The 54,274-nt window shown below is 67.6% G+C and carries 56 protein-coding genes, 1 tRNA gene and 1 pseudogene (1 of these 58 cut by a window edge); 33 read left to right on the top strand and 25 right to left on the bottom strand.

The genetic code is table 11. The features are described from left to right. From ACFPN9_RS02945 to ACFPN9_RS02935, 3 genes are all read left to right on the top strand, one after another. Positions 1 to 976: the 3' portion of a FecCD family ABC transporter permease gene (locus ACFPN9_RS02945; RefSeq protein ID WP_082735118.1), read on the top strand. 125 nt of this gene lie to the left of the window's left edge; the window shows 976 of its 1,101 coding nt (coding positions 126-1,101); its start codon lies off the left edge, out of view; its stop codon occupies positions 974 to 976. Next, entirely contained in the window at positions 969 to 1,802 is an 834-nt protein-coding gene (locus tag ACFPN9_RS02940; protein ID WP_066723016.1) for a heme ABC transporter ATP-binding protein, read from the top strand. The genes ACFPN9_RS02945 and ACFPN9_RS02940 overlap by 8 nt, the downstream gene beginning before the upstream one ends. Positions 1,803 to 1,921: 119 nt before the next feature. After that, entirely contained in the window at positions 1,922 to 2,449 is a 528-nt protein-coding gene (locus tag ACFPN9_RS02935; protein ID WP_066723063.1) for a L,D-transpeptidase, read from the top strand. Between the two features lie 3 nt (positions 2,450 to 2,452). Here ACFPN9_RS02935 and ACFPN9_RS02930 read toward each other — a convergent pair whose 3' ends face one another. After that, positions 2,453 to 3,400: an NAD(P)-dependent oxidoreductase gene (locus ACFPN9_RS02930; RefSeq protein ID WP_066723061.1), complete on the bottom strand. Its 948-nt coding sequence runs from the start codon at positions 3,398 to 3,400 to the stop codon at positions 2,453 to 2,455. A 232-nt stretch (positions 3,401 to 3,632) separates the two neighbouring features. Here ACFPN9_RS02930 and ACFPN9_RS02925 point away from each other — a divergent pair, with 232 nt between their 5' ends. Further along, positions 3,633 to 3,950 carry a DUF2853 family protein gene (locus ACFPN9_RS02925; RefSeq protein WP_066723013.1) on the top strand — a complete coding sequence of 106 codons (318 nt, stop codon included), beginning with the start codon at positions 3,633 to 3,635 and terminating at the stop codon, positions 3,948 to 3,950. A gap of 59 nt (positions 3,951 to 4,009) precedes the next feature. On the opposite strand, the gene ACFPN9_RS02920 is transcribed toward ACFPN9_RS02925, so the two are convergent. Beyond that, positions 4,010 to 5,311 carry a class I SAM-dependent methyltransferase gene (locus ACFPN9_RS02920; RefSeq protein ID WP_066723012.1) on the bottom strand — a complete coding sequence of 434 codons (1,302 nt, stop codon included), beginning with the start codon at positions 5,309 to 5,311 and terminating at the stop codon, positions 4,010 to 4,012. A gap of 537 nt (positions 5,312 to 5,848) precedes the next feature. Here ACFPN9_RS02920 and dctP point away from each other — a divergent pair. The 9 genes from dctP (at position 5,849) to ACFPN9_RS02875 (ending at position 13,401) form a co-directional block, all read left to right on the top strand. After that, positions 5,849 to 6,907 carry a TRAP transporter substrate-binding protein DctP gene (gene dctP, locus ACFPN9_RS02915; protein WP_066723010.1) on the top strand — a complete coding sequence of 353 codons (1,059 nt, stop codon included), beginning with the start codon at positions 5,849 to 5,851 and terminating at the stop codon, positions 6,905 to 6,907. Positions 6,908 to 6,969: 62 nt separating this feature from the next. Beyond that, entirely contained in the window at positions 6,970 to 7,482 is a 513-nt protein-coding gene (locus ACFPN9_RS02910) for a TRAP transporter small permease subunit (RefSeq protein WP_066723007.1), read from the top strand. Beyond that, the gene (locus ACFPN9_RS02905) at positions 7,479 to 8,792 is read left to right on the top strand and encodes a TRAP transporter large permease (RefSeq protein ID WP_066723005.1); all 1,314 of its coding nucleotides are present in this window, start codon (positions 7,479 to 7,481) and stop codon (positions 8,790 to 8,792) included. Before ACFPN9_RS02910 ends, ACFPN9_RS02905 begins: the two co-directional genes overlap by 4 nt. 54 nt (positions 8,793 to 8,846) lie before the next feature. Then, positions 8,847 to 9,161 (top strand): NIPSNAP family protein, encoded by a 315-nt coding sequence (locus ACFPN9_RS02900; protein ID WP_066723003.1) that lies wholly within the window; start codon positions 8,847 to 8,849, stop codon positions 9,159 to 9,161. After that, a complete protein-coding gene (locus ACFPN9_RS02895; RefSeq protein ID WP_066723001.1) occupies positions 9,158 to 9,985 on the top strand; it encodes an alpha/beta fold hydrolase in 828 nt (275 codons plus the stop codon). Before ACFPN9_RS02900 ends, ACFPN9_RS02895 begins: the two co-directional genes overlap by 4 nt. Next, on the top strand, positions 9,982 to 10,788 hold the full coding sequence (locus ACFPN9_RS02890) for an aspartate dehydrogenase (RefSeq protein WP_377815271.1): 807 nt from the start codon (positions 9,982 to 9,984) through the stop codon (positions 10,786 to 10,788). The genes ACFPN9_RS02895 and ACFPN9_RS02890 overlap by 4 nt, the downstream gene beginning before the upstream one ends. A 49-nt stretch (positions 10,789 to 10,837) precedes the next feature. Continuing rightward, a complete protein-coding gene (locus ACFPN9_RS02885; protein WP_066722990.1) occupies positions 10,838 to 11,623 on the top strand; it encodes an SDR family oxidoreductase in 786 nt (261 codons plus the stop codon). Between the two features lie 21 nt (positions 11,624 to 11,644). Further along, a complete protein-coding gene (locus tag ACFPN9_RS02880; RefSeq protein WP_377815267.1) occupies positions 11,645 to 12,415 on the top strand; it encodes an SDR family NAD(P)-dependent oxidoreductase in 771 nt (256 codons plus the stop codon). A gap of 23 nt (positions 12,416 to 12,438) precedes the next feature. Beyond that, positions 12,439 to 13,401, top strand: a complete 963-nt coding sequence (locus tag ACFPN9_RS02875) for a dihydrodipicolinate synthase family protein (protein ID WP_066722986.1) — start codon at positions 12,439 to 12,441, stop codon at positions 13,399 to 13,401. Between the two features lie 40 nt (positions 13,402 to 13,441). Here ACFPN9_RS02875 and ACFPN9_RS02870 read toward each other — a convergent pair whose 3' ends face one another. From ACFPN9_RS02870 to ACFPN9_RS02845, 6 genes are all read right to left on the bottom strand, one after another. Next, positions 13,442 to 14,173 carry an amino acid ABC transporter ATP-binding protein gene (locus ACFPN9_RS02870; protein ID WP_066722984.1) on the bottom strand — a complete coding sequence of 244 codons (732 nt, stop codon included), beginning with the start codon at positions 14,171 to 14,173 and terminating at the stop codon, positions 13,442 to 13,444. Beyond that, positions 14,154 to 14,807 (bottom strand): amino acid ABC transporter permease, encoded by a 654-nt coding sequence (locus ACFPN9_RS02865; RefSeq protein WP_066722980.1) that lies wholly within the window; start codon positions 14,805 to 14,807, stop codon positions 14,154 to 14,156. Before ACFPN9_RS02865 ends, ACFPN9_RS02870 begins: the two co-directional genes overlap by 20 nt. Next, entirely contained in the window at positions 14,807 to 15,496 is a 690-nt protein-coding gene (locus ACFPN9_RS02860; RefSeq protein WP_066722977.1) for an amino acid ABC transporter permease, read from the bottom strand. The genes ACFPN9_RS02865 and ACFPN9_RS02860 overlap by 1 nt, the downstream gene beginning before the upstream one ends. 119 nt (positions 15,497 to 15,615) lie before the next feature. Continuing rightward, positions 15,616 to 16,419 (bottom strand): transporter substrate-binding domain-containing protein, encoded by an 804-nt coding sequence (locus ACFPN9_RS02855; RefSeq protein ID WP_066722974.1) that lies wholly within the window; start codon positions 16,417 to 16,419, stop codon positions 15,616 to 15,618. A gap of 79 nt (positions 16,420 to 16,498) precedes the next feature. Further along, complete coding sequence (locus tag ACFPN9_RS02850) at positions 16,499 to 17,479, bottom strand: 2-hydroxyacid dehydrogenase (RefSeq protein ID WP_377815262.1); 981 nt, start codon at positions 17,477 to 17,479, stop codon at positions 16,499 to 16,501. A gap of 34 nt (positions 17,480 to 17,513) precedes the next feature. Further along, positions 17,514 to 18,272: a GntR family transcriptional regulator gene (locus tag ACFPN9_RS02845; protein WP_066722968.1), complete on the bottom strand. Its 759-nt coding sequence runs from the start codon at positions 18,270 to 18,272 to the stop codon at positions 17,514 to 17,516. A 198-nt stretch (positions 18,273 to 18,470) separates the two neighbouring features. Here ACFPN9_RS02845 and ACFPN9_RS02840 point away from each other — a divergent pair, with 198 nt between their 5' ends. From ACFPN9_RS02840 to ACFPN9_RS02825, 4 genes are all read left to right on the top strand, one after another. Next, entirely contained in the window at positions 18,471 to 19,670 is a 1,200-nt protein-coding gene (locus ACFPN9_RS02840) for a mandelate racemase/muconate lactonizing enzyme family protein (RefSeq protein ID WP_066722965.1), read from the top strand. 9 nt (positions 19,671 to 19,679) lie between these two features. Beyond that, positions 19,680 to 20,447: an SDR family oxidoreductase gene (locus ACFPN9_RS02835; RefSeq protein WP_066722962.1), complete on the top strand. Its 768-nt coding sequence runs from the start codon at positions 19,680 to 19,682 to the stop codon at positions 20,445 to 20,447. 141 nt (positions 20,448 to 20,588) lie between these two features. After that, complete coding sequence (locus ACFPN9_RS02830) at positions 20,589 to 21,140, top strand: biliverdin-producing heme oxygenase (RefSeq protein ID WP_066722959.1); 552 nt, start codon at positions 20,589 to 20,591, stop codon at positions 21,138 to 21,140. Between the two features lies 1 nt (position 21,141). Further along, the gene (locus ACFPN9_RS02825; protein WP_066722957.1) at positions 21,142 to 23,688 is read left to right on the top strand and encodes an HWE histidine kinase domain-containing protein; all 2,547 of its coding nucleotides are present in this window, start codon (positions 21,142 to 21,144) and stop codon (positions 23,686 to 23,688) included. Between the two features lie 120 nt (positions 23,689 to 23,808). Here the strand turns inward: ACFPN9_RS02825 and ACFPN9_RS02820 are convergent. Next, positions 23,809 to 23,883: transfer RNA gene (locus ACFPN9_RS02820), tRNA-Gly, on the bottom strand. A gap of 209 nt (positions 23,884 to 24,092) precedes the next feature. Here ACFPN9_RS02820 and ACFPN9_RS02815 point away from each other — a divergent pair. The 4 genes from ACFPN9_RS02815 (at position 24,093) to ACFPN9_RS02800 (ending at position 27,876) form a co-directional block, all read left to right on the top strand. Next, complete coding sequence (locus ACFPN9_RS02815; RefSeq protein WP_066722954.1) at positions 24,093 to 24,632, top strand: prolyl-tRNA synthetase associated domain-containing protein; 540 nt, start codon at positions 24,093 to 24,095, stop codon at positions 24,630 to 24,632. Between the two features lie 77 nt (positions 24,633 to 24,709). After that, positions 24,710 to 25,609: a thioredoxin gene (gene trxA, locus ACFPN9_RS02810; RefSeq protein ID WP_066722951.1), complete on the top strand. Its 900-nt coding sequence runs from the start codon at positions 24,710 to 24,712 to the stop codon at positions 25,607 to 25,609. A 16-nt stretch (positions 25,610 to 25,625) separates the two neighbouring features. Further along, on the top strand, positions 25,626 to 26,297 hold the full coding sequence (locus tag ACFPN9_RS02805) for an LON peptidase substrate-binding domain-containing protein (RefSeq protein ID WP_066722948.1): 672 nt from the start codon (positions 25,626 to 25,628) through the stop codon (positions 26,295 to 26,297). A gap of 181 nt (positions 26,298 to 26,478) precedes the next feature. After that, the gene (locus ACFPN9_RS02800) at positions 26,479 to 27,876 is read left to right on the top strand and encodes an MFS transporter (protein WP_066722945.1); all 1,398 of its coding nucleotides are present in this window, start codon (positions 26,479 to 26,481) and stop codon (positions 27,874 to 27,876) included. Between the two features lie 122 nt (positions 27,877 to 27,998). Here the strand turns inward: ACFPN9_RS02800 and ACFPN9_RS02795 are convergent, their stop codons facing one another. The 7 genes from ACFPN9_RS02795 to ACFPN9_RS02765 all read right to left on the bottom strand — a co-directional run bounded on the left by ACFPN9_RS02795 (position 27,999) and on the right by ACFPN9_RS02765 (position 35,734). Beyond that, positions 27,999 to 29,435, bottom strand: a complete 1,437-nt coding sequence (locus tag ACFPN9_RS02795) for a homospermidine synthase (protein ID WP_066722943.1) — start codon at positions 29,433 to 29,435, stop codon at positions 27,999 to 28,001. 131 nt (positions 29,436 to 29,566) lie between these two features. Further along, positions 29,567 to 30,394 carry a phosphodiesterase gene (locus ACFPN9_RS02790; protein WP_066722940.1) on the bottom strand — a complete coding sequence of 276 codons (828 nt, stop codon included), beginning with the start codon at positions 30,392 to 30,394 and terminating at the stop codon, positions 29,567 to 29,569. 173 nt (positions 30,395 to 30,567) lie between these two features. Continuing rightward, positions 30,568 to 31,899, bottom strand: a complete 1,332-nt coding sequence (locus ACFPN9_RS02785) for an ABC transporter substrate-binding protein (RefSeq protein ID WP_066722939.1) — start codon at positions 31,897 to 31,899, stop codon at positions 30,568 to 30,570. An 11-nt stretch (positions 31,900 to 31,910) separates the two neighbouring features. Further along, positions 31,911 to 32,774 (bottom strand): carbohydrate ABC transporter permease, encoded by an 864-nt coding sequence (locus tag ACFPN9_RS02780; protein ID WP_066722937.1) that lies wholly within the window; start codon positions 32,772 to 32,774, stop codon positions 31,911 to 31,913. After that, complete coding sequence (locus ACFPN9_RS02775) at positions 32,771 to 33,616, bottom strand: carbohydrate ABC transporter permease (protein WP_066723058.1); 846 nt, start codon at positions 33,614 to 33,616, stop codon at positions 32,771 to 32,773. The genes ACFPN9_RS02780 and ACFPN9_RS02775 overlap by 4 nt, the downstream gene beginning before the upstream one ends. Before the next feature lie 200 nt (positions 33,617 to 33,816). Further along, entirely contained in the window at positions 33,817 to 34,353 is a 537-nt protein-coding gene (locus ACFPN9_RS02770; protein ID WP_066722935.1) for a GNAT family N-acetyltransferase, read from the bottom strand. Positions 34,354 to 34,588: 235 nt separating this feature from the next. Then, entirely contained in the window at positions 34,589 to 35,734 is a 1,146-nt protein-coding gene (locus tag ACFPN9_RS02765) for a type III PLP-dependent enzyme (RefSeq protein WP_066722933.1), read from the bottom strand. Between the two features lie 566 nt (positions 35,735 to 36,300). Between ACFPN9_RS02765 and ACFPN9_RS02760 the strand changes: the two genes are divergently transcribed. The 4 genes from ACFPN9_RS02760 to ACFPN9_RS02745 all read left to right on the top strand — a co-directional run bounded on the left by ACFPN9_RS02760 (position 36,301) and on the right by ACFPN9_RS02745 (position 39,670). Next, positions 36,301 to 36,513 carry a type II toxin-antitoxin system VapB family antitoxin gene (locus tag ACFPN9_RS02760; protein ID WP_066722930.1) on the top strand — a complete coding sequence of 71 codons (213 nt, stop codon included), beginning with the start codon at positions 36,301 to 36,303 and terminating at the stop codon, positions 36,511 to 36,513. Then, positions 36,510 to 36,899: a type II toxin-antitoxin system VapC family toxin gene (gene vapC, locus ACFPN9_RS02755; protein WP_066722927.1), complete on the top strand. Its 390-nt coding sequence runs from the start codon at positions 36,510 to 36,512 to the stop codon at positions 36,897 to 36,899. The genes ACFPN9_RS02760 and vapC overlap by 4 nt, the downstream gene beginning before the upstream one ends. A 117-nt stretch (positions 36,900 to 37,016) precedes the next feature. Further along, positions 37,017 to 38,603, top strand: coding sequence for an OpgD/OpgG family glucan biosynthesis protein (locus ACFPN9_RS02750; RefSeq protein WP_066722924.1), 1,587 nt, complete (start codon positions 37,017 to 37,019; stop codon positions 38,601 to 38,603). A gap of 104 nt (positions 38,604 to 38,707) precedes the next feature. Then, the gene (locus tag ACFPN9_RS02745) at positions 38,708 to 39,670 is read left to right on the top strand and encodes a glutathione S-transferase family protein (protein ID WP_066722923.1); all 963 of its coding nucleotides are present in this window, start codon (positions 38,708 to 38,710) and stop codon (positions 39,668 to 39,670) included. A gap of 106 nt (positions 39,671 to 39,776) precedes the next feature. Here ACFPN9_RS02745 and ACFPN9_RS02740 read toward each other — a convergent pair whose 3' ends face one another. Continuing rightward, positions 39,777 to 40,226, bottom strand: coding sequence for a Fur family transcriptional regulator (locus tag ACFPN9_RS02740; protein WP_066722921.1), 450 nt, complete (start codon positions 40,224 to 40,226; stop codon positions 39,777 to 39,779). Between the two features lie 125 nt (positions 40,227 to 40,351). Between ACFPN9_RS02740 and ACFPN9_RS02735 the strand changes: the two genes are divergently transcribed. From ACFPN9_RS02735 to ACFPN9_RS02720, 4 genes are all read left to right on the top strand, one after another. Next, positions 40,352 to 41,260 (top strand): metal ABC transporter substrate-binding protein, encoded by a 909-nt coding sequence (locus ACFPN9_RS02735; protein ID WP_377815250.1) that lies wholly within the window; start codon positions 40,352 to 40,354, stop codon positions 41,258 to 41,260. Beyond that, positions 41,257 to 42,183: a manganese/iron ABC transporter ATP-binding protein gene (locus ACFPN9_RS02730; protein ID WP_066722909.1), complete on the top strand. Its 927-nt coding sequence runs from the start codon at positions 41,257 to 41,259 to the stop codon at positions 42,181 to 42,183. The genes ACFPN9_RS02735 and ACFPN9_RS02730 overlap by 4 nt, the downstream gene beginning before the upstream one ends. Further along, entirely contained in the window at positions 42,180 to 43,040 is an 861-nt protein-coding gene (locus ACFPN9_RS02725) for a metal ABC transporter permease (protein WP_066722906.1), read from the top strand. Before ACFPN9_RS02730 ends, ACFPN9_RS02725 begins: the two co-directional genes overlap by 4 nt. Before the next feature lie 202 nt (positions 43,041 to 43,242). Beyond that, entirely contained in the window at positions 43,243 to 44,085 is an 843-nt protein-coding gene (locus ACFPN9_RS02720) for a metal ABC transporter permease (RefSeq protein WP_066719590.1), read from the top strand. Here the strand turns inward: ACFPN9_RS02720 and ACFPN9_RS02715 are convergent, their stop codons facing one another. From ACFPN9_RS02715 to ACFPN9_RS02700, 4 genes are all read right to left on the bottom strand, one after another. Beyond that, entirely contained in the window at positions 44,086 to 44,892 is an 807-nt protein-coding gene (locus ACFPN9_RS02715; RefSeq protein ID WP_066719593.1) for a transglutaminase-like domain-containing protein, read from the bottom strand. 63 nt (positions 44,893 to 44,955) lie between these two features. Beyond that, positions 44,956 to 45,963, bottom strand: a complete 1,008-nt coding sequence (locus tag ACFPN9_RS02710) for an LLM class flavin-dependent oxidoreductase (RefSeq protein ID WP_066719596.1) — start codon at positions 45,961 to 45,963, stop codon at positions 44,956 to 44,958. 95 nt (positions 45,964 to 46,058) lie between these two features. Continuing rightward, complete coding sequence (locus ACFPN9_RS02705; RefSeq protein WP_066719599.1) at positions 46,059 to 46,799, bottom strand: SGNH/GDSL hydrolase family protein; 741 nt, start codon at positions 46,797 to 46,799, stop codon at positions 46,059 to 46,061. After that, on the bottom strand, positions 46,796 to 47,068 hold the full coding sequence (locus ACFPN9_RS02700; RefSeq protein ID WP_066719610.1) for a hypothetical protein: 273 nt from the start codon (positions 47,066 to 47,068) through the stop codon (positions 46,796 to 46,798). Before ACFPN9_RS02700 ends, ACFPN9_RS02705 begins: the two co-directional genes overlap by 4 nt. Before the next feature lie 165 nt (positions 47,069 to 47,233). Here ACFPN9_RS02700 and ACFPN9_RS02695 point away from each other — a divergent pair, with 165 nt between their 5' ends. From ACFPN9_RS02695 to ACFPN9_RS02685, 3 genes are all read left to right on the top strand, one after another. Beyond that, positions 47,234 to 47,968, top strand: coding sequence for a response regulator (locus tag ACFPN9_RS02695; RefSeq protein WP_066719614.1), 735 nt, complete (start codon positions 47,234 to 47,236; stop codon positions 47,966 to 47,968). Further along, the gene (locus ACFPN9_RS02690; RefSeq protein WP_377815244.1) at positions 47,965 to 49,308 is read left to right on the top strand and encodes a sensor histidine kinase; all 1,344 of its coding nucleotides are present in this window, start codon (positions 47,965 to 47,967) and stop codon (positions 49,306 to 49,308) included. The genes ACFPN9_RS02695 and ACFPN9_RS02690 overlap by 4 nt, the downstream gene beginning before the upstream one ends. Positions 49,309 to 49,377: 69 nt before the next feature. After that, a complete protein-coding gene (locus tag ACFPN9_RS02685) occupies positions 49,378 to 49,563 on the top strand; it encodes a hypothetical protein (protein ID WP_066719617.1) in 186 nt (61 codons plus the stop codon). Between the two features lie 6 nt (positions 49,564 to 49,569). Here the strand turns inward: ACFPN9_RS02685 and serA are convergent, their stop codons facing one another. The 3 genes and pseudogenes from serA to ACFPN9_RS02670 all read right to left on the bottom strand — a co-directional run. After that, complete coding sequence (serA, locus tag ACFPN9_RS02680; protein WP_066719620.1) at positions 49,570 to 50,826, bottom strand: phosphoglycerate dehydrogenase; 1,257 nt, start codon at positions 50,824 to 50,826, stop codon at positions 49,570 to 49,572. Positions 50,827 to 50,916: 90 nt separating this feature from the next. Beyond that, complete coding sequence (locus tag ACFPN9_RS02675) at positions 50,917 to 51,357, bottom strand: NfeD family protein (RefSeq protein WP_066719623.1); 441 nt, start codon at positions 51,355 to 51,357, stop codon at positions 50,917 to 50,919. Between the two features lie 10 nt (positions 51,358 to 51,367). Next, a pseudogene (locus tag ACFPN9_RS02670) lies at positions 51,368 to 52,150 on the bottom strand (SPFH domain-containing protein); the annotation flags it as partial. A 126-nt stretch (positions 52,151 to 52,276) separates the two neighbouring features. On the opposite strand from ACFPN9_RS02670, the gene ACFPN9_RS02665 reads away from it, so the two are divergent. Then, on the top strand, positions 52,277 to 53,806 hold the full coding sequence (locus tag ACFPN9_RS02665) for a recombinase family protein (RefSeq protein WP_377815240.1): 1,530 nt from the start codon (positions 52,277 to 52,279) through the stop codon (positions 53,804 to 53,806). Between the two features lie 12 nt (positions 53,807 to 53,818). On the opposite strand, the gene ACFPN9_RS02660 is transcribed toward ACFPN9_RS02665, so the two are convergent. Next, positions 53,819 to 54,274, bottom strand: a 456-nt coding sequence (locus ACFPN9_RS02660; protein ID WP_377815238.1) for a hypothetical protein, incomplete at its 5' end; no start/stop codon positions are given.

Here is a 54,274-nt window from a genome sequence, read left to right as displayed (position 1 = left end):
GATCGGGCAGGGGGCGATTGCGATTCCGCCAGGGCGTGTGGCCGAGATCCTGTGGGCGCGGCTGACGGGAGACGCCGCGTTGCTCGAGGGGCGCGATGTTCTCGTGGTGATGAACATCCGGCTGCCGCGTGTGCTGCTCGGCCTGCTGGTCGGCGCGGGACTCGCGGTCTCCGGCGCGCTGATGCAGGGGCTGTTCCGCAATCCGCTGGCCGACCCAGGCCTCGTCGGCGTCTCGGCGGGCGCGGGGCTGGCGGCGGCGGCGACGATCGTGCTGGGAGACCGTTTCCTCACCGGGACGCTGATGAAGCTGCCCTTCGCAGTGCTGCCCTTCGGCGCCTTCTGCGGCGGGCTTCTGTCGACGCTCGCGCTCTATCTGATTGCCACGCGCGAGGGACGCACCTCCGTGGCGACGATGCTGCTCGCGGGCGTCGCGCTCGGCGCGCTCGCCGGGTCGCTGACGGGCCTTCTCGCCTTCATCTCGGACGACCGCCAGCTGCGCGACCTGACCTTCTGGTCGATGGGCAGCCTCGGCGGGGCGAGCTGGACCAAGCTCTCGGCCATCGCCCCAATCATCATTCCGCTGCTGCTCGCCATGCCGCTGCTGGCGCGCGGGCTGAACGGTCTGATGCTGGGCGAGGCGGAAGCCTATCATCTCGGTATCCCGGTCCAGCGCATCAAGGCGATGGCCATCCTGCTGGTGGCGCTCGCCGTCGGCGCGAGCGTGGCGGCGGCGGGGCTGATCGGCTTCGTCGGGATCGTCGTGCCGCATCTGGTGCGCCTCGCCGTGGGGCCGGATCATCGTCTCCTGCTGCCGCTGTCGGCGCTAGGCGGGGCGATCCTGCTGGTTGGCGCCGACATCGTCGCCCGGCTCGTGGTCGCCCCGGCCGAATTGCCGATCGGCATCGTCACGGCGGCGATCGGCGCGCCCTTCTTCCTGTGGCTGCTGCTGCGCCGCTCGGGGTCGCTCGATGGCTGAGACCGCAGCCAAAGAGAGCTTTATCGAGGCCCGCAGCCTGAGCTTCCGGGCCGGCGGGCGCGACCTCGTGCACGAGGCCTCGCTGGAACTGGCGCCCGGGACGACGACGATCCTGATCGGGCCCAACGGTGCCGGCAAATCGACGCTGCTCAAGCTGATGACGGGGGAAGCCAAGCCCTCCGGTGGCGAGGTCCGCATCGACGGGCAGGCGCTCGCCGCCATCCCCGCCTGGCGGCTGGCCTGCCAGCGGGCAGTCATGGCTCAGCATGCGCGGCTCGTCTTCCCATTCAGCGTCTACGAGGTCGCGAGCCTCGGCGTCGACGGCATCGGCCGGGCGATGACGCGTCTGCGGCGCGATGCGCTGGTCGGCGAGAGCCTCGCGGCCGCAGGCGTGCTGGATCTGGCCGGGCGGGCCTATCAGACCCTCTCCGGCGGCGAGCAGCAGCGCGTGCAGTTCGCCCGCGTGCTCTGCCAGATCGAGGCAGGGCGCAGCGTCGCGAGCCGGCAGGCGCTCTTCCTCGACGAGCCGATCGCCAGCCTCGATCTCTGCCACCAGCTCGCCTTGCTCGACATGGCGCGGGCCGTCGCATCACGCGGCGTCGCGGTGCTGATCGTGCTGCACGATCTCAACCTCGCCGTGACCTATGCGGACCATCTGGTGGTGATGGACCAGGGGCGGATCATCACGCAGGGCGCCCCCGCGAAGACGCTGGACGACGCGCTACTGCGGCAGGTGTTCAAGGTCGATCTCTCGCTGAGCCGGGCGCCCGTGCCGGGGTTGCCCTTCCTGCTACCGCAGCAGCATCGTGTCAGTCCCGCTGTCTGAAGCTGCCGCGGTTTAGCGGCGATTCATCCTGAATCCAGCCTTCACCATATCGTTCAACCGCCGATTCAGCGCTGCGGTCGCAGCCTTCCACCCGGATTTTCGGGAGGGAGCGAGCAATGATGTCGAGGCGCGCCGCGATGGAGACGGTTCTGGCTGCGGTGGTCGCCCTGCCGGTCTGGGCGGCGTCGGCCGGCGCCGGCGAGGCCCGCGAGATCGTGCAGGCGCCCGACCCGCGCTATCGCCCCGGCACGATCGTGATCCGCACCGGCGAGCGAAGGCTCTATCTGGTGACGGCGCCGGGCGAGGCGATCCGCTACACCATCGCCGTCGGCAAGGCCGGCAAGCAGTGGCAGGGCGTCAAATACGTCGAGGAGATGCAGGTCGATCCGGCCTGGTCGCCGCCGGCCTCGGTGAGGCGCGACAATCCGCGCCTGCCGGACGTCATTCCCGGCGGCTCGCCGCGCAACCCGATGGGGGCGCGCGTGATCGGGCTGGGGCCGGGCGGCGAATATGCGATCCATGGCACCAACATGCCGGGCACCATCGGCACGGCGGCCTCCTATGGCTGCTTCCGCATGCACAACCACGATGTCGCCGATCTCTACGAGCGCGTCCGCATGGGGACGCCGGTCGTCGTGCTGCCCTAGCGGCTAGAGCGGCACGCCCGAGGGCAATGGCTGCCCCGAGAAGAAGGCCTCGAGATTGCGCAGTAGGAGCGCCTGCTGGGCCGCCTGGGCGCTGTCGGCCATGGCGGCGATGTGCGGCGTCAGCACGGCGTTGTCGAGCGCCTTGAGACGGTCCGGCACATGCGGCTCCACCTCGAAGACGTCGAGTCCGGCGCCTGCGATGACGCCCTGTTCCAGCGCGTCGCAGAGTGCCTCCTCGTCCACGGCGATGCCGCGCGAAATGTTGATCAGATGGCCCTGCGGCCCAAGCGCCTTCAGGACTTCTGCATTCACGGCATGGCGGTTCTCGGCGCTGGCGCGCACCGCGACCATCAGCACATCAGACCATTCCGCGAGCCCGGTGAGGCTGCCCTCATAGCGATAGGGCAGTTCCGCGCGCCGTAAGCGGTTATGATAGGCGATCTCCATGCCCAGTGCGGTCGCGATGGCGGCAATACGGGTCCCGATGGCACCCAGCCCGTAGATGCCGAGCCGGCGTCCCCGGAGCCCCGGCACGATCGGCATGCGCTCGACGGCGTTGCCCTGCCAGCGCCCGGCGCGAATGAAGCGGTCGCCCTTGCCGATCTGGCGCACGCTGGCAAGCATCAGGCCGATCGCGAATTCCGCCACCGCGTCGGCATTGGCGTCGGCCGCGTTGCTGAGGAGGATGCCGTGGGACTTGGCATGTGCCTGATCGACTCCTTCGATGCCCGTGCCGTAGCAGGCGATCAGGCCGAGATGGGGCAGGGCATCGATCAAGGCAGCGTCCGTGCGCCAGCCACCGACGGTCAGAAGCACGCGTGCGGCCTGCGCGCCCGGCGGCAGGGCCTCGGGAACGGGCCGATCCATCGGACCCAGCACGACGTAGTCCTGCTGCAACCGCGCCACCAGCCCGGCTGGCATCTTCGGGGCCATGAGGAGGGTGGGCTTCATCGTCATATCGTCTCCGGTCGATGCTGCATCGCAGCATTCCGGAGGTTCTGCCTCAAGCGCCAGCGGCGCGCAGGTGCCATCCTTCTGATGCATCCCGGCCGAATGTTGCGCTGGGTCAAAAATGCGCCCGTGCGGGCCTGTGCCTATCGACAGCGCGTTAATCCGCGTTAACGTTTGGTCGCGCGATAGACACAACCGGGCGCGGCGCCGCTCGGAGCAAGAGGGGCTCACGATGGACCATCTGGCCGACGTCAAGAAATTCGCCAAGAAGCCGCTCAATGAGGCGGCCTTCGCCGGCATGGCGAAGTCCTACGCACTGGTGATGAGCAAGCCCGACACCCGCTACGTCGCCTGTTCCGACGCCGCCGAGCTGGAGCGCGTCCGCGAGAACTTCCTGAAGAAGAAACTGGGCCTCAAATCCGCGGATCTCGACGCCTCGCTGAAGGCGATCTGCGAGCACATGAAGGCCGACAAGACCAAGTCGCGCCTGACCTTCTACTACCTTCTCGCCGAGCATTACGGGAAGCTCGACCTGTTCGTGAAGAAGTAGGCCGGGCGCCGTTTTCGGGCGAAGCCCGGGTCGAGCCCGAGCAACGTCCGGGGGCGCCTCTAGCGATACAGATCCGTCCGCGTCAGCGGCAGGCCCGAGGCGCCCTTGCGGCGCTTCGAGGCCAGCGTCTGGTTGACCAGCGCGCCACCGCGCTCGAAGGCGAGCGAGCAGCCCGCAAGGTAGAGCAGCCACATCCTCGTGCGCTCCGGCCCGATCTCCGCCTCGGCCTGAGCGCGGTTGGCCTGCAGCCGCTCCCACCAGAGCCGTGTCGTGCGCTGGTAGTGCTCGCGCCAGCCTTCGACGTCGTGGATCTCGAAGCCATGGCGCTCGAGATTGGCGATCGACATGCCGAGATGGTCGAGTTCGCCGCCGGGGAAGATGTAGCGCACCAGCGCGCGGTACTCGGCCGGCATCTTGTTGAAGGCTTTGTCGGTCTTCTTGGCGCGGCGCGAAATGCTGTGATGCAGATAGAGCCCGCGCGGCTTCAGCAGCCGGTTCACCGCCTTGAAGTAAGTGGGGTGGTTGCGGATGCCGACATGCTCGAACATGCCGATGGACGAGATCTTGTCGAATTCGCCCTCCATCTGGGTAAAGTCCTTGAGGTGTAGCGTCACGCGCCCCTGCAGCCCGAGCCGCTCGACCTTCTCGCGGGCCAGAGCCAGCTGCTCCTCGGCGAGCGTCACGCCATGGGCCTCGACGCCGTAATGCTGCGCGGCATGGCAGACCAGCGCGCCCCAGCCGCAGCCGATGTCGAGCAGGCGGTCGCCGGGCTTCAGGCGCAGTTTGCGACAGATCATGTCGAGCTTGTCGCGCTGGGCGCGGTCGAGATCGCCATGGTCCTCGGTGAAGTAGGCGCAGGTGTAGACCATCTCGGCATCGAGAAAGAGCCGGTAGAAGGCGTTCGAGACGTCGTAATGATAGGCGATGTTGGCCTTGTTGGTCGCCGGCGCGCCGTCGCGGGCGATCTCGTCGCCCCGCTTGTGGTCGACCGCGTCCGGGGCCGCGCCCGGCGCGAAGAGGAAGCGGCGCAGGACGTCGAAAACGGCGCCCTTCGGGATGGTGCGCGCCAGCCGGCCGATCTTGCCTTCGGGGCGTGCGGCGGCGAGATCGAAGACCGAGCCGTTTTCCAGCGCGATGCGGTCGGTCACATGCAGGTTCAGCAGCGTGTCGAGCTTCGGCTTGCGGATCAGGGCCGCAACGGCGCCGGGGTCGCGGATCGCAATGGCGAGCCCGTCTCGTGGCCATGTCGCCGGGACGACGCTGCCATCCCAGAGCCGGAAGCCGAGCTTCAGCCCCAGCTTCTCATGCGCCTGCGCCAGGAGATGCCGCAACGCTGCAAGACGCTTCTGCCCGGTATCCATGCTGCCCCACCGCACCGATGCCTTCGTCCTGTCTGCCGACGCCATGTCGGCTTGGCAACCCGCCCAGACGCAGAGCCGGTGCGATCTCACCTCTCGTCTCGCGGCGCACAACAAGACCGTTCCCGACTTTGATCTGGATCAATCTTGCGGCGGGTCGGGCTGCGTGTTGATATATGACGCATCGGCGTGACCGGCGGCTGGCGGCCAACGGTCATTTCGATGAAGCTGGCGGTGATCCATTTCTGGAGGGGGTCTCGCAGGGTGGTTGGCGTAATCCTTGCGTCTGCCAGTCCCGCAGCCGGAGCCTGTTGGTGCCCGGCAATATATGAGTTGCTTCGCCCTCTGGCCTGTTCGTCCGGGGCGTGACGTCAGGCCGGCTGAGGAGGCGGCCGGAAGAGGAGGCGGGGCGCACGGGAGCGCCTGCCTGTGACGAAGACAGCGTCCTCGTGCCGGTACGGGCCATCAAGGCCGGTCGGTGCGGCAGGCCTGGGTTGCCTGTGAAACGACCAACATCACAACAGAGGGAAAGGCCACACCATGACCGGATTCAAGACCATCGCCGCCATGATCGCCACCGCCGCCAGCCTCGTGCTGGGTTCGCAGGGCGCGCTGGCGCAGAACAAGATGGAACTCAACATGGCGACGCCCTGGGCGGGCGGGCACTGGCTCGACATCGGCGCCAAGAAGTATGCCGAGAATGTCGAGCGCATGACCGAGGGGCGGATCAAGATCAACGTCTTCCCGGCCGGTGCGCTCGGCCCGGCGCTGAAGGTTACCGAGACCGTGCAGAAGGGCGTCGCCGATATGGGCCATGCCTGGCCGGGCTATGACTGGGCGGTCGACCGCACGGGCGCCATCTTCTCCGGCTGGTCGGCGGGGCCGAACCCGGAAGAGATGATGATGTGGCTCTACAATGGCGGCGGGGCCGACCTCTGGAAGCAGTGGCGCAAGGAGAAGTTCGACGTCGTCGCCTTCCCCTGCGGCGTGCTGGAGACCGAGTTCTTCATGCATTCCCACAAGCCGATCCGCACGGTCGAAGACATGAAGGGCCTCAAGCTGCGGACCTCCTCCTCCTGGGCCGAGATCGCGCCGATGCTCGGCGCCTCGACGGTCGTCCTGCCGGGCTCGGAAGTGTTCAGCGCGCTCGAGCGCAAGGTCGTCGACGCGATCGAGTGGGGTGGGCCGGGCAGCAACCTGTCGGAAGGTTTCCACAAGGTCGCGAAGTACATCATCATGCCGGGCCTGCATGCGCCGTCGGGCGCGCATGACTGCATCTTCAACAACGCGACCTGGGCCAAGATCGGCGACAAGGACAAGCAGCTGCTCGAACTGGCCGGCCGCCTGACGGTGCTCGACACCTATCTCGGCTACGCCAAGAGCGATCTCGACGCCTACAAGCAGATCAAGGCGAGCAATATCGAGGTGATCCAGGTCGAGCCGAGCCTGACCGCGGCCGTGGTCAAGGCGTCCGGCGAGTGGGCCGAGAAGCAGGCGGCGTCGAATGCCTGGTTCAAGAAGGCCTATGAGAGCCAGAAGGCCTTCATGGCGAGCGTCAAGCCGCTGAGCGAGTTCCGTTTCGCCGTCGGCTCGCGCTGACCTTCCGCCCGCGGCGGCGGCCCTCGCGGTCGCCGCCACGGGCCCTCCTGCGCGAGGTTGCCATGCCCGTCGTCCGTTTCATCAATGCGCTGTCGCTCTGGTCGGGGCGCTTGGGGGCGCTCGTCGTCGTCCCGCTGGTGCTGGCCATGGTGTTCGAGGTCGTCAGCCGCTACGCCTTCGCCGCGCCGACGCAATGGGCCTTCGAGCTCAGCTACATGATGATGGGCACCATCTTCCTGCTCGGCCTGTCCTATGCCGTGCTGATGGACCAGCACGTGAACGTCGATTTCATTCATCAGGTGCTGCCGCGCCGGGCCGTCGCCGGCATCGACGCGGTCGGCTACCTCATCATGGCGGGGCTGCTGGCCTGGCTGACCAACGCATTGGTCGGCAATGTGGCGAGCGTCTACCGGACGGGTGAGGGCACGGGGCTTTCGGCCTGGAACCCGCCGATCTGGCCCTATCGCGTGATCTACGTGATCGGATTTGCGCTGTTCGCCCTGCAATGCTTCGCGAAGGCGATCGAAAATCTGCTGGTCGTCTTCGGCCGCACGACGGAAAGCCCGGCCCGATGACCTCCCAGACCGTCCTGTGGATGTTCCCGGCCCTGCTGGGGCTGATCTTCCTCGGCTTCCCCGTCGCCTTCTCGATGATGATCGCGGCGCTCGGCTTCGGCCTGATGCGTTTCGGCGGCACGCTGGTGCACCAGTTCGCCCAGCGTATCGACGACATCGCGACCAATTACGTTCTGGGCGCGATCCCGCTCTTCATCTTCATGGGCTCAATCCTCGAGCGGGCCGGCATCGCCGAGCGCCTGTTCGACGCGCTCTATATGTGGACGCGGCGGCTGCCGGGCGGGCTGGCGATCGCGGCGCTGCTGATGTGCACCATCTTCGCGGCGGCCAGCGGCGTCGTCGGCGCAACCGAGACGCTGGTCGGCATGCTCGCCATTCCGGCGATGATGAAGCGCCATTACGACAACAAGCTGATCTCGGGCACAATCTGCGCCGGCGGGTCGCTGGGCACGATCATCCCGCCATCGGTTCCCGTGGTGGTGCTAGCGCCGATCGCGACGCTGCCGATCGGCGATCTTCTGGCGGGAATCCTGTTCCCGGGCCTGCTGATGTCGGGCCTGTTCATCGCCTATATCCTTATCGCGTGCGCGGCGAGGCCGCATCTCGCCCCTCCGGATCCCGAACCCGATCCGCGCGGCCTGGCCGAGAAGATCCGCTTCACGCTGAGCGCGCTCGTGCCGCCCGCCTTCCTGATCTTCACCGTGCTCGGCACGCTGTTCATGGGGCTGGCGACACCGACGGAAGCGGCCGCCTGCGGTTCCTTCGGCGTCATTCTGCTCGCCATCCTCTATCGGCGCCTGACCTGGTCGCTGCTGTTCCAGGCCTGCAAGCAGACGGTCTCGCTGACCGCGATGATCCTCGCGATCGTGCTCGCGGGCGGGATGTTCTCCGGTGTCTTCTTCGCCTCGGGCGGGATGGCCGCCACCAAGGGCATCCTCGACGCCTTCGGATTGTCGCCCTGGTCCGTGATCACCGTCATCCTCTTCGTCGCCTTCATCCTCGGCTTCCTGGTGGATTCGATCTCGATCATCCTGATCATCGTGCCGATCGCGATCCCGCTGGTGAAGGGCTTCGGCATCGACCCGCTCTGGTTCGCGGTCGTGCTGCTGGTGATGCTGCAGACGAGCTATCTGACGCCGCCGATGTCGCCGTCGATCTTCTATCTGCGGGCGATTGCGCCGCCGAGCATCCGGCTGCAGGACATGTACTGGGGCGTGATCCCCTTCATCCTGTGTCAGCTCGTGGTACTCGGCCTGCTGCTGTTCTTCCCGGCGCTGGCGACCTGGCTGCCCAAGGTCATGTATGGCTGATGGTCGTGGGACCACTCCGCTGGTGACGGCGGCGAAGCGAGAGCGAGACAGACGATGATCTATGAAGAGCGCGACTATCGGATCAAGGCCGGCAAGCTGGCCGAGTTCGTGAAGCTCTATGGCGAGTACGGGCTGCCGCTGCAGAAGGAGCATCTGGGCACCTTCATCGCCTATTTCACCACGGAGATCGGCGAGCTCAACCATGTCGTCGCGCTGTGGAGCTACAACAGCCTCGATGAGCGCGCCGCCAAGCGCAAGACGATGCTGGCCGACCCGCGCTGGCAGGACTATCTCAAGCGCGTCGACGGGCTGATCGACATCCAGAACTCGCGCATTCTGACGCCCGTCGTCTATTCGCCGCTGCAATGAGCGCGGCGTCTCCGACCGGCGCGTCCGGCGCCTTCACCGTCACGACGCCGGATGGCGCCGTGTTGCAGGCCTTCGTGGAGGGGGCGGGACCGGCGCTGCTGCTGGTCAGCGGGCTCGGTGGCACGGCAGGGTTCTGGAAAGGCACTACGGCGACGCTCGCGCGCTCCTTCCGGGTGATCCGGTTCGATCAGCGCGGCATCGGCGCGAGCACGCGGGGCAGCGCAACCTGCACGATCGATCAGCTCGCGCGCGACGGCCTGAGCGTGCTCGACGCGGCGGGCGTCGAACGGGCCGTCCTGCTCGGCCATTCCACCGGCGGCTGCATCGGCCAGGCGCTCGGGCGGATCGCGCCGGAGCGGCTCGACGGGTTGATCCTCAGCGCCACTTGGCTGAAGCCGAGCCATTATATGGGCGCGCTGTTCGGGGCACGGCGGGCCATTCTCGCCGAGAATCCGCAGGCCTATGCCGCGACCGCCGTCCTGATCTCCTATCCGCCGGCCTGGCTGGAGGCGAACTGGGGCGTCTACGAGGCCGCCATCGCGGCCGCGCCCGTCACGCCGGAAGCCCGGCAGGTCGTGCGCGAACGCATCGATGCGCTGCTCTCCTTCGACGGCTCGGCCGACATCGCCGCCCTGCCGATGCCGACGCTGGTTCTGGGTGCGCGCGACGACATGATCGTACCCTCCTTCCTGCAGGAAGAACTGGCGGCAGCGCTGCCGGGCGGGCGCTCGATCCTGCTCGACTCGGGCGGGCATTTCTTCCCCGTCTCGCGGCCCGACGCCTTCACGGCCAAGGTCGTCGAATGGATCGGCGAACTGGCATGAGCGCGCGCCGGGTCGTCCTCATAGGCTATGGCGCCATTGCCGGCGATATTGCCGAGGCGCTGAGGGTGGCGCGTGAGCCCGGCTATGCGCTGGCCGTGCTGCTGCGGCCGGGTTCGTCCTCGGCCGGTCGCGTGCCGAAGGACATGCCCATCCTGGACGGCTCCGACGCGGTCGCGGCCTTCGCGCCGGATCTCGTCATCGAGGCGGCGGGTCATGGGGCGGTGCGCGAGAGCGTGCCGGCCTGCCTGGCGCTTGGGCTGCCCGTGCTGATCTCGTCGATCGGCGCGCTTCATGATGACGCCCTCTACGCCGATCTCGTCGCGGCGGCGCGCCGCGGCGGCGGGCGGCTCCTCCTCGCCTCGGGCGCGCTCGGCGGGCTCGACTATGTCAGGGCCGTGTGCCACGCCAAGCAGCTTGAGCTGCGCTATGAATCGCGCAAGCCGCCCGCCGCCTGGGCTGCCGAGTTGCGCGCCCTCGGCCATGATCCGGCCGCGCTCGCCGTGCCGGTGACCTTGTTCTCCGGCACGGCGCGCGAGGCGGCGGCGCGCTACCCGCAGAACCTCAACGTCGCGGCGGCGCTCGCCCTGGCGGGGCCGGGATTCGAGGCGACGGGCGTCGACGTCGTCTGCGATCCCGCTGCGAGCGGGAACACGCATGTCGTCAGGGCGAGCAGCGAATTCGGGACGATGTCGCTCGAGATTGCCAACCAGCCTTCGCCGACCAACCCGAAATCGTCCTGGATCGTCGCGCAGGCCCTTCTGGCGGCGGTCGATCAGCATTTTTGTCCCGTGGTGATGATGTGAGCGCTGAGCGCCGGGATCGCCGCGGGGTCCTCGAAGGGAGGCCAAGGCCATGAAGCTCACAGGCAAGATCGCGATCATCACCGGCGGCGGCTCCGGCATCGGCCATGCGGCCTGTGTCCTCTTTGCCCGCGAGGGGGCGACCGTCATCGTCGCGGATCGCGATGTCGCGGCCGCTCAGCGCGTCGCCTCCGAGATCGCGGGGCAGGGCGGCCGGGCTTCGGCGCATCAGGTCGATGTCAGCCGGGATGCCGAGGTCGCGGGGATGATCGCGAAAGCGGTCGCCGATCACGGCCGGCTCGACATCCTCGTGAACAATGCGGGCTACGGCATCGCTGGGACCGTGGTCACGACGGCGGAGGCCGACTGGAATGCGCTGATGGCGGTCAACGTCAACGGCGTCTTCCTCGGCTGCAAGCATGCGATCCCCGTGATGGCGCGGCAGGGCGGCGGCGCGATCGTCAATACGGCTTCGGCGGTGGCGAATGTCGGCATCCACGACCGCGCGGCCTATGTCGCCTCGAAGGGGGCTGTGGCGGCGCTGACGCGGGCCATGGCGGTGGACCATGTTGACCAGAAGATCCGCATCAATGCGGTGGCGCCGGGCACGATCGAGTCGCCCTATTTCACCCGCATTCTGAGCGGGCCGGACGGCGCGGAACTGCGCCGGGGCCTCGAGGAGCGCCAGGCGATGGAGCGGCTCGGCCAGCCGGTCGAGATCGCCCAGGCGATGCTCTGGCTCGCCAGCGACGACGCCTCGTTCTGCACCGGCACCGTCATGGTCGTCGATGGCGGCTGGACCGCCCGCGGCGACCGCAAACCCAAGATCGAACGCTGATCCAAGGCACAGGACTGACAGATGTATGGATTGAACGGCCGCAAGGCGATCGTCACCGGAGGAGCGCACGGCATCGGACGGGCGATCGCGGCGCGACTCGTGGCGGAGGGCTGCGAGGTCGGCATCTTCGACCTCGACCGTGCGGCGGCGCAGGCCACGGCGGACGCACTCTCCGCGCAGGGCGGCCGAGTCGTGGTGGCGGCCGGGGACGTCTCGTCGCGGGAGGATGTCGCGGCCGGCATCGGCGCGCTGAAGGAGGCGCTCGGGCCGATCGATATCCTCGTCAACAATGCCGGCATCTGCAAGGTCGGCAAGCTGCTGGAGACCAGCGAGGCGGAGTGGAAGGCGACCTTCGGCATCAATGTCGACGGGCTGTTCCATGTCACGCGGCAGATCGCGCCCGGCATGGTCGAGCGCCGCCGCGGCACCATCGTCAACATCGCGTCCTGGATGGGCAAGTCGGGCGTGGCGGCCTATGGCGCCTATTGCGCCTCGAAATTCGCGGTGGTGTCGCTGACGCAGTCCCTGGCGCTCGAGATCGGCGAATACGGCATCCGGGTGAACGCGGTCGCGCCGGGGCTGATCGTCGAGACCAAGATGCGCGACGAATCCGAGATCCAGCGCGCGGCCGAAGGGCTGCCGACCGCGAAGGACCGCGCCAAGACGATCCCGCTGCGCCGCGCGGGGCTGCCTTCCGACATCGCCAAGACGGTGGCGTTCCTCGCCTCGGACGAGGCAGACTACATCACCGGCGAAACCATCAGCGTCACCGGCGGCATCTGGAACGACTGACCCGCCGACAACAGGAGACGGCCATGCCTCGCTTCAAGGACTTCCGGCCTGCCGGCGTGATCCCGGCGACGCTAATCGCACTCCATGACGACATGAGCATCGACGAGTGCCAGACGCGCCGCCATCTGCGCGATTGCGCGCTGGTCGACGGGGTCAGCGCGGTCACCGTGAACGGCCATGCCTCCGAGGTGCATGCCTGCTCCTTCGACGAGCAGCAGCAGATCCTGGCGGCGTCGCTGGCCGAGGTCGGCGACCGGGTGCCGCTGATCAACGGCATCTATGCCGATGGCTCGATCGAGGCGGCCCGGCTGGCGGCGATGGCGGCGCGCGAGGGCGCCTCGGCCCTGCTGGTCTTTCCGCCCAACAGCATGGCGATGGGCGGGCAGTTGCGGCCGGAGATGGCGATCGCGCATTACCGGCGGATCGCCGACGCCACGGATCTGCCGATCATCGCCTTCCAGTATCCGATGGGCGGCGGGCTGGGTTATCCGTTCGAGACGCTGCTCGCCCTGTTCGAGGCGGTGCCGACGATCGCGGCGATCAAGGACTGGTCGAACGATCCGATGCTGCACGAGAAGCACATCCGGACGTTCCAGGCCCTGCCTCGCCCGGTGAATGTGCTCACCACCCATTCCTCCTGGCTGATGGCCTCGCTGACGCTCGGCTGCAACGGGCTGCTCTCGGGCTCGGGCAGCGTCATCGCCGATCTGCAGGTGGCGCTGTGGCGGGCGGTCCAGGCGGGTGATCTGACGGCGGCTCAGGCGGTCAATGATCGCATCGTGCCGCTGTCGCAGGCCTTCTACGCCCCGCCCTTCCTCGACATGCACAACCGCATGAAGGAGGCGCTGGTGCTCCTCGGGCGGCTCGACAAAGCGGTGGTGCGGCCGCCGCTGATGAAGCTGCCGGAGGCCGAGATCGCGCGGATCGGCGCGGCGCTGCGGCAGGCGGGCATCGCCCGGGAGGGCGCGCTGTCGCTGGCGGCCTGAGAGCAGGGCAGGCGCTCCCTGCGGGGAGCGCCCATCAACCTCATTTCGTCCCGGCGGTGACGAAGTTGCGCAGTTCCGGCGTCTGCGGGTTTGCGAAGAGCTCCTGCGAGGGGCCGCTCTCCCAGATCTTGCCCTGATGCATGAACACCGTCGTGCTCGCGACGGTGCGGGCGAAGTTCATCTCATGGGTGACGAGCAGCATGGTCATGCCGTCCTTCGCCAGCTTCTCCATCACGAGCAGCACCTCGCCGGTCAGCTCGGGGTCGAGCGCCGAGGTCACCTCGTCGAACAGCATGACCTTGGGGCGCATCGCCAGCGAGCGGGCGATGGCGACGCGCTGCTGCTGACCACCGGACAGATTGTCCGGATAGCTGTCGAACTTCTCGGAGAGACCGACCTGGGCCAGCACCTCGCGGGCGCGTTCGGCCGCCTTGTCCTGCGGCACATTCTGGGTGATGCGCGGCGAGAGCATGATGTTCTGCCCGACCGTCAGATGCGGGAAGAGGTTGTAGCTCTGGAAGACGATGCCGACGTCCTTGCGCAGCTCGCGCAGCTTCTTCGGGTCCTGGTCGACGACATGGCCGGCGACCTCGATGCGACCGGAATTGATCGCCTCGAGACCGTTGATGCAGCGCAGCAGCGTGCTCTTGCCCGAGCCCGAGCGGCCGATGAGCGCGACGACCTGGCCGCTCTCGACGTTGAGAGAGACGCCCTTCAGGACCTCGAGGTCGCCGAAGCGCTTGTGGACGTCGTCAATGAGAACGGCTGGCATTCATCACCTTTTCGAGATGGCGGCTGAGCCGGGACAGCGGGAAACAGATCGCGAAATAGATCACCGCCACCAGCGAGAAGACCTGGAAGGCCTGGAAGGTCGCATTGTTGACGAGCTGCCCCGCGCGGGAGAGCTCGACGAAGCCGACGACCGAGACGATCGAGGTGTTCTTGACCAATTGAACGAGGAACCCGACCGTCGGCGGCAGCGAGATGCGCACCGCCTGGGGCAGGATGACATAGCGATAGGTCTGCGCCGGCGAATGGGCGAGCGAGGCCGAGGCCTCCCATTGCTGGAACGGCACCGACTGGATCGAGCCGCGCCAGATCTCGGCGAGATAGGCCGAGACATAGACGGCGAGCGAAGCCGAGGCCGCAAAAAAGGGCGGCAGCTCGATGCCGATGATCGACAGCCCATAATAGCTCATGAACAGCACCATGAGCACGGGGATGGACTGGATCACCAGGATATAGGCGGAGGCGAAATGGCGGATCGGCGCGATCCGCGACAAGCGCATGATCGCCAGCGCGCCGCCCATGACGCCGCCGATGGCGAAGGCGATGACGGTGAGCAGCAGGGTCCAGCCCGCCGCCCGGAAGATGAAGAGGGCCTCTGGCCAACCGAAGGTCTGCATCAGGCCGCCTCCGCCTTGGCATCGAGCCGGGCGAGGCCCGAGACCTGCGGGAACAGCCGGCGGCCGAGCCAGAGCAGGAAGACCTTCAGCGACAGCGCCATCACCAGATAGACGCCGGTGACGATGATGTAGGTCTCGAACGAGCGGAAGGTGCGCTGCTCGACGAGCGCGGCCGCTCCCGAGAGCTCCTGCACCGAGATGAAGGAGCAGATGCTGGAGGCCAGCATCATCAGCACGAACTGGCTCGACAGCGCCGGCCAGACCCGCGCGAAAGCCGGCTGCAGCATGACGTACTGGAAGACCTGGCGGCGCGAGAGCGCCAGCGAGAGCCCGGCCTCGAGCTGGGATTTGTGGATGGAATCGATGCCCGCCCGAATGATTTCGGTCGAATAGGCGCCGAGATTGAGCGTCATCGTCAGCAGGGCCGCCTCGACGCCGGACATGCGGATGCCGAGCAGGGGCAGGCCGAAGAAGATCATAAAGAGCTGGATCAGGAAGGGCGTGTTGCGCATCAGCTCGACATAGGCGTCGACGACGATGCCGGCCCAGCGGCCCGCCAGCGTGCGCAGCGCCACCAGCAGCACGGCGAGCGTGCAGCCGAGCAGGATCGCCGCGGCCGAGAGCCAGAGCGTCAGCACGATTCCGCTGATGATCAGGTCGGATTCGGCAAGGACAGGGTCGAACTGCAAGGAGGTCTCCTCCCCCGCTCAGGGGCTGCGCCGGGGTGCGAGGAGCACCGCCGTTGGGCGCTCGACGCGGGTCATGAAAAGGCCGGCGCGGACGAATCCGCGCCGGCCCGGTGCAGGGATCAGAAGGTGGGCAGCGCCGGCAGCGGGCCGCCGACCCACTTCTCGGAGATCGCGTTCAGTTCGCCATTCTGCTTGATGTAGTAGATCACGTTGTTGAGCCACTGCTTCAGCTCGTAGGCGTCCTTGCGGACGGTCATCGAGTTCGGCTGCATGCCGAAGAAGAACTTCACCTCCGTCTCGGTCTCGCCGCGTGCCTTGATGGCGGCGTTAGCCTGGGCGTCGGGGCCGGCGATGGCGTCGACCTGACCGGAGAACAGCGCCTGCATCGTGGTCGAATCGTCCTCGAAGCGCAGGATGGTAAGGTTCAGCTCCTTCTCACGGTTGACGAATTCGCGCTCGACGCTGGAGCCGCGATTGACGCCGACCTTGCGGCCCTTCAGGTCCGCCCAGGTTTTGATGGGCGTGCCCTTCTTGGCGTAGATGCCCATCTGGAAGGCGCTGTAGGGGATGGTGAACATCACCGCCTTGGCGCGCTCGGGCGTCGGGGCCAGCGTCGCGACCAGGAAGTCGACCTTGTTCGCCTCGAGCGCCGGGATGCGCGACGGCGGGGTGAGCTGAACCACCTCCATCGGCAGGCCGAGATACTTCGCCACGAGGGCAGCAACGTCGGCGTCGTAACCGATCGCGTTGCCGGTCGAGTCGACGGAGCCGTAGGGGGGGGCGCCGATCAGCACGCCGATGCGCACCTTGCCGCGCTTGGTGATGTCGGCCAGCGTCTGCGCCGAGGCCTGTCCGGCGGCGAGAAGGCCGGCGCCGAACGCGAGCAGCGTGCCGGCGATCTTGAGATGCTTCATCAGGTTCATTGTGCCGTTTCCTCGGTGTGGCGTGGTGTCAGGTGTTGTTGCCCCGGCTTCGGATGGCCGGTTTGCTGGCGATCGGGACTCAGGGCTGTCCTTCTCGCACGACGTTGACGAGAGCGGTACCGGAGAAGCACCGCCTGATGTTGTCCGCCATGACCTGCTGGCGGCGGCGGATGGTGCCACTGGTCCAGCCCGACATGTGCGGTGTCATTAAAACGTTTGAAAGCTCATGGAAAGGCAGTCGGGATGGCAAAATATGAGGCTCCCCCGGATTTGGGTAGCGATACCATGTGTCAATGATCGCGCCGCCGATGCGGCGTTCGCGCAGGGCCTCGAAAAGCGCGGTTTCGTCGATCGTGGCACCGCGGCCGACATTCACGATCACACTGTCGTGCCTCATCGCGGCGAGCGCTTCGCGACCGACGATGCCGGTGGTGTCGGCCGTCTGCGGCACGGAAACGACGAGCGCATCGACCGAGGCGCAGAAGGCCTCCAGCTCGTCGAGGCCGAAAGCGCGGTCGACGAGATCCGAAGTCGCGACCGGGCTGCGGTTGGCGACATGGACCGTCATCTCGAAGGCCTTGGCACGCCTCGCGATGGCCTTGCCGATATGGCCGAAGCCGAGCAGCCCGATGGTCTGTCCCGCGATCTCGCCATGGACCCGATCGGGCGAGCCGGCCCAATAGGCCCAGTCGCCGCGGCGCAGCCGAGCGTCGGCATCGGCGAGCGGGATGGCGCGGGCCAGCAGCGCGCTCATGACATATTCCGAGATCGCCTGCTCGTGGCCGAAGCAGTTGCAGACGCTTGCCCCGGTCGGGAGCCGCGCGAGATCGACCGCGTCATAGCCGGCGCCGGGCACGTGGAAGAGGCGCAGATCATGCGGCATCGGCAGGCCGGCATCGAACTTGACCCCGATGATCGCCTCGGCCGCGGCATAGGCTTCGCGGTCCGCTGCGGCTTCTAGGGCGTCCGGCAGGATGCGGATTTCGGCCTCGGGGCCGACAAGTTCGTCAAAGCCTTGGCTGAAGGAAGCGGCGTTCTCGCCGTGGAAGATGATGCGCATGGTCGGCGGTTCCGGTTCGAGCGGTTGAAATCCGTCAGGGGGCGAGAAGGGGTTCGACGCTGCAGTCGAGCAGCGAGGGATCGAGCCGCGCCTCCATCTCGTCGAACATGGTCTCGACGAAAGCGATCAGCGCGTCGGAGGCCACGACAGCGCGTTCGACATGGCGGTTCGCGATCGCATTCAGCACGGCGAGATGATGGTCGATCGTGCCGGTGAGCCCCGGCTGCTCGGCGATATGCGTGTGGTAGAGGAAGCCGATGCGCCGGAACAGCGTGTGAAGCGGCCGCAGCGTGTGTTCAAGGAAGGGCTCGCCCGCCGCCGCCAGCACCATCTGATCGATGCGCCGGTCGAGGCCGTTGAACTCGGCCAGTGTCAGCCCGTCGCGCTTCTCGCGCAGCAGCCGCTCCATGTGCAGCAATTGGTTGCGATGGGAGGGTCCCGCCCGCTCGGCGGCGAGGCGGATCACGAAGCGCTCGATGTCGCGCCGCAGATGCAGCAGCACCCGCTCGCGGGCGAGATCGATCGGCGCGATCTGCAAACCGTGGCGCGGGCGGACGATGATGAGCGTATCGGCGGCGAGACGGTTGACGGCGTGGTGGACGGGCGTGCGACCGAATCCGGTCATCGCCTGCAGGTCCTGCATCGCGAGGAAGCGGCCGGGGGCCAGTTCGCAACGCACCAGCATCTCCTCGAGGCGCTGGTAGGCCAGCTCGAACAGGTTGACGCGATTGCGCCGCGCGGGGGCCGCATCGTCCGCATCCACCAAGGTCGGCCGGCCTGCGCCCTGCGCCATCTGTTTTCCTCCGACGAAGCTCGTTGGGCGACCCCGATCAGGCAGAGCCTAAACATATTGTGATATTTTACAAGCGGCCCTATGGTCTCGCGGTGCCGTCGTGGCCGTCTCGTCGGACGGCTGCGGCCGGCTGGCACTCATCAACGATGCTCAGCGGTTCGTGCCGCGGAAGAGCGTCCGCCGCCAGGGAGGCAGGCCTTGAAGATCACCGCCATCGAGACGCTGCGGACGGAGGAGTTCGCCAATGTGCTGTGGGTGCGCGTCCATACGGATGCCGGCATCATCGGCCTGGGCGAGACCTTCTATGGCGCGGGCGCCGTCGAAAGCCATCTGCACGATACGCTCGCCATGCGGCTGCTCGGCAAGGACCCGCTCCACATCGAGGCGCTGCACCGGGAGATGACGAACCTGCCGATGGCGCAGGCCTCGACGGGCGTCGAGTCGCGGGCGACCTCGGCGGTCGACATCGCGCTGTGGGACATCTTCGGCAAGCTCTGCGGCCAGCCGGTTCACCAGATGCTAGGCGGGCTGTGCCGTGACAGGCAGCGAATCTACAACACCTGTGCCGGCTATGGATATGTCCGCTCGCACAACATCAAGCCGGTCTCGACCTGGAATCTCGGGCTGAGCGAGGGCCCCTATGAAGACCTCCATGGCTTCATGAACCGCGCCGATGCGGTGGCCGAGAGCCTGCTAGAGAGCGGCATCACGGCGATGAAGATCTGGCCCTTCGACCCGGCCGCGATCGAGAACCACGGGCTGTTCATCACGCCCGAGCAGATGCGCAAGGCCTGTGAACCCTTTGAGAAGATCCGCAAGGCGGTCGGCGACAAGATCGAGATCATGGTCGAGTTGCACTCGCTCTGGAACCTGCCGACGGCGATCAAGATCGCCCGTGCGCTCGAGCAGTACGAACCGACCTGGTACGAGGATCCGATCCGGATGAACTCGCCGCAGGCGCTGGCGGAGTTTGCCCGCGCGACGACCGTCTCGGTCTGCGCCAGCGAAACGCTGGGCTCGCGCTTCCCCTACAAGGACATGCTCGACCGCGACGCGATGCACATCGTGATGGCGGACCTGTGCTGGACCGGCGGACTGACCGAAGGCCGCAAGATCGCGGCGATGGCCGACACCTATCACCGCCCCTTCGCGCCGCATGACTGCATCGGCCCGGTCGGGTTCATCGCGGCGATCCACGCCTCCTTCAGCCAGCCCAACACGCTGATCCAGGAATCGGTGCGCGCCTTCTACACCGGCTGGTACAAGGAGCTGGTCACGACGATGCCAACGATCGAGAACGGCTATGTCCTGCCGATGGAAGGCCCCGGCCTCGGCGTCGAGCTGCTGCCGGCCGTCTTCGAGCGCACGGACCTGACCGTCCGCCGCTCCAGCCTGTGAGGATGTGACATGACCAATCCCCTCTTCGACCTCTCGGGCAAGACCGCCCTCGTCACCGGCTCCTCGCGCGGGCTCGGCCGGGCCATGGCGGAAGGGCTGGCGGTCGCCGGTGCGCGCATCCTGATCAACGGCACCGATCCGCTGCGCGTCGCCGAGACGGTGTCCCAGTTCCAGGCGGCGGGACACGCGGCCGAGCCGGCCGCGTTCGACGTCACGGACGAGGCGCAGATCGTCCGGGCCTTCGACACCTTCGACGCTGCGGGCATCGCGGTCGACATCCTCGTCAACAATGCCGGCATCCAGTTCCGCAAGCCGATGGTCGAGCTCGCCACCGCCGACTGGCAGCGCGTGATCGACACCAACCTGACCTCGGCCTTCATGATCGGCCGCGAGGCGGCCAGGCGCATGATCGCGCGCGGCCATGGCAAGGTGATCAATATCGGCTCGCTGACCAGCGAGCTCGCGCGGGCGACGGTGGCGCCCTACACGGTCGCCAAGGGCGGCATCAAGATGCTGACGCGGGCCATGGCGGCGGAATGGGCCGAGGCCGGCATCCAGGCCAATGCGATCGGGCCGGGCTACATGATCACCGACATGAACCAGGCGCTGATCGACAATCCGAGCTTCGATGCCTGGGTCAGGGGCCGCACGCCGGCGCGCCGCTGGGGCAAGCCGGACGAGCTGATTGGCACGGCGGTGTTCCTAGCCTCGCCCGCCTCGAACTATGTCAACGGCCAGATCATCTATGTCGACGGGGGCATGTCCTCGGTTCTCTGAGCCACAGGGCGTTTGGAACTTTACCAAAGGTGAGGCATTTCTGAGGGGTAGCAGGTGCGGCTGGCCGCCCTGCCGTCCTCTCTCCGATCCCGGTCGGCGAGCCGGCATTTCTGAAGGCCTTCGCACGACCCGTTCCGCCCCATGCCCGCCTCCTCCTTCCGCTTTCTGCTGCGCGACCGGACGCGGCCCGCGCATGAGCGGCTCGACCGGCTCGTCGGCCCCATCGACAGCGAAGCGCGCTATGCGGCATTCCTGCGCGCCTCCTATGCCCATCGCGGTGCGGTCGAGGCCTATCTCGCCGGAGCCATCTGGCCGGCGGCTTTCGGCGCATGGCGGCCGGCGGTGCTGCTGCCGTTGATGCGGCGGGATCTCGCCGATCTCGGACTGGCGCTGCCCGACATCCGGCCGCTCGACCTGTCAAAAGACATCTCCAGCCTGATCGGCGTCGCCTACGTGCAGGAAGGCTCGTCGCTGGGTGCCCGCCTGATCGTGAAGATGGCCGGGCGCCTCGGCTTCGACGGGGCCCATGGTGCGCGCCATCTCGCCGCGCAGGCCGGCGGTCTCTCCAACTGGCAGAGCTTCGTCGGGATCATCGATGGCCTTTCGGGGGTCGATCAGGCGGTCGCGATCGAGGCGGCGGCCGCCGCTTTCGACCATGCTGCGGCGGCCATGAAGGGCAACGGATTTTCCTGAGATGGCGACCGTCGATCTGACGAATTGCGACCGCGAGCCGATCCATGTTCCGGGTAGCATCCAGACGCATGGCTGCCTGCTGGTCTGCGACGAGGGCGCGGTGGTCATCCGGCGCCAGTCCGCCAATGCCGCGGCCTTTCTGGGCCTGCCGGAACAGAATCTGGTGGGGCGGAAGCTCGAGGAGGTTCTGGGCGGGACGCCGGTCCACGAGTTGCGCAACGCCCTGTCCCGCTCGGGACAGCCGTCGCGGCCGGGGCTGATGCCGCGCCTGACGCTGCCGACCACGGGGCGGACCTTCGACATCAGCGTGCACCGCTTCAAGGGCAACGCCATCGTCGAATGCGAGTTGTCGACGCCGGACGGTCCGGCCTCGCCGCTGGAATTCGCACGGACACTGGTCGGCCGGCTCAGCCATGTCCGGACGCCGCGTGAGCTGATCGAGAGCGCGGCCCGGCTGTTGCGCGCGATCCTGCAGTACGACCGGGTCATGGTCTACCAGTTTGCCGCCGACGGCTCGGGCAAGGTCGTCAGCGAGGCCAAGCGCGGCGACCTCGAGAGCTTCCGCGGCCAGCATTTCCCCGCCAGCGACATCCCCCAGCAGGCCCGCCAGCTCTATCTGCTGAACCCGATCCGTCTGGTGTCGGATGCGAGCGGTGCCCGCCATCCGATCGAGCCCGTGCTCGACGAGTCCGGGCAGCCGCTCGACATGACCTATTCCCATCTGCGGAGCGTTTCGCCGATCCACTGCGAGTATCTGCGCAACATGGGCGTCGCGGCCTCCATGTCGGTCTCGATCATCGTCGACGGCGCGCTCTGGGGTCTGATCGCCTGCCATCATTACACGCCGCGCGCAATGTCGATGAATCAGCGGATCGCCGCCGAGATCTTCGGAGAGTTCTTCGCGCTGCAGCTCGGGTCCCTGACCCAGAAGCAGAAACTGGAGGCGGGAGACCGCGCCCGGCGCTTCCTCAAGGATCTGCTCGCCTCCTCCGTCCATACCACCGACATCGCGGCTTTCCTGCGCGGGCATCTCTCGTCCTTCCCGCAGCTCGTCGCCTGCGACGGCGTCGGCCTGATGCTCGACGGTGCGTGGTCGTCCTGGGGCCGGGTCCCGCCGGCCGAGGCAATACCGCCCTTGGTGGCCTTTCTCGGCCAGGTTTCGCCGGGCGCCGTCCATGCGACGGATTGCCTGTCGGAGGAGGTGCCGGCCGCGCGCGCCTTCGCCACTGAGGCGGCCGGGGTGCTGGCGATCCCGCTCTCGCAGCTGCCGCGGGACTATCTGCTGCTGTTCCGGCGCGAACTGGTGCAGACGGTCGAATGGGGCGGCGATCCCAACAAGACCTACAGCTCCGGCCCGCTCGGCGACCGGCTGACGCCGCGGCAGAGCTTCGCCGTCTGGAAGCAGACGGTCGAGAACCGCTCGCTGCCCTGGACGCAGGTGGAGCGGGATCTCGCCGAATCGGCGCGGGGTGCGCTGATCGAGGTGGTGCTGCGCCAGGGCGAGTTGCTGTCGGAAGAGCGCGGCAAGACCGAAGCGCGCCAGAAGATGCTGAATCAGGAGCTCAACCACCGGGTCAAGAACATCCTCTCGGTGATCCGCTCGATCGTCTCCTATCCGGTGCAGGACGAGACGGCGATCCGCGCTTATGTGCAGACCATCCAGGGCCGCATCGACGCGCTCTCGCTCGCCCATGACCAGGCGACGCTCGGCGCGGGCGGCGGGGCGCTGCGGGAGCTGTTCGAGGCCGAACTCGCGCCTTATCTCGGCAATGGCCAGCGCATCGCGATCGCAGGGCCGCCGGCGGCCCTCGAGCCGCGCGCCTTTTCGGTGTTGGCCCTCGTCATCCACGAACTCGCGACCAACGCCGCGAAATATGGCGCCTTGTCGCGCGAGAGCGGGCGACTTTCGGTCGATTGGGCGCGCTCGGCGACCGGCGACTGCGAGATCAGCTGGCGCGAGAGCGGCGGTCCGCGCGTCGCCGCTCCCCAACGGACCGGTTTCGGCAGCGCGCTCGTCTCCCGCAGCATTCCCTTCGATCTCGGCGGACGCAGCGACATCAGCTTCGAGCCGACGGGCGTGGTGGCATGGCTGAGCATTCCGGCCGCCTTCCTGTCGTGGCCGGACGCGGCTGCAACCTCCGAGCCATCGGCACCCGTGGGGATGCCGGAGAACGGGCCTTCGCCGGTTGAGGGGAAGTCCGTGCTGCTGCTGGAGGACCAGTTCCTGATCGCCATGGATGTCGAGGAGATGCTGCTGTCGATGGGCGCAGCGAGCGTCTCGATCTGCGCCAGCGTTGCCGAGGCGATGAGCCTGCTCGAGCACGGGCTGCCGGATATCGCCGTGCTCGACGTCAATCTCGGGGCGGAGACCTCGGAGCCCGTGGCCCGCCGGCTGGTGGCAGCGCGGCGCCCCTTCATTTTCGCGACGGGCTATGATGACGGCTCGCGCCTGCCGATCAGCGACCACCCGGCGCCGGTCGTCCGCAAGCCCTATTCCACCGCCGCCCTCAGTGCCACGCTGCGTCAGGCGCAACTCGGCCTGAGCTGAAGGCGCTGCGGGGGCGACACCGGGCGCTTTGCCGCCTGGGTCGGAGACCGTCGCGGGCCCCAAAACGCAAAAAGCGCCGGGAAGCCCGACGCTTGCGACAGTCTCGAAGGCTGCATGTCCTGGAGCGGGAGAAGGGATTCGAACCCTCGACCCCAACCTTGGCAAGGTTGTGCTCTACCCCTGAGCTACTCCCGCATCAGGACATCGGCGCGGCGTTTCCGCCGCGGAGGCCGGCTTATTGCCCCAAAGCGGCGCGCAGTGCAAGCGCCTTGTTGCAGCCTCGTCATCTTTTTCGGGATGGCCCCGAGATGACCCGATTTCGGCCTTCGCCGCGCGCTTGTGGTGGCGGTTGCGGCGGGTTACGCAGCCCGCCAACGCTGTTTCGAGGCCGGACCCGCCGCTCCATGTCGCCGACCATCCCCGCCACACCCCTGACTCCCGAGCAGCTCTGCGCGCATCTGGACGAGCGCGGGATCCCCTATGTCCGCGTCGATCACGAGGCGGTCTTCACGGTGGCCGAATCGCAGGCCCTGCGCGGCACGCTGCCGGGGTTGCATTCGAAGAACCTGTTCGTGAAAGACAAGAAGGGCCGGCTCTTCCTGGTCTCGGCCCGCGAGAATGCGCGCATCGATCTCAAGCGCCTGCACGAGACGATCGGCGCGAGCGGGCGGCTCTCCTTCTGCTCGGCGGAGGTGCTGATGGACAGGCTCGGCGTGACGCCGGGCTCGGTCACTGCGCTCGCCGTCATCAACGACCGCGAGGGCGCGGTCACGATGGTGCTCGACCGGAACCTCGCCACGGGCGAGCCGGTGAACTTCCACCCGCTGATCAACACCGCGACGCTGCGGCTCGCGCTGGACGATCTGCTGGCCTTCCTGCGCGAGACCGGCCACGATCCGATGATCGTCGATTTGCCGGTTCCCGCCGATGGACAGAACGACTGATCCTCCCCATCTATGGGCTGGCTGCGGGCGCGGCCGGACCACCCCTTTTCCGATCTGCGTGCGATGAAGGACGACCCATGCTGGTCAATGGCGATGCGGCCGAGCAACCCGGCCTGATCAAGGACACGAGCACCCAGGGCTTCCGGCAGGACGTCATCGCGGAGTCGATGAAGCAGCCGGTTCTGGTCGATTTCTGGGCGCCCTGGTGCGGGCCCTGCAAGCAGCTCACGCCGGTGATCGAGAAGGTCGTCAAGGCGGCGCGCGGCAAGGTGCGCCTCGTCAAGATGAACATCGACGAGTACCCGGAGATCCCGGGCCAGCTCGGTATCCAGTCAATTCCTGCCGTCATCGCCTTCAAGCAGGGACAGCCGATCGACGGCTTCATGGGCGCCCAGCCCGAGAGCCAGGTGAAGGCCTTCATCGAGAAGCTCGTCGGCGCGATGGGGCCCGGCCAGACCGAGGAGCTGATCGCGGCGGCGAAGGCCGCGACCGAGGCCGGCGACGCGGCCGGCGCCAGCGAACTCTACGCCCATGTGCTGGAGCTCGAGCCCGACAACATCGCGGCGATCGCAGGGCTGGCGAAGCTGCATCTCGATCTCGGCGATCTCGAGGGGGCGACGGGCATCCTCGGCATGGTGCCCGAGGCGAAGGCCGCCGATCCCGCGGTCGCGGCCGTGCGCGCGGCCATCGAGCTGGCACAGCAGGCCGCCTCGCTCGGCGACACGGCCGAGCTGGAGGCGAAGGTCGCCGCCAATCCGAAGGACCATCAGGCCCGTTTCGACCTAGCGCTGGCGCTGAATGCGCGCGACCGGCGCGAGGAGGCGGTCGATCATCTGATCGCCATCATCAAGGCCGACAGGGCCTGGAACGAGGACGGCGCGCGCAAGCAGCTGCTGCAGTTCTTCGAGGCCTGGGGTCCGATGGACGAGCACAGCATGGCGGGGCGGCGCAAGCTCTCCACCCTGTTGTTCTCCTGAACGCGAGGAGCGGCCGATGGGCATGAACGCCGTCTACAAGGGACCGGAAGATTGCCCGGCCGTGGTGCCGGTCTTCCCGCTCGGCGGCGCACTTTTGCTGCCGCGGGGGCAGATGCCGCTGAACATCTTCGAGCCGCGCTACATCGCGATGATCGACGATGCGATCCGCACCCATCGCGTCGTCGGCATCGTCCAGCCGGAGCCGGAGAGCGGCCGGCAGGCGGCGACGCCGCCGCTGCTGCAGGTCGGCTGCCTTGGGCGCATCACACAGTTCGCCGAGACCGGCGACGACCGTTACATCCTGACACTGACGGGCATCGCGCGCTTCCGCATCGCCGAGGAGCTGCCGGTGACGACGCCTTACCGCCAGTGCCGCGTCGGCTATGACGACTATCTGATCGACTTCACGGCGCGCGCCGGCGAGGATGCGGTCGACCGCAACGCGCTGCTCAAGGCGCTGCGGGCCTTCGCCAAGGCGAGCGAACTCAAGATCGACTGGAAGGGCGTCAACGAGGCCCCCAATGAGGCGCTGGTCAACGCGCTCTCGATGATGTGCCCCTTCGGTCCGCGCGAGAAGCAGGCCCTGCTGGAGGCGCCGACCCTGAAGGAGCGGGCCGAGGTGCTGGTCGCGATCACCGAGATCGAGCTGGCCCGCAGCGGCGGCGATCCCGAGACGACGCTGCAGTGAACGTCTCCCGGTTTCCCTGTCCTCGCCGTCATTCCGGGCGACCCAAGGGAGACCCGGGACCCATTCCTGAGCTTCCCAAAACCAGCGTTCTGGAATGGATCCCGGATCTCCGCTGCGCTGCGTCCGGGATGACGGCGCTGTTGGGCTCGGGTGCTGAAGCCTCCAACGGTTGGTGGTGTCGATGAACGCGGTCATCGAGACGGCGGCCATAGCACCCGCCCATTATCCCCCCCGCCGAGCCGTCACAGCCTGGCTGTTCTTCGACTGGGCGGCGCAGCCCTTCTTCACGCTGATCACAACCTTCGTCTTCGCGCCCTTCTTCGCCGCGGCGCTCGCCGCCGATCCGGCGCAGGGGCAGGCGCTGTGGGGCTATGCCACGGGCTTCGCCGGCCTGTGCATCGCGCTGCTCTCGCCGCTGCTCGGCGGCATCGCCGACCGGACCGGGCCGCGCAAGCCCTGGATCGCGGTGTTCGGCGCGATGCTGGTGCTGGGCTCGGGCGCGCTCTGGTTCGCGGTGCCGGGATCGCCCTGGGCGGTGCCGATCGCGCTGACGGGCTTCGTGCTGGCGACGATCGGGGCCGAGTTCGCGACCACCTTCAACAATGCGATGATGACGCGGCTGGTGCCGCCGGAGCGGCTGGGCTGGCTCTCGGGCACCGGCTGGGCGATCGGCTATCTCGGCGGGCTGATCTCGCTCGGGCTCACGCTGGCGCTGCTCGCGGCCGATCCGCTCACCGGCAAGACGCTGGCCGGGCTGGCGCCGATCCTCGGGCTGGATGCCGCCGCGCGCGAGGGGGACCGTTTCTCCGGGCCGCTGACGGCGCTGTGGTTCATCGTCTTCGTCGCGCCGATGTTCCTGTTCACGCCCGACACGGTGCGCTCGGGGCTGAGCCTGCGCGAAGCGGCGGAAGGCGGCGTCGGGCGGCTGATGGCGACCCTGCGCGAGCTGCCGCGGCTGCCCTCGCTCGGGCGCTTCCTGCTCGCAAACATGGTCTATCAGGATGCTCTCGTGGCGCTTTTCGCCTTCGGGGGCATCTATGCCGCAGGCGTCTTCGGCTGGCAGACGATCGAGATCGGCGTGTTCGGCATCCTGCTGACGGTGACGGGCACGTTCGGCGCCTGGATCGGCGGCCGGGTCGATGACGCGATCGGCGGCAAGACGGTGGTGCTGGGCTCGATCGCCTGCCTGCTGCTGGCTTGTGTCGGCATCCTGTCGCTGGCGCCCGATCGGATCCTGTTCGTGATCGAGGCGGCGCCGGCGACGTCCGGCGACGGGCTGTTCGGCTCGCTGCCGGAGAAGGTCTATCTAGGCTTAGGGCTTCTGATCGGACTCGTCGCGGGGCCGCTGCAGGCCTCCTCGCGCAGCCTGATGGCGCGGCTCGCGCCGCCGGAGCGCGTCGGCGAGTTCTTCGGGCTGTTTGCCCTGTCGGGGAAGGTGACGTCGTTCCTGGGGCCGACGCTGGTGGCGCTGGCGACCACGGTGTTCGCCAGCCAGCGGGCTGGGCTGGCCGTGCTGATCCTGTTCTTCCTCACCGGCGGGGCGCTGCTGGCGGGGGTTAGGGTACAAAGGCCGAAGTGACGGGCGAGGCCCTTGCCGTCATGCTCGGGCTTGTCCCGAGCATCCACGTCTTGACCGCCGCCCTCGACCAGCGAAGACGTGGATGGTCGCCACAAGGGCGACCATGACGGCGTCGGATGCTCTCAGCGAACCAGAATGTTCCGGAACTGCCAGGGATCGCTCTCGTCGATGTCTTCCGGGAAGAGGCCTGGGCGGCCATCGAGCGGGGTCCAGTCGGTATAGTAGCCGTTGACCGGGCCGAGATAGGGCATCTGGATCTCGAGGCAGCGGTCGAGATCCATCTCCTCGACCTCGACGATGCCGGCGTTCGGATTCTCCAGCGCCCAGACCATGCCGGCGAGCACGGCCGAGGTGACCTGCAGCCCGGTCGCCGTCTGGTAGGGGGCGAGCTTGCGGGTCTCTTCTGTGGAGAGCTGCGAGCCGAACCAGTAGGCGCCCTTCTCATGGCCGTAGAGCAGCACGCCCAGTTCATCGATGCCGTCGATGACCTCCTCCTCGTCGAGGATGTGATGCTCCTCCTGCGGGCGGCCGGCATTGCCGAACATTTCGTGCAGGGAGAGCACCGCGTCATTGGCGGGGTGGTAGGCGTAATGGCAGGTCGGCCGATAGATCGCCTTGCCGGTCTCGTCGCGCACCGTGAAATAGTCAGCGATCGAGATCGACTCGTTATGCGTCACGAGGAAGCCGTGCTGGGGACCCGGCGTCGGGCACCAGCTGCGGACCTTGGTCGCGGCGCCCGGCTGCATCAGGTAGATCGCCGCCTGCGAGCCGGTCTCGTGGGTGCGGGCGTTCTCCGGCATCCACTTCTCATGGGTGCCCCAGCCGAGTTCGGCCGGCTGGACGCCCTCCGAGATGAAGCCCTCGACCGACCAGGTGTTGACGAACACGCCCGGTGGCTTGGGGTTCTTCGAGCGCTGCGTGTCTCGCTCCGCGATGTGGATGCCCTTGACGCCGACGCGCTGCATCAACGCGGCCCACTCCTCGCGGGTGGTCGGCTGCGGCACGTTCAGGCGCATGTCGGCGGCGATGTTCAGCAGGCCCTTCTTGGCGAGCCAGGAGGCCATGCCGGGATTGGCGCCGCAGCAGGAGACGGCGGTCGTCGAACCGGGCGGGCGGGCGCGCTTGGCGGCGAGCGTCATCTCGCGCAGCGCATAGTTCGAGCGCTCGCCCGGGCCCTTGGTCTCGTCGAAATAGAAGCCGAGCCAGGGCTCGTTGACCGTGTCGATATAGAGCGCGCCGAGGCTGGAGCAGAGCTCCATGATGTCGCGCGAGCCGGTGTCGCAGGAGAGGTTCACGCAGAAGCCCTGCCCGCCGCCGGCCGTCAGCAACGGCGAGAGCATGGTCTTGTAGTTCTCGAGCGTCACGGCTTCGTGGATGAAGCGGATGCCCCGCTCGTCGAGGAGGTGGCGGTTCTGGTCGTCGGGCGCGATGACGACGAAGCGGCTCTTGTCGAACTTCAGGTGCCGTTCGATCAGCGGCAGCGTCCCGCGGCCGATCGAACCGAAGCCGATCATCACGATCGGGCCGGTGATCTCTCCATAGACGGGCCAGGTGCTCATTCTCGGGTTGTCTCCTTGGGATCAGCGGTGTTGGGGGTGGCCGCGCGGAGCCACCCCGGCTCCTAGGGGGGAAGCGTCCCCCAAGTCAAACATCAACCGCACAAGCGGTCGCCGCTGCGCCCTCGTGACGTCTAGTGGCTGCCGGGATAGTCGGCGTCGAGAACGAAGGGGTAGGGGCCGGGCGAGCGTTCGACGAAGGCCGTGTGCGTGACGAAGCCGGCGCCCTCGCGGAAGGAATGGAGCAGATAGGCCGGCGGCTCCATGTGGAAGGTCGAGGGGCTCGCCTCCGAGAGGTCGAGCGTGACGGCGTGGGTCACGCTCGGCGCGATCTGCGCGATCGTGCCGGCAAAGCGCGTCACGATCGGCCGGTGGTGGTGGCCGCAGAGAATGCGCTCGATATTGGGATGACGCGCGACGATCGCCGCGAACTCCTGCGCGCCGTCGAGGAGGCGGATCGCATCCATGTGGCGGATGCCGCAGTCGAAGGGCGGGTGGTGCATGAAGATCGCGACCGGCTTGCCGTCGGCTTCCGTCAGAGCCTTTTCGAGGAATGCGAGCCGCGTCGCGCAGAGCGCGCCGGCGCTCTTGCCAGGCAGCAGCGTGTCGAGGCCGATCAGGCGCATTGGGCCATAATCGGCGACGAACTGGACGAACCCGCCGTCGAGAACCTGGCGGGAATCGAGCGAAAGACCCGCGGTCAACGTCTCGCGGCGGTCATGGTTGCCGGGCACGAGCAGAACCGGGATGCCGAGCCCGTCGAGCATGGTGCGCAGCAGCGCACATTCCTCGGCCAGCCCGCAATCGGTGAGATCGCCGGTGATGACCAGCAGATCGGGCCGGGGCGAGAGCCGGGCGACGACATCGAGCGCGCGCTCGCTCAGCGCATTGGTCTCGGAGACGCGATAGGCGGGCTTGCCGCGCGGGCGGATATGCAGGTCGGTGATCTGGGCGATGAGCATGGCGGTGTCCGGATGCGACCTCCCCGTCATGCTCGCCCTCGTGGCGAGCATCCCCGTCTTGCGACGGCGAGGAGGAAAGACGTGGATGGTCGGGACAAGCCCGACCATGACGGTAGAAGGCGGTGATGAGGGTCATCCCCGGCTCGAGGCCGGGCATGACGTCGAACAAGCGTTCAGTTCGTCGGCAGCTTCAGCGCGGTCTGCTCGACGTAAGGGCGCATGATCTCGTCGGCGCCCTTCTGCGCGGCGACGAGGGCCTCCTTCGGCTGCTTCTTGCCCGAGAGCACGGCGGCCAGCTCGTCCTCGATCGCCTTGCGGACGGGGACGGTCTTGTAGGTGGCGAACCACGGCTTGGCGACGGCGAGCTGGCTCACGGCGATGCCGGCGTCGGGGTTCTTGGCGAGGAACTCCTTCATTTCCGGCAGGTCATAGGCGGCCTTGTTGGGGGCGAAGTAGCCGGTGGCGCGGCTCCACCAGCCGGACTTCTCAGGGCTCGTCATCCAGTTGATCAGCGTCCAGGCGGCCTTGCGGCGCTCGCCCTCGACGCCGGTCGGAATCACCAGCGAGGCGCCGCCGATCGGAACCTCGTTCTTCACGTTCTTCGGCACGAAAGCGACCTTGTAGGGGAACTTCGCGTTGTTGCGGATATGGGTCAGCGAGCCGGTCGAGAGCAGCATCATCGAGGCCTGGCCGGAGAGGAAGGCCGAGGAGACGGCGCCGCCCGCCTGCACGCCGGCCGGATGCACCTTGTGCTTGGCGATGAGGTCGGACCAGAAGGTCAGGGCGCCGAGCATGGAGGGGGTGTCGTAATAGACCTCGCCGCCGTAATCGACATTGAACCACTGGCCGCCATTGGAATGGGTCAGGGCCTGCAGGATCCAGCCGCCGTAGTCGTAGTTCGACGGCATCATCATGCCCCAGCGGGTGACGCGGTCTCCCTCGCGCTTGGTCAGCTTCTTGGCGGTGGTGACCAGCTCTTCCCAGTTCGTCGGCAGCTTGTCGGGATCGAGGCCGGCTTCCTTGAGATGGTCGGTGTTGACGTAGAGCAGCGGCGTCGAGTTGTGGAAGGGCACGCCGTAGACCTGCCGGTCGAGGACGGCGTTGCCGTGCAGCGCGTCGAAGAACTGGCCCATGAACTGGTCGTTGGTCTTGCCGTCGGCCTTGATCAGGCCGTCCATCGGCTGGATCTCGCCCTCGATCTTGAGGTCGAGCAGGAAGTTCGCGGACATGATGACGGCCGCCGGCGGCTTGCCGGCCTTCATCGCGGCGCGGGTCTTGATCAAGGTCTCGTCATAGGAGCCGGTGTAGACCGGGGTCGCCTTGATCGAGGGGTTCTTCTCGTTGAACTCCTTGATCATCGCGGCCATGTCGCGGGCGAGCTGGCCGTCGACGGGGACGGGGAAGAACAGTTCGATCTCGGTCGGCGCCTGGGCGAAGGCCGGCGAGAGCGCGAAGCTCGCGGCGAGCGCGGCGCCGGCGAGGACGTTGCGTCTGGTGGTTGTCATGGTGGCTTCCCTTACTTGATGCCTGAGGAGACGAAGGAGTTGACGAAGGCGCGCTGGAACAGCGCGAAGGCGATCAGCAGCGGCGCGCTGACCAGGAGCGTCCCCGCCGCGATGACGCCCCAGGCCTGTGCGCCCTCCGCCCCGCGGGTGAAGGAGGCGAGACCGACGGTGAGCGGGCGTAAGTCCGGCGAGTTGATCACCATCAGCGGCCAGAGGAACTCGTTCCAGTGGGCGGTGACGGAGACGATCGAGAAGGCGACGAGCGAGGGCTTCGCCAGCGGCAGATAGATGAAGCCGATGCGTTGGAAGACGCTGGCGCCGTCGATCAGGGCGGCGTCCTCGAGTTCGCGCGGGATCGCCCGGAAGGCCTGGCGCATCAGGAAGGTACCGAAGGCCGAGGCGAAATACGGCGCCATCACGCCGAGCAGGCTGTCATAGAGGCCGAGCTGCGCGATCGTCGTCAGATTGGGGACGATCAGCACGACCGGCGCCAGCATGAGCTGGAGCAGGAAGAGATAGAAGCAGACGGTGCGGCCGGGAAATTCGAGCCTTGCGAAGGCGTAGCCGGCGAGCGTGATGGTCACGATCTGCACGGCGAGGATGCCGAGGCTGATGATCGCCGTGTTCAGGCCGTAGCGCGGGAAATCGGCCGAGGCCCAGGCCTCGCGGAAGTTGGCCAGCGTCGGGATGTAGGACGGCACCAGCGACGCCATGCCGGCGCCGACGCTTTCCGGATTGAAGGCCGCGACCAGCATCCAGAGGAAGGGCACCATCCAGAGCGCCGCGATCAGCAGCGTCGCGGCATAGCCGAGCTTCGGCGTGATCTCGCCGGTCGAAACGCCGGTGCTGGCGTGGCTCATGCTCGCGGCGCTCATGGCTCCTTCTCCCCGAAGGAGCGTTCGAGCGTGCGCAGCGAGGAGGCGGTGACGACGAGCAGCAGCGCCAGCATCACCAGCGTGCCGGCGGCGGCGCGGCCGGCGTCGTAGTTCTCGACCGCCTGCTGGTAGACATAGAACAGCAGCAGATTGGTGGAGTCGGACGGGCCGCCCTTGGTCAGCACGAAGACATGGTCGACCTGCGTGACGACGTTGAGCAGGCCGATGACCAGCACGAAGCCGATGGTCGGCTTGAGATAGGGCAGGGTGACGTAGCGCAGGCGCTGCCAGGGGCCGGCACCGTCCAGGATCGCGGCCTCATAGGCGTCGGCCGGCACGGCCTGCAGCCCGGCGAGGAAGAACAGCATATAGTAGCCGGCGTTCTTCCAGATCGTCAGCGCCATGATCGACCAGAGCGCGACATCGGGATCGCCGAGCCAGTTGGGGCCGGAGAGGGCGAGCTTGGCGAGATGGTAGTCGAGCAGCCCGACATTGGGCAGGAACAGGAACAGGAAGATCGAGGCTGCCGCGACCAGGGGAATCAGCACGGGCAGGAAGAACAGGGCCCGGAACAGCGCATTGACCCGGCTCGACCGCGCCAGCGCCATGGCGAAACCCAGCGCCAGGACGAGGCTCGGGATCACCGTCCCGAGCGCGTAGACGAGGTTGTTGCCGAGCGCCTTGCGGAAGGCGGGATCGGCGAAGAGCTTGAGGAAGTTCTGCGCGCCGATGAAGGTCTGCGGGCCGCCGACGCGGGCCTGACCGTGCAGCGACTGCCAGAGGACCTGAACGACCGGCCAATAGGTGAAGAGCGCCAGGAACAAGAGCGAGGGCGCCAGCATCGCGAAGGCGAGCAGGGTCGCAGGGCGCGGCCGCCAGCGCGGCGCGCTCCAGTCCCTCGTCTTGCCCGCTGTCAGAACCGCCTGCGCCATGGACCTCCCCTTCGGGCGGGGTCATGGCGGGCGGGGACGACGGAGCGGCTACGTTTCGATGACGGATGCGTGACGGCCCCTGCGAAACGCCGTGGCCGCCACCTTTATCCTCAGGCGGCGCGGCGCGCGGGCTCAGCGGCCGGCGAGGCCTCGGTCGGACGGCCGGTGGCGACGAGAACGCCGCTCGCGCCCGCCAGCGCGCCGTCGCGCAGTTCGAGGCCGAGGAAGCGCTCGCGCTCGACCGGGCCGGGCATGGCGAGATCGCGGGCGAGATCGCCCGAGAAGCCGAAGCGCTCGTAATAGGCGGCGTCTCCGACGAGCAGCACGGCGCCATGGCCGCGGCAGGCGGCGCGCCAGATCGCTTCCCGCATCATGGCGCGGCCGAGACCTTCGCCTTGCAGCTCGGGCGCGACCGCGAGCGGGCCGAGCAGGAGCGCGGCCTTGCCGCCGGCCTCGACATGCCAGAGCCGCACCGTCGCCACGACGATGCCGTCGCGCTCGGCGGTCAAGGCCAGGCCTTCAGCCGGCAAACGACCCTCGCGGAGGCGCTCGCTCGACTTGGCGGTGCGGCGCTCGCCGAGGCAGCGGTCGAGCAGCGCCTCGCGGGCGGGGACATCGGCAGCGATTTCGTCGCGGATCGTGATCATGACGCACCTCCGGCCGGAGCGCCTGCGCGCAGCAGACCTTCCCGGCGCCGCGCGAACGCGGCCACAAGCAACAGGGATGTGGGGAAGAGGGTCCGGCGGGAGCCACGTCCGCCGCGCTTCCTTCTGGACGCGCGGACGCTCCGCCCGAAACCGCGGGCGGCCTGCCGATGACGGCAGGGCGCTTTGCCGGACCCGATGGTGGAGGGGCGCGGGTTAAGGCCGCGCCCCGATCACGTCAGATGACGTACTGCTTCAACGGCGGGAAGCCGTTGAAGGCGACGGCCGAATAGGTCGTCGTATAGGCGCCCGTGCCCTCGATCAGCAGCTTATCGCCGATCTCGAGGCTGAACGGCAGCATGTACGGCGTCTTCTCGTACATGACGTCGACCGAATCGCAGGTCGGGCCGGCCAGTATGCAGGGCACCGTCGCATCGCCGTCACGGGCGCTGCGGATCGGGTAGCGGATCGCCTCGTCCATGGTCTCGGCGAGACCGTTGAACTTGCCGATGTCGAGATAGACCCAGGCGACCTGATCGTCCGCGGCCTTCTTCGAGATCAGGACGACCTCGGTCTCGATCAGGCCGGCATTGCCGACCATGCCGCGACCCGGCTCGATGATCGTCTCCGGGAGCTGGTTGCCGAAATGCTTCGACAGCGCCTGGAAGATCGCATCGCCATAGGACGGCACGCCCGGGATCGGCTTCAGGTAGCGCGCCGGGAAGCCGCCGCCGAGGTTGACCATCGACAGCGAGAGCCCACGGGTGGCGCATTCCTTGAACACCGCCGAGGCCGAGGCCAGAGCGGAATCCCAGGCGTTCACATTCGCCTGCTGCGAGCCGACATGGAACGAGATCCCATAAGCGGCCAGGCCGAGGCGATGGCCGTGCTCCAGCACGTCCGCGGCCATTTCGGGCACGCAGCCGAACTTGCGCGAGAGCGGCCAGTCGGCGCCGGCGCCGTCGCAGAGGATGCGGCAGAAGATGCGCACATCCTTCGCGCCGGTGGTACCGGCCGATCGGGCGACCTTCTCGACCTCGGCCGTGCAGTCGACGGCGAAGAGGCGCACGCCGAGCTCCATGGCGCGGGCGACGTCGCGCTCCTTCTTGATCGTGTTGCCGAAGGAGATGCGATCAGCCGTCGCGCCGGCCGCGAGGGCGAGCTCGATCTCGACGACCGAGGCGCAATCGAAGCAGGAGCCGAGCTTGGCGAGCAGGGCCAGCACCTCCGGCGCGGGATTCGCCTTTACGGCGTAGAAGACGCGCGTGTCGGGAAGGGCCCGGGAGAAGGCATGATAGTTCTCGCGCACGACATCGAGGTCGATGACGACGCAGGGCCCATCCTCGCGGCGGGTACGAAGGAACTCACGGATGCGCTCGGTCATGAGACGCGACTCCCTCCGGCGCAATCGGCGCCGATGCGACATGAAGCCGGCTTGATTCGATCGGGCGATTGGCGACGCGTTGGAAACGCCGCACATCACCGAACGAAACGTCCGGACCCTGGTAACCGTCGCTTGGGGAGACCCCGCACGCCCGGCAATGAAGGACAAGCCTCTTCGGTGCTGGTCTTTGGAGGACCAGCGAGACCAAAAAAAGCCCGTTCCGTCGTTGCTTTAAGCTGCGTCCCCCGTGGAGATTCGGGGTTCGCCGGTTTCGCCTCCGGCTGCCAGTCGCTGTTCGGTGACAGTTCCCCGGAGAAGGGAACCGGGAGCGTGATTTGAGGGGATATCCATCCCCCTCCATCCGTCTCCAACACCTGGCGGCTGTCCGGCCTCTTGTCCGGATGCCCACCGACCGGCACGCGGCCACAGGCACGTGCGAATTGGGTAAAGCGCATATACGGATGATGGCCCCCCGCTACAAGAGGTTTTTTGGGGTGCGGGGTCAAAATTGCGGACGAGATCGTCGATGTGTATGGTGTTGCCGGTTCATACACAGAGGGGCAGCGATGCGCACGAATATCGACATCGACGACGCTCTTCTCAAGGAGGCGATGGAGGTGACGGGGCTGCCGACCAAGAAGGCGACCGTCGAGGAGGCGCTGCGCCGACTCGTCAAGAACGCCGAACTGCGCCAGGTGATCAGCGATATGCGCGGTCTGGGGTGGGAGGGCGATCTCGACGAGATGCGCACGGACAGGCCCGCCGACCATCGCTCATGATCGTGGTCGACAGCTCTGTCTGGATCGCACAGCTGCGTGCGCAAAGCAGTCCATCCGTCGCCGCGCTGTCAGGGATGCCGTCGCCGACGCGGATCATCGTTGGCGATCTGGTCCTAATGGAGGTTCTGCGCGGCGCCCGCGACGAGCGCCACGCCGAAAGTCTCGAGTGGGCAATGCGCCGCTTCAGGGTCGAGCCGATGGTCGATGTGTCGCTCGCGCTGGCCGCCGCCCGGCATTCGCGCTTTCTGAGGGGGCGGGGAGTGACCATCCGCAAGACGATTGATCTCCTGATCGCCACCTTCTGCATCGAGCGCGGCCATGCCCTGCTCCATCAGGACCGGGATTTCGACCTGATGGCGCTGCACCTGCCGCTGACCATCGCGTAGCGCGAGCGAATTCTCCGTTCTTTCCGGCCCTAGACCGGCCCCATTTCCTCGCCTAAGTCACGGGCGTGCAAGCCTTCGGCGGCCGTCATCCGGCGGTCGCCAGACCACGGATCCGTCATGTCCACGATCGACCGCCGCCGCGTCCTGGCGGGGCTTTCAGCCGCCCTCGGTTTTTCGACCGCGCCCTCGGCCCTTCTGGCGCAACAGCCCGCCCCGCCGAGCGATGCTTCGGCCGAGCCGCCGCAACCGCGCTTCGGCTTCGAGAACGTCCTGCAGCGGGCGCGCGAGATCGCGGCGGTGCCCTATGATGCGGGGCCGACGCTGCCGGAGCCGCTGTCGCGGCTCGATTTCGATGCCTGGCGGGACATCCGCTTCCGGCCGGAGCGGGCGTTGCTCGCGCAGAACGGCAGCCCCTTCCGGATGCAGATGTTCCATCCCGGCTTCCTGTTCACGCGCCCGGTCGTGGTCAATGTCGTGCGCGACGGGGTGGCGACGCCGGTGCCCTATGCGGCCAATCTTTTTGACTATGGCCGGGTGCGCTTCGACAAGCCGCTGCCCGTCAATCTCGGCTTCGCCGGCTTCCGCCTGCATTACCCGCTCAACGATCCGCGCATCTTCGACGAGCTGATCTCCTTCATCGGCGCCAGCTATTTCCGCGTGCTCGGCCGCGAGCAGCGCTATGGGCTGTCAGCGCGCGGCCTCTCGATCGGCGCCGGCGTGCCGGGCGAGGAATTCCCGATGTTCCGGGAGTTCTGGGTCGAGGCGCCGGCGGCGAATGCCGAGCGGGTCACGGTCTATGCGCTGCTGGATTCGCCCTCCGTGACCGGGGCCTATCGCTTCCACATCTATCCGGACGTGGACGCCGTCGTCGATGTCGGGGCGACGCTGTTCCCGCGCAAGCCGATCGACAAGCTCGGCCTGGCGCCGCTGACCTCGATGTTCTTCACCGGCGAGAACGACCGCCGCTTCCACGACGATTTCCGGACCGAGCTGCATGATTCCGACGGGCTGATGATCCATTCCGGCACGGGCGAGTGGATCTGGCGGCCGCTGCGCAATCCGCGGCAGCAGGCCATCTCATCCTTCGTCGAGCGCAATGTCCGCGGCTTCGGCCTGATGCAGCGCGACCGTGTCTTCGAGCATTATCAGGACCTCGATCTGAACTACGAGCTGCGGCCCTCCTATTGGATCGAGCCGCAGGGCGACTGGGGCGAGGGCGTGGTCGAGCTGATCGAGATCCCGACGACCGACGAGACCAACGACAACATCGTCGCGCTCTGGGCGCCGAAGACGCCGCTGGAGCCCGGCCGCGAGTTCTCCTTCGGCTACAAGCTCACCTCGATGATGGATTCCAGCGACCTGCATCCGGGCGGGCGGATCATCAACACCTATCAGGCGAAGCCCAAGGCGCTGGGTTCGGGCGAGCCGGTCAATGCCGGCGCGCGGCGCTTCATCGTCGATTTCGCGGGCGGTGACCTCGACTATCACCTGAAGCAGCCGGAGAAGGTCGAGATCGTGCCGTCGATCGCCTATGGCCGGATCGATCGTGCCTTCATCGTGCCGAACCCCAAGACCAGCGGCTTCCGCGCCTTCATCGACATTGTCGTCGAGCCGGGGCAGTTGGCGGAGATGCGCGCCTTTCTCCGGAGCGGCGACAAGACCCTGACGGAGACCTGGAGCTATCCCTGGCGGGCCGAGAGCTGAGCGCGCCACCGGCGGGGCCGGCATCCGGGCAGCGGAACGAGGCCTGACCTCCAGGGTTTGTGAAGCGGGCCGGAGCGGCTCTGACGGAACCGAGGAGATTGCGCATGGGCCTGCTCGTCGACGGAGAATGGCGCGACCAGTGGTATGACACCGCCAAGAGCGGCGGGCGTTTCCAGCGCCAGGACAGCGCCTTCCGCAATTGGGTCACGGCCGACGGCTCACCCGGGCCGAGCGGCGAGGGCGGCTTCGAGGCCGAGCCCGGGCGCTATCATCTCTATGTCTCGCTCGCCTGCCCCTGGGCGCATCGCGCGCTGATCTTTCGCGCGCTCAAGGGGCTGGAGGCGATGATCGACGTCTCCGTCGTGCACTGGCTGATGCTCGACCAGGGCTGGACCTTCGCGGAGGGGCCGGGCGTGGTGCCGGACCCGATCGGCACGTCGCGCTACCTGCACCAGGTCTATACGCGGGCCGATCCGCGCTACACCGGCCGCGTCACCGTTCCCGTGCTGTGGGACAAACGGCAGGGGACGATCGTCAACAACGAATCCTCCGAAATCATCCGCATGTTCAACAGCGCCTTCGACGGCGTTGGTGCCAAGCCCGGCGACTACTATCCGCAAGCGCTGCGCGGCGAAATCGATCAGCTGAACGAGCGCATCTATGGCACCGTCAACAACGGGGTCTACAAGGCCGGCTTCGCGACGACGCAGGAGGCTTACGAGGAAGCCGTCGGCCCGCTGTTCGAGACGCTGGACTGGCTGGAAGAGCGCCTCGACGGCCGCCGCTTCCTCACGGGTGACGCCGTCACCGAAGCCGACTGGCGGCTCTTCACCACGCTGATCCGCTTCGACGCCGTCTATGTCGGCCATTTCAAATGCAACATCCGGCGCATCGCCGACTATCCGCGGCTATCTGCCTATCTGCGGCGGCTGCTGGCGGTGGAGGGCGTCGCGGAGACGATCGATTTCGGCCACATCAAGCGGCACTATTACGAAAGCCACCGCACCATCAATCCGACGGGGATCGTGCCCGTGGGGCCGGATCTGTCGGCGCTGGTCGGAGTCTGAGACCAGACCGTCATTCTCGGGCGTAGCGAAGCGACGACCCTAGAATCTCCTGACTGGAAAGCGCTGGTTTCCGAGAGGGTCGGGTCAAGCCCGACCATGACGCTCTCTAGGCCTTCTTACCCCGGGCGCCCGGCCGCTTCTTACGACCGTAGAGCTCGAGCCGGTGGCGGACGAGTTCGTAGCCGAGTTCGGCGGCGATGCGGCGCTGCAGCTCCTCGATCGCGTCGGAAGAGAACTCGATCACCTCGCCGCTTTCGACGTCTATGAGGTGGTCGTGATGCTCCTGATCGGCATGTTCGTAGCGCGAGACGCCGTCCTCGAAGGCGTGGCGCTCGATCGCGCCTTGCGTCTCCAGCACCTTCATGGTGCGATAAACCGTTGAGAGCGAAAGCGTCGGATCAACGGCGAAGGCGCGGGTGAAGATGCCCTTGGCGTCCGGGTGGTCGTCGGCCTCCGCGAGCACGCGCAGGATCAGCCGGCGCTGCTGCGTCATCCGCAGCCCGGCATCCCGCAGCTGGCCCTCGAATCCGGCCACGCGCTGTTCGACTCCCGTCATGATGCCGGCATAGCAAGACTGCGACGCATCTGCAAAAGCTTCTTATTGCAAATGTGTTGCAACTGCATTGACAGATGCGATTGCGTTGCAATAGCGTGTGTCTCGCCCTGACCGAGGAGCCGACCATGTCGACGAGACGATCCGTTCCGCTCTGCGCGGCCGCGCTGCTGGCGGCCGCATTCGTTGCCCCGTCCGGCAGCGCCCTTGCGCAGGACAGGAAACTGCGTGTCGTAACCACTTTCACCGTTATCCAGGACATCGCCCAGAACGTCGCGGGCGAGGCGGCGATCGTGGAGTCGATCACCAAGCCCGGCGCCGAGATCCACGATTACCAGCCGACGCCGCTCGACGTGGTGAAGGCGCAGTCCGCCGATCTGGTGCTCTGGAACGGGCTCAATCTCGAGCGCTGGTTCGAGCGCTTCTTCGACAATGTGAAGAATGTCCGCAGCGCCGTGGTGACCGAAGGCGTCGAGCCGATGGGCATCACGGAAGGGCCCTATCAGGGCCGGCCCAACCCCCATGCCTGGATGTCGACCAAGAACGCGCTGATCTATGTCGAGAACATCCGCAAGGCGCTGGCTGCGGCCGATCCGGCGCGGGCGGAGATCTACGCCGCCAATGCGAAGGCCTATGCCGAGCGCATCCGGGCGGTCGATGCCCCGCTGCGGGCGAGGCTCGACAAGGTGCCCGAGGCGCAGCGCTGGCTCGTCACCAGCGAGGGGGCCTTCTCCTATCTCGCCCGTGACTATGGCTGGCGCGAGGCCTATCTCTGGCCGATCAACGCCGATCAGCAGGGAACACCGCAGCAGGTGCGCCGGCTGATCGACCTCGTCCGCAAGAACAAGATTCCGACCGTGTTCAGCGAAAGCACGATTTCCGACAAGGCGGCCAAGCAGGTCGCTCGCGAGACCGGCGCCCGCTATGGCGGCGTTCTCTATGTCGATTCGCTGTCTGCCTCCGACGGGCCGGTGCCGACCTATCTCAGGCTGCTCGAGACGACGGTCGGCACCATCGCCGCAGGGTTCGGCCATTGAGCGCGCAGTCAGCTGTCCCCGAGCTGCCTGTGCCCTCGATTGCGGTCGAGGGTGTGACCGTGCGCTACACCAATGGTGTCACCGCCGTGCGGGATGCCTCTTTCCGGCTTGGCGGGGGAACGATCTGCGCGCTGGTGGGCATCAACGGCTCCGGCAAGTCGACGTTGTTCAAGACGCTGATGGGCTTCCTCAAGCCCGCGGTCGGCTCCGTCTCAATCGCGGGGCTTCCGGTGGGCCAGGCGCTGAAGCGTGGGCTGGTCGCCTATGTGCCGCAGGCCGAGGAGGTCGACTGGACCTTCCCCGTCCTGGTCGAGGACGTCGTGATGATGGGCCGCTACGGCCATATGGGCTTCCTGCGGATCGCGCGGCAGGCGGATCGCGAGGCGGTCGAGCAGGCGCTCGCGCGCGTCAATATGCTGGAGTTCCGCACGCGCCAGATCGGCGAACTGTCGGGCGGACAGCGCAAGCGCGTCTTCCTGGCGCGGGCGCTGGCCCAGGGCGGACAGGTCATCCTGCTCGACGAGCCCTTCACCGGTGTCGACGTCAAGACCGAGGAAGCGATCGTCGCATTGATGCGCGAATTGCGCGACGAGGGCCGGCTGATGCTGGTCTCGACGCATAATCTCGGCTCGATCCCGGATTTCTGCGACCAGGTCGTGATCATCAACAAGACGGTGCTGGCGGCCGGGCCGACCGCGACGACCTTCACCCATGACAATCTCCAGCGCGCTTTCGGCGGCGCGTTGCGGCATTTCAGGCTGGGCGGCGCCGATCTGCACGACGATGAAGACGACCGGCGCGTCACCGTCATCACCGACGACGAGCGCCCGCTGGTGCTCTACGGCAAGCGCGACAGCGAGCGCGTCGCGGGCGGACAGACCACCGGCGAGGCGGCCGACACTGCAAAGGATCGCGCGCCGTGATCGCGCTTCTGCTGGAACCCTTCGGCTACCAGTACATGCTCCGGGCGATCTGGGTCTCGGCGCTGGTCGGCGGGGTCTGCGCCTTCCTGTCCTGCTTCCTGATGCTGAAGGGCTGGTCGCTGATGGGCGACGCGCTGGCCCATGCGATCGTGCCGGGCGTCGCGCTGGCCTATCTGCTGAAGGTGCCTTACGCGGCCGGCGCCTTCTTCTCGGGCCTGCTGGCGGCGCTCGCCATGGCGCTGGTGCGGCTGCGGACGCAACTGCGCGAGGACGCCGTCATCGGTGTCGTCTTCACCACCTTCTTCGCGGTCGGGCTCCTGATCGTCTCGATCAACCCGACCTCGGTCGACGTGCAGTCGATCGTGCTCGGCAATATTCTCGGCATCGCGGACGAGGACGTCGTCCAGGTCGCGATCATCGCCGCGGTCTCGCTCGCCGTGCTCATGCTGCGCTGGCGTGACCTGATGCTGGTCTTCTTCGACGAGAACCAGGCGCGCGCCGTCGGTCTGTCCCCGACCCGGCTGAAGATTCTGTTCTTCGTGCTGCTCAGTGCCTGCACGGTCGCCGCGTTGCAGACGGTCGGGGCCGTGCTGGTGATCGCGATGGTGATCACGCCGGGAGCGACCGCCTATCTGCTCTGCGACCGCTTCGGCCGGCTGATCTGTGTCGCTGTGGCGCTCGGCGTCGTCACCAGTGCGGCCGGCGCCTATGCCAGCTACTTCCTCGACGGATCCACCGGCGGGCTGATCGTCGTCTTCCAGACGCTGCTGTTCCTCGCCGCCTTCGTTTTTGCGCCGAAGCATGGACGGCTCGCCGCGGCGCGGGCGGCCCGGTCGGTGTCGGAGACGGCGCCATGAGTGGTGCTCAGGATGCTCGACGGTGTCCCCTTCCCCCCGCTTGCGGTGGGGAAGGGTTAGGGATGGGGGGGCGCAAAGCCGCAGCGCCGTACTTGATCGTCGCGCCGAGCGGGACTGCCCCCCACCCCAACCCTCCCCACCGCAAGCGGGGGGAGGGAGCAGGTTCGCGCCGGCATCGCCCCATTCGGAGAGGGTTCACGCCATGAGCCTGATCGAAGCCTGGCTCGTCGCGCCGCTGGCGCATGAGTTCATGCAGCGCGGCCTGCTCGCCGCCATGCTGGTCGGCGTGGTCTGTGCCGTTCTGTCCTGCTTCCTGATCCTGAAGGGCTGGTCGCTGATGGGGGATGCGGTGTCCCACGCGGTGCTGCCCGGCATCGTCCTGGCGCAGATTATGGGCCTGCCCCTGGCGGCGGGGGCCTTCGTCGCCGGCCTGAGCTGTTCGCTCGCCATCGGCTATCTCAAGGAAAACAGCCGGGTGAAGGAGGACACGGTGATGGGCATCGTCTTCTCCGGCCTGTTCGCGCTCGGCCTGGTGATGTTCGTCAAGGTCGAGAGCGACCAGCACCTGCTCCATATCCTGTTCGGCAACATGCTCGGCGTGAGCTGGTCCGATCTGGCGGAGACGGCCGTCATCGCGGTGCCGACGATCGCGATCATGCTGGCCCTGCGCCGGGACTTCCTGCTGGTCGCCTTCGATGCCGCCCATGCGCGGGCGATCGGCCTTCCCGTGCGGTGGCTGAATGTTGGCCTGCTGATGCTGCTGGCGCTGACGATCGTGGCCGCGCTCAAGGCGGTCGGCATCATCCTCGTCGTCGCTATGCTGATCGCGCCGGGCGCGATCGGCTTCCTGACGACGCGGCGCTTCGACGTCATGCTGGTGGTGGCAGTCGCCGTCGCGACGGTCTCCAGCGTCATCGGGACGATCCTGAGCTACCATCTCGACGGCGCGACGGGGCCCTGCATCGTCGTGGTGCAGGCGGGGTTCTTCCTGGCGGCGCTTGGTCTCAACCTGCGCCGTGCGGCGCGGCGCGCCACCGCCGCCTGATCAGGCGGCCTGCAGACCGGCATCCTCGGGGGCGCGCGAGACCTTAATGGTCTGGGCCAGGCACTGGCAGTTGAACTGGCTGGTCAGGAAGGCGATGTCGGCGGCGTCGCGGCCGGTTGCGATCCGGACCATGCCCTCGACGGGTGCCAGCCGCGTCGGGTCCACCAGCCACCAGCGCCCGTCGAGATAGACCTCGAAGACGGCGTGGAAGTCCGGCGGGTCGAGGTCGAGCGCATAGGCGCTGACAGCGCGGGCGGGGATGTTGAGCGCCCGCGTCAGGGCGATGCCCAGATGGGTGAAGTCCCGGCAGACGCCGGCGCGGTCGATGAAGGTGTGCTGCGCCGTGGTCTGGGCGTGGCTGACGCCGTGGACATAGTCGAGATGCTCGTGCAGCCAGTCGAGCACGGCCAGGATGCGCGCGCCGCCGCCGTCGATGCTGCAGAATTCGCGCTGGGCGAAGCGCATGAACTCGTCCGAGGGCGAGAACCGACTCGGCAGCAGATAGGGCAGCACCTCCTGCGGCAGCTCCGACCAGTCATGCTGGCGCGCTGCGGCTGACAAGGGCTCGCGGTTGCCGTTGTCGACCAGGGCCCGGTAGCGAATCTCGACCTGGCCGGAGAGCGCCGCCCGGAAACGGCGCTCGCCCGTTTCGGGGTGGAGATCGCGCACCAACACGGCGTCGGGTGAGATCGTGAGGCTCTCGGAGAGGATCGTCTGGTCAGGCGATCGCGCGGCCTCGATGGCCGCGATCACCTGCGTGTCGCTGTCGAAGCCATAGGTCAGCGTCGCCGTCACGTCGAGTTTCATGGGTCCCCCGTATGTCCATGCAAGACCGGGCAACGCCATCGTGGGGCGGAAGTTCCTCGGAAATCAGGCAGCCCGGGCCGCGATGCCCAGCTCCGGCGCGATGCCGGCGAGGATCTCGTAGGAATGCTTCCGCGCCTCGTGGTCGAAGATCGGCGCGGTCACCATGATCTCGTCGGCCTGTGTCGCGGCGATGAAGGCGCCGAGCTGGCGCTTCAACGTCTCGGGCGAGCCGATGAAGGCATAGCGCAGCATGCCCGCGACATGGGCCTTTTCGGCCGGCGACCAATAGGTCTCGATGTCGTCGATCGGCGGCTGCAGCTTGCCGCGCTGGCCGCGCACCATGCCGACGAAGCGCTGCTGCAGGGAGGTGGCGAGATGGCGCGCTTCTGCATCGGTCTCGGCGGCGATGACGTTGATGCCGGGCATGGCGTAGGGCCGTGCGAGCTGCTCGGAGGGCTCGAAGCGTTCGCGATAGATCGCCAGCGCCTGCATCAGGGCGTCCGGCGCGAAATGCGAGGCGAAGGCGTAGGGCAGGCCGAGCTGCGCGGCGAGCTGCGAGCCGAACAGGCTCGAACCGAGGATCCAGAGCGGCACGTTCAGCCCGGCGCCGGGCACGGCCTGGATTGCCTGGTTGGGGCCCGCGGGAGCGAAATAGGCCTGCAGTTCGAGCACGTCCTGGGGGAAGCTGTCGGAGGACATCGGGCTGCGGCGCATCGCCCGCATCGTCATCTGGTCGGTGCCTGGAGCCCGGCCGAGGCCGAGATCGATGCGGCCGGGAAAGAGCGCTTCGAGCGTGCCGAACTGCTCGGCGATGATCAGCGGAGCATGGTTCGGCAGCATGATGCCGCCTGCGCCGACGCCGATGGTCTTCGTCGCGGCGGCGAGCTGGCCGATGACGACGGCGGTGGTGGCGCTGGCGATGCCGACCATGTTGTGATGCTCGGCGACCCAGTAGCGGGTGTAGCCGAGGGATTCGGCATGGCGCGCGAGGTCGATCGAGGCGCGCAGCGCATCGCCCGGCTCCTGCCCTTCGCGCACGGGAACGAGGTCGAGAACGGAGATGGCGACCATGGCAGCCTCGGCTTGGGCTCCCCGGGGAGCCGGTGGCGTTCGGCTTTGCTAGATGGGTCCTGGCGCCGGCCGGGTCCAGTGGGCGGCGGTCCGGATCATGGCGCCTCTGCGCGGCGGTTCTGCCGCAGCCTCTTGCCCGGCGGGAGCGCGGCACAGATGCCGGGCTCGGCCGCGCGATAGGCGCGCTCGTAATCGGCCAGATGCAGCCCGTCCGCCAGCGCGATGCCGTCGCCGAAGCCCGAGGCGAGGCGGCACGAGCCTTCCTCGCGGCAGGCGGTTTCGGCGGAGCCCGCGATGTCGAGCGCGGCTTCCTCCGAGAAGGCGGGCGCTTGGCGCTCGTCGAGCCGCGGGAGCGACGCGATGACGACGAGGCCGGCCCGCCCGCTCAGATCCCGCAGCAGGCCGCGGAACGCCTGGCGGAAGCGGGTGACGGCTTCGGGCGGCTCGCGGAAGCGCTTGCGGTTGGCGTCGTTGGTGCCGACGCTCAGGATGATCGCCAGCGGCGGCCGCGGCAGCGCGAGCTCGTCGATCAGCCCGCGCGTGTCGCGGGTGGTCGCGCCGTGCATTCCACCATTGACCAGAGGCAGCCCGCAGAACTCGCGTGCATGCCAGCGCGCGACATGGGAATCGCCCAATGCCAGGAGATAGTCCCCCTCGACCTGTCGCAGATCGGCGCGGATCTGCACGAGGCGCTGGTCCCGATACGACGGCGGCGCCGTCGAGAAGCGGCCGATGGCCAAGCCCGCCAGCGATCCGCCGATCAGGGCCAGCGGCACGAGCAGCAGCAGCGCGACGAGGCGGCTTCGATAGCGGATGTCGATGGCACAGGGTGTCATCGGACGTCCCCACCGGGATGGGTCTTGCAGGTGCCGGTTGGAGCGGGGAGGTTCCGGCCGGTCACAGGGTCGCGCCAGGCTGCCCCGGCGCAGGATTCGTCGCCGCGCTGCACGAAGCCCTGCCGCGAAAGCAGCGTCGGCAGTGCCCAGAGCCAGAGCGCCAGTACCCCAAGAATCGCCGCGGCGGCCGCGGAGCGAAGAGCTGCCTGGCGCCAGCCGATCCGGCGGAGATCGGGAATGGACAGGGTGGATGATGCGAGATCGGTCATGACGCCATCTGGGGTCCTCTCGCGGACCGTTCTGTGGCGTGGAGTTTTCTGGATGACGTCTGCGCGGGAGCTTCTGGTATCCTTGCTTTTCCAGCGTCGTGTCTGGAAATAATCAGACACAATTCCGGCCGCGACCTCGCCCCGGCCGGGCGCTAGAGCCAGACGATGAGCAGAACCCCCCATATCCTGGTCGTCGAGGACGATCGCGAGATCGCGATGCTGGTCTCGCGCTTCCTCCGCAACAACGACTTTCGCGTCCGGGCCGTGCCGAACGGCCGCGAGATGGATGCCGCGCTGCGGGACGGCCGTTTCGACCTGATCGTGCTCGACCTGATGCTGCCGGGAGAGGACGGGCTGAGCCTGTGCCGCCGCCTGCGCAGCGAGGGCACGATCCCGATCATCATGCTCACCGCCAAAAGCGAAGAGATCGATCGCATCCTCGGCCTGGAGATGGGCGCGGACGATTATCTGGTGAAGCCGTTCAACCCGCGCGAGCTGCTGGCCCGGATCAGGGCCGTGCTGCGGCGCGCCGGTGCCGCCCCGGCCGCCGAGGTGGGCGACAGCCCGGTACTCGCTTTCGCGGGCTGGCGGCTCGACAAGGCGGTGCGTCGTCTCTTCAACCCCCAGGGCGAGCGCGTGCCGCTGACGGGCGCCGAACTCGACCTGCTTCTCGCCTTCTGCGAACGGCCGCGCCGCGTGCTGTCGCGCGACCAGCTTCTGGATCTGACGCAGGGCCGCATGGCTGCCCCGTTCGAGCGCTCGATCGATGTGCTCGTCAGCCGGCTGCGCCAGAAGATGGAGCGCAATCCGCGCGAGCCCGAGCTGATCCAGACCATCCGCTCCGGCGGCTACATGTTCTCTCCGGAGATCGAGAGGTTGGCCGAGAGCCCGGCTCCATGAAGCGGTTGCTTCTGCGTCTGATGCCCGCGCGGGCCGCCGCGCAGATCACCGCCATTGCGATCGGCTCGCTCGTCCTGGCCAATCTCGTCACGATCGTGGCGCTGCTCGTGCTGCTGCCGCCCGAGCTGAAGCGGGTTCCAAGCTTTCCCTATGTCACCGACCTGATCTCGATCACGCGCATGGTCGAGGCGACGCCGTCGCCGGAGGCGAAAGCGACCGTGGTCGAGGCCGCTCTGGCTGCCCATCCCCTGCTCTCGCGCCTGCCCCCAGGCGCACAGACGAGCGAGCGCAATCAGTTCTGGGCCGATCGGCAAATCCTCGCCAATCTGCGGGCCCAGCTGGGGCCGAATGTCGAGGCGCTGATGCTCGACAACGCACCCGGACGGTTCGGGCCGCCGCCTTTTGGCGTCCGCTTTGCGGATGGCAGCGGGCTGGTCATGACATCGAGTTCGATGACACCTCCGCCGCGCGGAGGCGCCTTCATCGGCTATCTCGTCACCATGCTGGCTCTGCTGGCCTCGCTGATCGGGCTGCTCTCGCTGTGGGCGGCGCGGGCGGTGGCGTCGCCGCTGTCACGGCTGGCAGCGGTGATCGACCGCTTCGATCCCGATCGCGACACCCTCGCCGTACCAGAGGAGGGACCCGTCGAGGTCAAGCGCCTCGCCGCGGCCTTCGCCGGCATGGCCAACCGCATCCGGAGGCTGATCGACGACAGGACACGCATGCTGGCCGCGGTCAGCCATGATCTGCGCACGCCGATCACGCGGTTGCGGCTGCGCGCCGACGACATCCCCGACGAACGTCAGCGCCGGGCCACCATCGCGGATCTCGCCTTGATGGATCGCATGGTGGGAGCGGCGCTGTCCTATCTGCGCGACGGGCGCGCCTCGGGCAGCTTGACGGCGACCGACATGCCGGCCCTGCTCCAGACGATCTGCGACGATCTCGCCGATCTCGGGCATGTCGTCGTGTATGAGGGGCCGATGCGCGCCTCCGCCGTCTGCGACGCCGACCAGATGACGCGCGCCGTGAACAACCTCGTCGACAACGCGATCAAGTTCGGCGGCAGGGTTCTGGTCAGGCTGGACGACTCGGCGCCCGACATGATCGCCATCGAGGTCGAGGACGACGGGCCGGGCATCGCCCCGGAGGAGCGCGAGAAGGTGTTTGCGCCGTTCTACCGCAGCGACGCCGCGCGGACGCTCAAGGAAGGCAGCGGCTTCGGGCTCGGCCTGTCGATCGTGCGGGCGATCGCCGAGGCGCATCGCGGCACGCTGACGCTGGCGGAGCGCGACGGCGGCGGGCTCAAGGCCCGGATCATCTGGCCCCGGCAGCTCTAGCGGAACGCCGGCCTGCCTGTCGCGTTGATCCCTGAGTGGCCCGCATGGGGCCGTTCTACGGGGGTCAACATGACGACGAACACCAATCCCGCCAAGGAAAGCCTGCGCCAGGAACAGGCCGAGCAGCGCGAAGCCGCCAAGAGGGGCCCGGACGCCGAGCTCGACAAGGCTCTGAAGGACACCTTTCCCGCAAGTGATCCGATCGCGGCCCAGGCGCCGACCAAGCCCGGCGCGGCCGACGATAAGGCGTCCTGAGGCCTCTCAGGCGCGTTGGTAGAGCAGGCGCGCGCGGATTGTGCCTTCGAGGGCCCGGATTTCGCGCAGGATGTCGCGGGCATCGGCCCCGATGCTCTCCGCCTCCATCACGACATAGCCGACCTCGCCGTCCGTCTGATAATTCTGGGCGGCGATGTTGACGTTGCGTGCGGCGAAGACGTCGTTCAAACGCCGCAGCATGCCCGGCACGTTGCGCTGGACATGGATGAAGCGCGTGCCGACGGCGCGGGCCGCGAGCTGGACCTGCGGGAAATTGACGGCGCCGACCGTCGAGCCGACATCGGAGTAGTCGATCAGCTTACGCGCCACTTCGGCGCCGATGCGCTCCTGCGCTTCTTCCGTCGAGCCGCCGATATGCGGCGTCAGGATCACATTGGGCAGGCCCTGCAACGGCGAGACGAAACGGTCGTTGTTCGAGGCCGGCTCGACAGGGAAGACGTCGACCGCCGCACCCGCCAGATGCCCGCTCTTCAGGGCGGCGGCGAGCGCGTCGAGATCGACCACCGTGCCGCGCGAGTTGTTGATCAGGTAGCTGCCCGGGTTCATCGCGGCGATCTGCTCGGCGCCGATCATGCCCGCCGTCTGCGGCGTCTCGGGGACATGCAGCGAGACGATGTCGGCCGAGCCGAGCAATTCGTGCAGGCTGTCGACCGGCTCGGTGTTGCCGTGGCGCAGCCGGTCGGTCTGATCGTAGTAGATCACCCGCATGCCCATCGCCTCGGCCAGCGTCGACAGCTGGCTGCCGATATTGCCGTAGCCGACGATGCCCAGCACCTTGCCGCGCACCTCGAAGGAGCCGTTGGCCGACTTGTCCCAGCCGCCGCCATGGGCCGAGACCGAGCGGTCGGTGATCTTGCGCAGCAGCATCACGATCTCGCCGATCGTCAGTTCGGCGACGCTGCGGGTGTTCGAGAACGGCGCGTTGAAGACGGGCACGCCGCGGCCGCGCGCCGCCTGAAGATCGACCTGATTGGTGCCGACCGAGAAGCAGCCGACGGCGAAGAGCCGGTCGGCCCGGGCGAAGACGGCGTCGGTGAGCTGCGTGCGCGAGCGGATGCCGAGCACGTGGACGCCTTCCAGCGCCTTCACCAGCGCGTCCTCGTCCAGCGCCTTGGGCAGGCGCGTCATGTTGGTGTAGCCGGCGTTGACCAGCAGGTCGGCGGCGGAATCGTTGATGCCTTCCAGCAGCAGGACCTTGATACGGTCCTTGGACAGGGACAGGCGTTCGCTGGGCAGTGTCATGGGAACGATCGGTCTGGCGGCGGAGCGTCCGCTATAGACCGCTCGCGGCCCGACACAACCTGATTTTGGCGTCGGCTCGTGGCAGGACGCTCACGCCTTCTCGACCACGAGCGTGGCACCGTCGACGCGCACGACCCGCACCTCGCTTCCCGCCAGCAGTTCGGGGCCGGTGACGCGCCAGGACGAATCGTCGATGCGGATGCGGCCCTCGCCGCCCGTCATCGTCGCCTCGAGCCGGAAGACGCGGCCGATCAGCCGGCGGCCGCGATCGTTGAGGCCTGTCGCCGGATCCGGCTCCTCGTCCTTGCGGCGGGTCAGCAGCCGGCCGGCGAAGACGGCGACGAGGCTGAAGCCTGCGAAGACGAGCGCAGCCGCCTGCCAGCCGAGATCGACGAGGCCGACAACGGCGCCGGTCAAAAGCGCGGCCAGGCCAAGCCAGAGCAGGAAGATGCCGGGTGCCAGCACCTCGCCGCCGATAAGGACGAGGCCGAGGATGACCCAGCCCCAGGGGCCGAACAGGAGCGACGACATCGGCGTCTCCTCAGGCGCCGCGGCCGGCCGGCGGCACCGATCCGCGGCGGCTCTCCTGGGCCTCGTCGCCGAAGACGGCGCGGGTCAACTGGGCGATGCCGCCGACGGTTCCGGCGAGCGCAGCCGCCTCGATCGGCACGATCACGACCTTGGCGTTATGGGCGCTGGCGATCGCCTTGAGCGCCTCGGTGTAGCGCTCGGCGATCAGGAAGTTGGCGGCCTGGATGTCGCCACGGCTGATCGCTTCCGAGACCATGGCGGTGGCGGCGGCCTCGGCCTGGGCGGAGCGCTCGCGCGCCTCGGCATCGCGGAAAGCGGCCTCCTTGCGGCCCTCGGCGGCGAGGATCTGCGACTGCTTCTGGCCTTCTGCCTTGAGGATCTCGGCCTGGCGCAGGCCCTCGGCCTCGAGCACGGCGGCGCGCTTCTCGCGCTCGGCCTTCATCTGTCGGTTCATGGCGCCGGCAATGTCGGCCGGGGGCAGGATGTCGCGGATCTCGATGCGCGTGACCTTGACGCCCCAGGGGGAGGCGGCGGCGTCCATCACCCGCAACAGCCGCTCGTTGATCTCGTCGCGGTGGGAGAGCAGCTGGTCGAGGTCCATCGAGCCGACGACGGTGCGGATATTGGTCATGGTCAGGACCATCAGCGCGTCGTTGAGGGACGAGACCTCGTAGCAGGCCTTGGCGGCGTCGAGCACCTGATAGAAGGCGGCGGCGTCGATGCGGACGCCGGCATTGTCTTTGGTAATCGCCTCCTGCGAGGGAATGTCGAGCACCTGCTCCATGACATTAATATCAGATGTACTATTGTCATTGCTCGTTAGCACTTCTTTTCCGCGAGCACGTCAATGTCGGCAGCGATGGCAAGATCGAGAACGAGGGAGCAATCTGAGGCGGCAAAGCCGTGCGCATACTCCTATGTGCGCTTCTCGACGCCAGAGCAGGCGCGCGGCGAGAGCTTTCGCCGGCAGATCGAGGCGGCCCGGACCTACGCCGCCAAGAACGGCCTCGTGCTCGATGAGAGCTTTCGTGACGAGGGCGTCTCCGCCTTCAAGGGCAAGCACCGCGACGAGCGTGCGGCGCTGGGCGCGTTCCTGAAGCGCGTCGAAAGCGGCGATGTCGCGAAGGGTTCCTATCTTCTGGTCGAGAGTTTGGACCGACTCTCGCGCGAAGAGGTTGTCGATGCGCTGGAACTATTCTTGGGGCTTACCCGCAACGGCATCATCATCGTCACGCTGACCGACCAGCGGGTCTACTCGCGGGCGAGCCTGCGGGCAGACCAGACCCAGCTGATCATCTCCATCGTGGTGATGTCGCGTGCGCATGAGGAGAGCGCGTTGAAGTCCAAGCGCGTTTCCGACGCCTGGGCGGCCAAGCGCCAGCGTGCGGCCGACGACAAGCAGGCGATGACGGCGCGCTGCCCCGGTTGGCTCGAACTCGTCGGTGGGCCGAAGTCTGGCGAGTATCTCGAGATCCCCAAGCGCGTCGAGATCGTCCAGAAGATGTTCGCGGACACGATTGCAGGTCTCGGACGCCGTTCCATCCAGGCAAAGCTGAACGCCGACCAAGTCCCGACCTGGGGCACGGGCAAGAAGAAGGGCCAGTACTGGCACGACAGCTACATCGCCAAGATCCTGTCGAACCCGGCGACCTTCGGGCGTTACGTTCCGCGCGGCAAGCTCGCCGGCGGATCGGATGCGACGGCGGAAGCGCCGATCGACGACTATTTCCCAGCGATCATCAATGAGGAGACCTATTGGGCAGCGCAGGCCGCGTCCAAGGCGCGCGGCTTCGGCAGGGGCACGCCAGGACGCCGCAAGAACCTGCTGTCGGGCCTCGTGCGCTGTGAAGCCTGCAACAGCAACCTGGTGTTCATCGACAAGATGGTTCGTGGCGGCGGCCACAAGCTACGCTGTGGCCGCGCCCATGCCAGCGCCGGCTGCGATCATCGCACGATGTACGATTACAAGAAGGTCGAGTACGCCGTCGTGTTCGGGCTCGGCCAGCGCCGGAAGGCGTTGATCGACGCCGCCAACGACCGGCAGAGCCAGGCGCAGGCCGCGCTGTCGGCCGCGCAGGCGCGGCGCGAGGGCATCGAGCGCCAGCTCGACAACCTCATCCAACTCGTCCAGGCCTCGGGCGGCGGCAGCCGCCTTGGCAAGCAGGTTCAGGCGCTCGAGGCCGAGCTGGAGGCGGCCGAGACCGACGTCGCCCAGCTTGACCGCGCCTTCCGGCAGTTACGGCCTGCTGATATCGACGAAGCCGCTGCCGGGCTCAGGGCTGTCTATGAGAGCCTCAACGCCGATCCCGACGATCTCGCCATCCGGGCGGCTTTCCAGCAGCGCCTCAAGCTGCTCGTCGACCATGTCGTGCTCGGCCCGACCGGGTTCGTCGCGACCCATAGCGACGGCTCGACCTCGCGCACGAGTTTTGCTGGTCCGCGCCGCTGAGCGACACTTCCCCTATTCGTCGAGCCGCCGGGTCGCGGAATCGGTGCGACCGCTGAGCCCGGTCAGCGTGCCGATCCGGCGTCGCACTCTCGACCAATGGCCCAGCGGGCGATTGATCTCGACAAGCCGACCATTCCGCTCATCGTCGGCGAGCTTGCGCGCGCTGTAATAGGCGGACGCGCCGTGGCGGCCCATCAACGTATGAGCGTCATGCTCGACCAGCTCGCGCTGGCGTCGCTGCAGGTCACGATACGCGGCCAACCATCCCATCATCCGACCCAGCATCTGCGTCACTGTCCGTCGCGCCCACCGATTATGTTGCCGCGTTGCCGATGACAGGTCGAGCAACCTTTTGATCAGGCGGACAGCGGTCGTGTCCCATAGCGTGGTGTAGCTGAGGGTGGTCATCGGCGATTGCCGGTTAGGTTTGGGTTGCGAACGCCAACCCTGAACCGAGAGATCCCCGAT

Origin of the sequence: Allobosea massiliensis (assembly GCF_042655245.1) — a bacterium.
GTDB lineage: Bacteria > Pseudomonadota > Alphaproteobacteria > Rhizobiales > Beijerinckiaceae > Allobosea > Allobosea massiliensis.
Note: the sequence above shows the minus strand (reverse complement) of the source record. Positions and strands in the feature narration are given on the sequence as shown.

Coding starts and splice junctions, on each gene's coding strand:
- ACFPN9_RS02855 (WP_066722974.1), bottom strand. CDS start 16,419: ATGAACCTGATGAAGCATCTCAAGATCGCCGGCACGCTGCTCGCGTTC.
- dctP (WP_066723010.1), top strand. CDS start 5,849: ATGACCGGATTCAAGACCATCGCCGCCATGATCGCCACCGCCGCCAGC.
- ACFPN9_RS02805 (WP_066722948.1), top strand. CDS start 25,626: ATGGGCATGAACGCCGTCTACAAGGGACCGGAAGATTGCCCGGCCGTG.
- ACFPN9_RS02700 (WP_066719610.1), bottom strand. CDS start 47,068: ATGACCGATCTCGCATCATCCACCCTGTCCATTCCCGATCTCCGCCGG.
- ACFPN9_RS02780 (WP_066722937.1), bottom strand. CDS start 32,774: ATGAGCGCCGCGAGCATGAGCCACGCCAGCACCGGCGTTTCGACCGGC.
- ACFPN9_RS02745 (WP_066722923.1), top strand. CDS start 38,708: ATGGGCCTGCTCGTCGACGGAGAATGGCGCGACCAGTGGTATGACACC.
- ACFPN9_RS02825 (WP_066722957.1), top strand. CDS start 21,142: ATGGCGACCGTCGATCTGACGAATTGCGACCGCGAGCCGATCCATGTT.
- ACFPN9_RS02760 (WP_066722930.1), top strand. CDS start 36,301: ATGCGCACGAATATCGACATCGACGACGCTCTTCTCAAGGAGGCGATG.
- ACFPN9_RS02785 (WP_066722939.1), bottom strand. CDS start 31,899: ATGACAACCACCAGACGCAACGTCCTCGCCGGCGCCGCGCTCGCCGCG.
- ACFPN9_RS02770 (WP_066722935.1), bottom strand. CDS start 34,353: ATGATCACGATCCGCGACGAAATCGCTGCCGATGTCCCCGCCCGCGAG.
- ACFPN9_RS02905 (WP_066723005.1), top strand. CDS start 7,479: ATGACCTCCCAGACCGTCCTGTGGATGTTCCCGGCCCTGCTGGGGCTG.
- ACFPN9_RS02935 (WP_066723063.1), top strand. CDS start 1,922: ATGTCGAGGCGCGCCGCGATGGAGACGGTTCTGGCTGCGGTGGTCGCC.
- ACFPN9_RS02675 (WP_066719623.1), bottom strand. CDS start 51,357: ATGTCGTCGCTCCTGTTCGGCCCCTGGGGCTGGGTCATCCTCGGCCTC.
- ACFPN9_RS02695 (WP_066719614.1), top strand. CDS start 47,234: ATGAGCAGAACCCCCCATATCCTGGTCGTCGAGGACGATCGCGAGATC.
- ACFPN9_RS02735 (WP_377815250.1), top strand. CDS start 40,352: ATGTCGACGAGACGATCCGTTCCGCTCTGCGCGGCCGCGCTGCTGGCG.
- ACFPN9_RS02870 (WP_066722984.1), bottom strand. CDS start 14,173: ATGCCAGCCGTTCTCATTGACGACGTCCACAAGCGCTTCGGCGACCTC.
- ACFPN9_RS02895 (WP_066723001.1), top strand. CDS start 9,158: ATGAGCGCGGCGTCTCCGACCGGCGCGTCCGGCGCCTTCACCGTCACG.
- ACFPN9_RS02790 (WP_066722940.1), bottom strand. CDS start 30,394: ATGCTCATCGCCCAGATCACCGACCTGCATATCCGCCCGCGCGGCAAG.
- ACFPN9_RS02815 (WP_066722954.1), top strand. CDS start 24,093: ATGTCGCCGACCATCCCCGCCACACCCCTGACTCCCGAGCAGCTCTGC.
- ACFPN9_RS02845 (WP_066722968.1), bottom strand. CDS start 18,272: ATGGCGCAGGGCGCAGGCCGGCCGACCTTGGTGGATGCGGACGATGCG.
- ACFPN9_RS02865 (WP_066722980.1), bottom strand. CDS start 14,807: ATGCAGACCTTCGGTTGGCCAGAGGCCCTCTTCATCTTCCGGGCGGCG.
- ACFPN9_RS02940 (WP_066723016.1), top strand. CDS start 969: ATGGCTGAGACCGCAGCCAAAGAGAGCTTTATCGAGGCCCGCAGCCTG.
- ACFPN9_RS02850 (WP_377815262.1), bottom strand. CDS start 17,479: ATGCGCATCATCTTCCACGGCGAGAACGCCGCTTCCTTCAGCCAAGGC.
- trxA (WP_066722951.1), top strand. CDS start 24,710: ATGCTGGTCAATGGCGATGCGGCCGAGCAACCCGGCCTGATCAAGGAC.
- serA (WP_066719620.1), bottom strand. CDS start 50,826: ATGACACTGCCCAGCGAACGCCTGTCCCTGTCCAAGGACCGTATCAAG.
- ACFPN9_RS02875 (WP_066722986.1), top strand. CDS start 12,439: ATGCCTCGCTTCAAGGACTTCCGGCCTGCCGGCGTGATCCCGGCGACG.
- ACFPN9_RS02765 (WP_066722933.1), bottom strand. CDS start 35,734: ATGACCGAGCGCATCCGTGAGTTCCTTCGTACCCGCCGCGAGGATGGG.
- ACFPN9_RS02920 (WP_066723012.1), bottom strand. CDS start 5,311: ATGGATACCGGGCAGAAGCGTCTTGCAGCGTTGCGGCATCTCCTGGCG.
- ACFPN9_RS02710 (WP_066719596.1), bottom strand. CDS start 45,963: ATGGTCGCCATCTCCGTTCTCGACCTCGTTCCCGTGCGCGAAGGGCAG.
- ACFPN9_RS02880 (WP_377815267.1), top strand. CDS start 11,645: ATGTATGGATTGAACGGCCGCAAGGCGATCGTCACCGGAGGAGCGCAC.
- ACFPN9_RS02690 (WP_377815244.1), top strand. CDS start 47,965: ATGAAGCGGTTGCTTCTGCGTCTGATGCCCGCGCGGGCCGCCGCGCAG.
- ACFPN9_RS02715 (WP_066719593.1), bottom strand. CDS start 44,892: ATGAAACTCGACGTGACGGCGACGCTGACCTATGGCTTCGACAGCGAC.
- ACFPN9_RS02930 (WP_066723061.1), bottom strand. CDS start 3,400: ATGAAGCCCACCCTCCTCATGGCCCCGAAGATGCCAGCCGGGCTGGTG.
- ACFPN9_RS02885 (WP_066722990.1), top strand. CDS start 10,838: ATGAAGCTCACAGGCAAGATCGCGATCATCACCGGCGGCGGCTCCGGC.
- ACFPN9_RS02925 (WP_066723013.1), top strand. CDS start 3,633: ATGGACCATCTGGCCGACGTCAAGAAATTCGCCAAGAAGCCGCTCAAT.
- ACFPN9_RS02835 (WP_066722962.1), top strand. CDS start 19,680: ATGACCAATCCCCTCTTCGACCTCTCGGGCAAGACCGCCCTCGTCACC.
- ACFPN9_RS02830 (WP_066722959.1), top strand. CDS start 20,589: ATGCCCGCCTCCTCCTTCCGCTTTCTGCTGCGCGACCGGACGCGGCCC.
- ACFPN9_RS02795 (WP_066722943.1), bottom strand. CDS start 29,435: ATGAGCACCTGGCCCGTCTATGGAGAGATCACCGGCCCGATCGTGATG.
- ACFPN9_RS02740 (WP_066722921.1), bottom strand. CDS start 40,226: ATGACGGGAGTCGAACAGCGCGTGGCCGGATTCGAGGGCCAGCTGCGG.
- ACFPN9_RS02720 (WP_066719590.1), top strand. CDS start 43,243: ATGAGCCTGATCGAAGCCTGGCTCGTCGCGCCGCTGGCGCATGAGTTC.
- ACFPN9_RS02685 (WP_066719617.1), top strand. CDS start 49,378: ATGACGACGAACACCAATCCCGCCAAGGAAAGCCTGCGCCAGGAACAG.
- ACFPN9_RS02750 (WP_066722924.1), top strand. CDS start 37,017: ATGTCCACGATCGACCGCCGCCGCGTCCTGGCGGGGCTTTCAGCCGCC.
- ACFPN9_RS02800 (WP_066722945.1), top strand. CDS start 26,479: ATGAACGCGGTCATCGAGACGGCGGCCATAGCACCCGCCCATTATCCC.
- vapC (WP_066722927.1), top strand. CDS start 36,510: ATGATCGTGGTCGACAGCTCTGTCTGGATCGCACAGCTGCGTGCGCAA.
- ACFPN9_RS02705 (WP_066719599.1), bottom strand. CDS start 46,799: ATGACACCCTGTGCCATCGACATCCGCTATCGAAGCCGCCTCGTCGCG.
- ACFPN9_RS02890 (WP_377815271.1), top strand. CDS start 9,982: ATGAGCGCGCGCCGGGTCGTCCTCATAGGCTATGGCGCCATTGCCGGC.
- ACFPN9_RS02900 (WP_066723003.1), top strand. CDS start 8,847: ATGATCTATGAAGAGCGCGACTATCGGATCAAGGCCGGCAAGCTGGCC.
- ACFPN9_RS02775 (WP_066723058.1), bottom strand. CDS start 33,616: ATGCTGGCGCCCTCGCTCTTGTTCCTGGCGCTCTTCACCTATTGGCCG.
- ACFPN9_RS02910 (WP_066723007.1), top strand. CDS start 6,970: ATGCCCGTCGTCCGTTTCATCAATGCGCTGTCGCTCTGGTCGGGGCGC.